The organism is Endobacterium cereale (genome assembly GCF_009617585.1).
In the GTDB taxonomy this organism is placed as follows: domain Bacteria; phylum Pseudomonadota; class Alphaproteobacteria; order Rhizobiales; family Rhizobiaceae; genus Neorhizobium; species Neorhizobium cereale.
In genome coordinates this window covers 1-57,671 of sequence record NZ_WIXI01000044.1, presented here as the reverse complement: position 1 = coordinate 57,671, position 57,671 = coordinate 1, and the positions used below count along the sequence as shown (strand labels likewise).

At 60.0% G+C, this 57,671-nt stretch carries 46 protein-coding genes and 1 pseudogene (1 of these 47 running past the window's edge); 17 read left to right on the top strand and 30 right to left on the bottom strand.

Annotated features, from left to right (window positions below; genetic code table 11):
* The 3 genes from GAO09_RS14030 to GAO09_RS14020 form a co-directional block, all read right to left on the bottom strand.
* Window positions 1-1,293, bottom strand: partial view of a glutamine synthetase family protein gene (locus tag GAO09_RS14030; protein WP_153354638.1) — the 5' portion only. Its footprint begins 78 nt before the window's first position; the window shows 1,293 of its 1,371 coding nt (coding positions 1-1,293); its start codon is at window positions 1,291-1,293; its stop codon lies off the left edge, out of view.
* Window positions 1,294-1,372: 79 nt separating this feature from the next.
* Window positions 1,373-2,890: an amino acid permease gene (locus GAO09_RS14025; RefSeq protein ID WP_153354637.1), complete on the bottom strand. Its 1,518-nt coding sequence runs from the start codon at window positions 2,888-2,890 to the stop codon at window positions 1,373-1,375.
* Window positions 2,891-3,019: 129 nt separating this feature from the next.
* On the bottom strand, window positions 3,020-3,796 hold the full coding sequence (locus GAO09_RS14020) for an N-formylglutamate amidohydrolase (protein WP_153354636.1): 777 nt from the start codon (window positions 3,794-3,796) through the stop codon (window positions 3,020-3,022).
* Between the two features lie 171 nt (window positions 3,797-3,967).
* Between GAO09_RS14020 and GAO09_RS14015 the strand changes: the two genes are divergently transcribed.
* The 7 genes from GAO09_RS14015 to GAO09_RS13985 all read left to right on the top strand — a co-directional run bounded on the left by GAO09_RS14015 (window position 3,968) and on the right by GAO09_RS13985 (window position 10,798).
* Window positions 3,968-4,876, top strand: coding sequence for a MurR/RpiR family transcriptional regulator (locus GAO09_RS14015; protein ID WP_324184682.1), 909 nt, complete (start codon window positions 3,968-3,970; stop codon window positions 4,874-4,876).
* A 129-nt stretch (window positions 4,877-5,005) separates the two neighbouring features.
* Complete coding sequence (locus GAO09_RS14010) at window positions 5,006-6,112, top strand: ABC transporter substrate-binding protein (protein ID WP_324184681.1); 1,107 nt, start codon at window positions 5,006-5,008, stop codon at window positions 6,110-6,112.
* A 76-nt stretch (window positions 6,113-6,188) separates the two neighbouring features.
* Window positions 6,189-7,064, top strand: a complete 876-nt coding sequence (locus GAO09_RS14005; protein ID WP_153354634.1) for an ABC transporter permease — start codon at window positions 6,189-6,191, stop codon at window positions 7,062-7,064.
* 10 nt (window positions 7,065-7,074) lie between these two features.
* The gene (locus GAO09_RS14000; RefSeq protein ID WP_153354633.1) at window positions 7,075-7,863 is read left to right on the top strand and encodes an ABC transporter permease; all 789 of its coding nucleotides are present in this window, start codon (window positions 7,075-7,077) and stop codon (window positions 7,861-7,863) included.
* Between the two features lie 11 nt (window positions 7,864-7,874).
* Window positions 7,875-8,936 (top strand): ABC transporter ATP-binding protein, encoded by a 1,062-nt coding sequence (locus tag GAO09_RS13995; RefSeq protein ID WP_153354632.1) that lies wholly within the window; start codon window positions 7,875-7,877, stop codon window positions 8,934-8,936.
* A gap of 324 nt (window positions 8,937-9,260) precedes the next feature.
* Window positions 9,261-9,851 (top strand): DAK2 domain-containing protein, encoded by a 591-nt coding sequence (locus GAO09_RS13990; RefSeq protein ID WP_153354631.1) that lies wholly within the window; start codon window positions 9,261-9,263, stop codon window positions 9,849-9,851.
* A 56-nt stretch (window positions 9,852-9,907) separates the two neighbouring features.
* Window positions 9,908-10,798, top strand: coding sequence for a phosphotransferase (locus GAO09_RS13985; protein ID WP_153354630.1), 891 nt, complete (start codon window positions 9,908-9,910; stop codon window positions 10,796-10,798).
* A gap of 309 nt (window positions 10,799-11,107) precedes the next feature.
* Here the strand turns inward: GAO09_RS13985 and metH are convergent, their stop codons facing one another.
* Window positions 11,108-14,875: a methionine synthase gene (gene metH / locus GAO09_RS13975; protein WP_324184680.1), complete on the bottom strand. Its 3,768-nt coding sequence runs from the start codon at window positions 14,873-14,875 to the stop codon at window positions 11,108-11,110.
* 185 nt (window positions 14,876-15,060) lie between these two features.
* Here metH and GAO09_RS13970 point away from each other — a divergent pair, with 185 nt between their 5' ends.
* On the top strand, window positions 15,061-16,311 hold the full coding sequence (locus GAO09_RS13970; RefSeq protein WP_153354628.1) for an AGE family epimerase/isomerase: 1,251 nt from the start codon (window positions 15,061-15,063) through the stop codon (window positions 16,309-16,311).
* Window positions 16,312-16,400: 89 nt separating this feature from the next.
* The gene (locus GAO09_RS13965; RefSeq protein ID WP_153354627.1) at window positions 16,401-16,898 is read left to right on the top strand and encodes an MgtC/SapB family protein; all 498 of its coding nucleotides are present in this window, start codon (window positions 16,401-16,403) and stop codon (window positions 16,896-16,898) included.
* Between the two features lie 78 nt (window positions 16,899-16,976).
* On the opposite strand, the gene GAO09_RS13960 is transcribed toward GAO09_RS13965, so the two are convergent.
* From GAO09_RS13960 to GAO09_RS13930, 7 genes are all read right to left on the bottom strand, one after another.
* Window positions 16,977-17,174: a hypothetical protein gene (locus GAO09_RS13960; protein WP_153354626.1), complete on the bottom strand. Its 198-nt coding sequence runs from the start codon at window positions 17,172-17,174 to the stop codon at window positions 16,977-16,979.
* Window positions 17,175-17,305: 131 nt separating this feature from the next.
* Window positions 17,306-17,602 carry a hypothetical protein gene (locus GAO09_RS13955; protein WP_153354625.1) on the bottom strand — a complete coding sequence of 99 codons (297 nt, stop codon included), beginning with the start codon at window positions 17,600-17,602 and terminating at the stop codon, window positions 17,306-17,308.
* 104 nt (window positions 17,603-17,706) lie between these two features.
* A complete protein-coding gene (locus GAO09_RS13950) occupies window positions 17,707-18,750 on the bottom strand; it encodes a LacI family DNA-binding transcriptional regulator (protein ID WP_235938147.1) in 1,044 nt (347 codons plus the stop codon).
* 7 nt (window positions 18,751-18,757) lie between these two features.
* Window positions 18,758-19,582, bottom strand: a complete 825-nt coding sequence (locus GAO09_RS13945; protein ID WP_153354624.1) for an ABC transporter permease — start codon at window positions 19,580-19,582, stop codon at window positions 18,758-18,760.
* Window positions 19,579-20,400, bottom strand: a complete 822-nt coding sequence (locus tag GAO09_RS13940; RefSeq protein ID WP_153354623.1) for an ABC transporter permease — start codon at window positions 20,398-20,400, stop codon at window positions 19,579-19,581. Before GAO09_RS13940 ends, GAO09_RS13945 begins: the two co-directional genes overlap by 4 nt.
* A gap of 192 nt (window positions 20,401-20,592) precedes the next feature.
* Window positions 20,593-21,726: an ABC transporter substrate-binding protein gene (locus tag GAO09_RS13935; protein WP_153354622.1), complete on the bottom strand. Its 1,134-nt coding sequence runs from the start codon at window positions 21,724-21,726 to the stop codon at window positions 20,593-20,595.
* A 37-nt stretch (window positions 21,727-21,763) separates the two neighbouring features.
* Window positions 21,764-22,897, bottom strand: a complete 1,134-nt coding sequence (locus tag GAO09_RS13930) for an ABC transporter ATP-binding protein (protein ID WP_153354621.1) — start codon at window positions 22,895-22,897, stop codon at window positions 21,764-21,766.
* Window positions 22,898-23,180: 283 nt separating this feature from the next.
* Here GAO09_RS13930 and GAO09_RS30235 point away from each other — a divergent pair, with 283 nt between their 5' ends.
* On the top strand, window positions 23,181-23,306 hold the full coding sequence (locus GAO09_RS30235) for a hypothetical protein (protein ID WP_274379760.1): 126 nt from the start codon (window positions 23,181-23,183) through the stop codon (window positions 23,304-23,306).
* A 176-nt stretch (window positions 23,307-23,482) separates the two neighbouring features.
* Here the strand turns inward: GAO09_RS30235 and putA are convergent, their stop codons facing one another.
* Window positions 23,483-27,157, bottom strand: a complete 3,675-nt coding sequence (gene putA / locus GAO09_RS13925) for a trifunctional transcriptional regulator/proline dehydrogenase/L-glutamate gamma-semialdehyde dehydrogenase (RefSeq protein WP_153354856.1) — start codon at window positions 27,155-27,157, stop codon at window positions 23,483-23,485.
* A gap of 195 nt (window positions 27,158-27,352) precedes the next feature.
* On the opposite strand from putA, the gene GAO09_RS13920 reads away from it, so the two are divergent.
* Window positions 27,353-27,823, top strand: coding sequence for an Lrp/AsnC family transcriptional regulator (locus GAO09_RS13920; RefSeq protein WP_153354620.1), 471 nt, complete (start codon window positions 27,353-27,355; stop codon window positions 27,821-27,823).
* Window positions 27,824-27,894: 71 nt separating this feature from the next.
* Here the strand turns inward: GAO09_RS13920 and GAO09_RS13915 are convergent, their stop codons facing one another.
* A complete protein-coding gene (locus tag GAO09_RS13915) occupies window positions 27,895-28,068 on the bottom strand; it encodes a DUF1328 domain-containing protein (RefSeq protein WP_153354619.1) in 174 nt (57 codons plus the stop codon).
* Window positions 28,069-28,364: 296 nt separating this feature from the next.
* Between GAO09_RS13915 and GAO09_RS13910 the strand changes: the two genes are divergently transcribed.
* Both GAO09_RS13910 and GAO09_RS13905 read left to right on the top strand, forming a co-directional pair.
* Window positions 28,365-28,604, top strand: coding sequence for a hypothetical protein (locus tag GAO09_RS13910; RefSeq protein WP_153354618.1), 240 nt, complete (start codon window positions 28,365-28,367; stop codon window positions 28,602-28,604).
* Window positions 28,605-29,092: 488 nt separating this feature from the next.
* Complete coding sequence (locus GAO09_RS13905; RefSeq protein WP_235938144.1) at window positions 29,093-30,448, top strand: TolC family protein; 1,356 nt, start codon at window positions 29,093-29,095, stop codon at window positions 30,446-30,448.
* A 193-nt stretch (window positions 30,449-30,641) separates the two neighbouring features.
* Here the strand turns inward: GAO09_RS13905 and GAO09_RS13900 are convergent, their stop codons facing one another.
* Window positions 30,642-33,764, bottom strand: coding sequence for a UDP-N-acetylmuramoyl-tripeptide--D-alanyl-D-alanine ligase (locus GAO09_RS13900; RefSeq protein ID WP_324184679.1), 3,123 nt, complete (start codon window positions 33,762-33,764; stop codon window positions 30,642-30,644).
* 29 nt (window positions 33,765-33,793) lie between these two features.
* On the bottom strand, window positions 33,794-34,534 hold the full coding sequence (locus tag GAO09_RS13895; RefSeq protein ID WP_209018718.1) for an EAL domain-containing protein: 741 nt from the start codon (window positions 34,532-34,534) through the stop codon (window positions 33,794-33,796).
* 662 nt (window positions 34,535-35,196) lie between these two features.
* On the opposite strand from GAO09_RS13895, the gene GAO09_RS13890 reads away from it, so the two are divergent.
* Window positions 35,197-36,978, top strand: a complete 1,782-nt coding sequence (locus GAO09_RS13890; protein ID WP_324184678.1) for a putative bifunctional diguanylate cyclase/phosphodiesterase — start codon at window positions 35,197-35,199, stop codon at window positions 36,976-36,978.
* A gap of 92 nt (window positions 36,979-37,070) precedes the next feature.
* Window positions 37,071-38,480 (top strand): TolB-like translocation protein, encoded by a 1,410-nt coding sequence (locus GAO09_RS13885; protein ID WP_153354616.1) that lies wholly within the window; start codon window positions 37,071-37,073, stop codon window positions 38,478-38,480.
* 29 nt (window positions 38,481-38,509) lie between these two features.
* Here GAO09_RS13885 and GAO09_RS13880 read toward each other — a convergent pair whose 3' ends face one another.
* The 9 genes from GAO09_RS13880 to GAO09_RS13840 all read right to left on the bottom strand — a co-directional run bounded on the left by GAO09_RS13880 (window position 38,510) and on the right by GAO09_RS13840 (window position 51,680).
* Window positions 38,510-38,803, bottom strand: coding sequence for a barstar family protein (locus GAO09_RS13880; RefSeq protein WP_209018717.1), 294 nt, complete (start codon window positions 38,801-38,803; stop codon window positions 38,510-38,512).
* Window positions 38,800-39,399 carry a hypothetical protein gene (locus GAO09_RS13875; protein ID WP_153354614.1) on the bottom strand — a complete coding sequence of 200 codons (600 nt, stop codon included), beginning with the start codon at window positions 39,397-39,399 and terminating at the stop codon, window positions 38,800-38,802. The genes GAO09_RS13880 and GAO09_RS13875 overlap by 4 nt, the downstream gene beginning before the upstream one ends.
* 58 nt (window positions 39,400-39,457) lie before the next feature.
* Complete coding sequence (locus GAO09_RS13870; RefSeq protein WP_153354613.1) at window positions 39,458-40,501, bottom strand: ABC transporter ATP-binding protein; 1,044 nt, start codon at window positions 40,499-40,501, stop codon at window positions 39,458-39,460.
* Window positions 40,498-42,036: an ABC transporter permease gene (locus GAO09_RS13865; RefSeq protein WP_235938142.1), complete on the bottom strand. Its 1,539-nt coding sequence runs from the start codon at window positions 42,034-42,036 to the stop codon at window positions 40,498-40,500. The genes GAO09_RS13870 and GAO09_RS13865 overlap by 4 nt, the downstream gene beginning before the upstream one ends.
* A gap of 224 nt (window positions 42,037-42,260) precedes the next feature.
* The gene (locus GAO09_RS13860; RefSeq protein ID WP_153354611.1) at window positions 42,261-43,271 is read right to left on the bottom strand and encodes an iron ABC transporter substrate-binding protein; all 1,011 of its coding nucleotides are present in this window, start codon (window positions 43,269-43,271) and stop codon (window positions 42,261-42,263) included.
* 100 nt (window positions 43,272-43,371) lie between these two features.
* Entirely contained in the window at window positions 43,372-44,715 is a 1,344-nt protein-coding gene (locus GAO09_RS13855; RefSeq protein ID WP_153354610.1) for a hypothetical protein, read from the bottom strand.
* 144 nt (window positions 44,716-44,859) lie between these two features.
* Window positions 44,860-48,291 carry a DNA translocase FtsK gene (locus GAO09_RS13850; RefSeq protein WP_420796163.1) on the bottom strand — a complete coding sequence of 1,144 codons (3,432 nt, stop codon included), beginning with the start codon at window positions 48,289-48,291 and terminating at the stop codon, window positions 44,860-44,862.
* A gap of 213 nt (window positions 48,292-48,504) precedes the next feature.
* Complete coding sequence (locus GAO09_RS13845) at window positions 48,505-49,854, bottom strand: sigma-54-dependent transcriptional regulator (protein ID WP_153354609.1); 1,350 nt, start codon at window positions 49,852-49,854, stop codon at window positions 48,505-48,507.
* Window positions 49,851-51,680 carry a sensor histidine kinase gene (locus GAO09_RS13840; protein WP_235938141.1) on the bottom strand — a complete coding sequence of 610 codons (1,830 nt, stop codon included), beginning with the start codon at window positions 51,678-51,680 and terminating at the stop codon, window positions 49,851-49,853. Before GAO09_RS13840 ends, GAO09_RS13845 begins: the two co-directional genes overlap by 4 nt.
* 282 nt (window positions 51,681-51,962) lie before the next feature.
* Between GAO09_RS13840 and GAO09_RS13835 the strand changes: the two genes are divergently transcribed.
* Entirely contained in the window at window positions 51,963-53,288 is a 1,326-nt protein-coding gene (locus GAO09_RS13835; RefSeq protein WP_153354607.1) for a dicarboxylate/amino acid:cation symporter, read from the top strand.
* Window positions 53,289-53,408: 120 nt separating this feature from the next.
* Here GAO09_RS13835 and GAO09_RS13830 read toward each other — a convergent pair whose 3' ends face one another.
* The 6 genes and pseudogenes from GAO09_RS13830 to GAO09_RS13805 all read right to left on the bottom strand — a co-directional run bounded on the left by GAO09_RS13830 (window position 53,409) and on the right by GAO09_RS13805 (window position 57,261).
* Complete coding sequence (locus GAO09_RS13830) at window positions 53,409-54,224, bottom strand: hypothetical protein (RefSeq protein ID WP_153354606.1); 816 nt, start codon at window positions 54,222-54,224, stop codon at window positions 53,409-53,411.
* 259 nt (window positions 54,225-54,483) lie between these two features.
* Window positions 54,484-55,083, bottom strand: a complete 600-nt coding sequence (locus tag GAO09_RS13825) for a GNAT family N-acetyltransferase (RefSeq protein ID WP_153354605.1) — start codon at window positions 55,081-55,083, stop codon at window positions 54,484-54,486.
* 97 nt (window positions 55,084-55,180) lie between these two features.
* Window positions 55,181-55,534: pseudogene (locus GAO09_RS13820) on the bottom strand (response regulator); the annotation flags it as partial.
* A 272-nt stretch (window positions 55,535-55,806) separates the two neighbouring features.
* The gene (locus GAO09_RS13815) at window positions 55,807-55,998 is read right to left on the bottom strand and encodes a hypothetical protein (protein WP_153354603.1); all 192 of its coding nucleotides are present in this window, start codon (window positions 55,996-55,998) and stop codon (window positions 55,807-55,809) included.
* An 82-nt stretch (window positions 55,999-56,080) separates the two neighbouring features.
* The gene (locus GAO09_RS13810; RefSeq protein WP_153354602.1) at window positions 56,081-56,902 is read right to left on the bottom strand and encodes a bifunctional allantoicase/(S)-ureidoglycine aminohydrolase; all 822 of its coding nucleotides are present in this window, start codon (window positions 56,900-56,902) and stop codon (window positions 56,081-56,083) included.
* Between the two features lie 83 nt (window positions 56,903-56,985).
* Window positions 56,986-57,261, bottom strand: a complete 276-nt coding sequence (locus GAO09_RS13805; RefSeq protein ID WP_153354601.1) for a hypothetical protein — start codon at window positions 57,259-57,261, stop codon at window positions 56,986-56,988.
* 250 nt (window positions 57,262-57,511) lie between these two features.
* Between GAO09_RS13805 and GAO09_RS13800 the strand changes: the two genes are divergently transcribed.
* Window positions 57,512-57,671, top strand: a 160-nt coding sequence (locus GAO09_RS13800; RefSeq protein WP_209018724.1) for a metallophosphoesterase family protein, incomplete at its 3' end; no start/stop codon positions are given.

Sequence of the window (57,671 nt, the reverse complement as noted above, 5' to 3'; positions counted from 1 at the left end):
CCGGGTGTAGTGATCGATCACGTCATCGCCAAAAGCCTGCCGCAGCATGGCCGATCCGGTCATCACCTCGGTCGCCGCTCGCAATGTCACCGGAATTTCGCGCACATCCTTGATACTATAGGCATCCCCGACAAAGGCCGGCTCCAGCGCCATCTTGTTTTCGATGCCGTCGATGCCGGCCGCAATCAGCGCCGCCATGGCGAGATAGGGATTGAGATCGGCGCCGCCGACCCGGCACTCGACACGCACGGCCTTGGTATCCTCACCGCAAAGACGATAACCGGCCGTGCGATTGTCCTTCGACCACACCGCCTTGGTCGGCGCGAATGTGCCGGCCACGAAACGTTTGTAGGAATTGATATAGGGTGCCAGGAAATAGGTAATCTCGCCGGCATGGGCCAGCAGGCCCGCCATGTAATGCCGCATGGTTTCAGACATGCCGCACTCACCGTCCTTGTCGAAAAACAGCGACGTCTTGCCATCAGCGCTCCACAGCGACTGATGGATATGCGAGGACGAACCAGCGGCATTGTAGTGCCATTTGGCGAGGAAGGTGATGGCCTTGCCCTTGAGGAAGGCGATTTCCTTACAGCCGTTTTTGACGATCACATGCCGGTCGGCCATGGTCAGCGCATCGGTGTAGCGGACGTTGATTTCCTCCTGCCCCGCCGAAGCCTCGCCCTTGGAATTTTCCACCGGTATACCGGCCCCTTGCAGGCCCTTGCGGATTGCCCGCATCACATCCTCTTCCTTGGTGGTCTGAAAGATGTGGTAGTCCTCGTTATAGGCACTCGCCAGTTTCAGGCTGCGATAACCTGAGGCCTGTGCCTGCTCGTAGGTCTGGTCGAACAGGAAGAATTCCAGCTCGGTGGCCATGAAGGCCTTCATGCCCATGGCTTCCAGACGAGCCACCTGCTTTTTGAGGATGGCGCGCGGCGAATGCGGCACCTCTTCATGGGTGTGATGATCGAGCACATCGCAGAGCACGAGCGCCGTACCCTCCAGCCAGGGAATGCGCCGCAGCGTCGAAAGGTCCGGCTTCATCGTGTAATCGCCGTAACCCGCTTCCCAGCTCGTCGCCTTGTAGCCGCCCACCGTCTCCATCTCGATATCGGTGGCGAGCAGGTAGTTGCAGCTATGGGTTTCCTTCCAGGCGCTATCGACGAAAAATTCCGCCTGAAAACGCTTGCCCATCAGTCGGCCCTGCATGTCCACCTGGCAAGCAAGCACGGTATCGATGACGCCTTCCGCGACATCGGCCTTCAAGTCTTCGAATGTATATGCGGTGGTCATGCAGCTCCCCGATTTTATCGGATTTTCTGTTATGTCGACCGGCGGCTTGAACGCCGCCGGCCTTCTTCCCTCACTGATTTCAGGCGCGTGCGGCCGCAGCAGCGGCAACGGCCTTTTCCTTGTGCTCCAGCGCAAATTCCTCTTCCGGCGACAGGATCAGCTTGTGGCGACCGATCAGCGCGAAATAGGCGATGGCAACGGCGAACCATACGGCGACCCACAAAACACCCTTGGTGAAATTGGGATCCTGAACCTGATAGACCAGTGTCACGCAGGCGATGATCACCGTCAGTGCCGCACCGGGCACACCGAGCGGCGAACGGAACGGCCGTTCGATATTCGGCAGGTTTTTCCGGAGCAGGATGAAGGAGATCGCCTGCATGATGTAGGAGAACATCGCCCCGAACACCGCCATGTTGAGCAGAACCGCGCCAATGACGCTGCCGCCCTGTTCCGCACCCAGCGCGAACCAGATCACCAGCATGACCGCCAGACCGGTGCCTGCACCGGTGAGCATGGCGATATGCGGTGTCTTGAAGCGTGAATGGGTGATCGACAGCGCGGTCGGGAAATAACCGGCGCGCGACAGCGAGTAGATCTGACGTCCCTGCGCGTAGAGGATGGTGTGGAAGCTGGCGATCAGCCCCGTCAGTGCAACAAGCCCGAGAACCACCACGCCGCTATCACCATAAACAGACTTGAAGCCATCGAGCAGCGGCTCCAGTGCCGAACCGAGATGGAAGGCACCGACACCCGGCAGCGACGGATTGAGCAGCACGATCATGAAGGCGGAGACCATCAGGGTGATGATGCCGAGAATGATGCCCTTGGGCATGTCGCGTTTCGGATCGACGGATTCTTCCGCCGCCAGCGGCAGTTGCTCGATAGCGAGGAACAGCCATACGGCGAAGGGCAGCGTTGCGAGAACGCCGGAAAAGCCGAAGGGGAACCAATCGCCATTACCTTCAGGCAGTTCCATCGGTGCACCATCAGGCCCGACGCCGATATTCAGCGCCCAGCGGGAGAAATCCATGTTCGGAATCGCGCTGATCCAGAAAAACACCAGCACCGCCAGCGAAATCAGCGTGATGACAAGCGTCACCTTGAACGAGAGTTCCAGCCCGAAAATGTTGAGGCTGAGAAAGACAGCGTAGAAGAACACCCATAAAAGCGGCGAATAGACCGGGTCGAGCCCCAGAATGGTGTTCACATAGGCCGTGATGAAGGTGACGATGACGGCCGGTGTCAGCACGTATTCGACGTTTTCACACAAGCCGGTAATGAAGCCGCCCCACGGACCCATGGCGGTTCGGGCAAACGAATAGGCGGCACCGGTATGCGGCAAGGCCGGGCTCATTTCCGCGATGGAAAAGGTGAGGCCTAGGTACATGACGGCGATGATGATGCCGGCCACCAGCATGCCGCCCCAGCCGCCCGTTGCAAAGCCAAAATTCCAGCCGGAAAAATGGCCGGAAATGACCGCCCCGACGCCGAGCGCCCAGAGCGACCACACGCCCGCATAACGGGATAGATGACGTTTTTCGAAATAGGATGCGTCAGCCTTTTTGTAGCTGACCCCTGATGATGAACTTTCCATGCCTTCTCTCCTGATCAAAGAAAAAACAGGCGACCGGCCGGATTGGCCGGAGAACGCCCCCAGTTCAGTTCGTGTCCGCCGCCCGATATTTCGGTGTCGGTGGAATGCATCTGCTGTTTCCCTTGGGTCCTATCGACCGCCCGTTGCGAGGCTTTCCCGCAGCAGACCGGTCAGGAAATCGGCCACGACCCTCTGGCCGACCTCCTCTTCGATCAAATCATTCCTTATCTCGATCATGACATTCAGAAGCCCTGCGGCGAGCGCATGGACTTCCAGCGTGTGGGTGACGCCATCGGCGGCCCCGTAAGGTTCGTTGCGCGCGATGCGGTAGAGTTTTGTATCGGCAGAGGCTGCCAGCATGCGGTCGGCCAGACGGCTGTCGGCATCATGCAGGATGCCGATCTCGACCTCGCGCTTGCGGCCGTAATAGACCGGCGTAAAACTGTGCACGGTGACCAGCACGGTCGCCCTGCCCGCAGCGCGCCGTACCGCGATCTCCTCAGCGATACGGCCCTGAAACGGCAGATAAAGCGCCGTGGTGCGGCGCGATTTCTCCGCCTCCGACAGATTTTCATTGCCGGGAATACGAAAGACTTCGCTGACATCACGCATCGCCGCCGGCGATTCCGGTGGGCGGTTGCAGTCATAGATCAACCTAGAGAACCGCTGGTGGATCAGCACGGCATCGAGGTTTTTCGCCATCAGCCGGGAAACATCCAGCGCACCCGGATCCCAGGCGATATGCGAGGAAAGCGCATCCGCTGGCAGGCCGAGATCGCCATAGGCTTCGGGCAGGCGGTTGGAAGCATGTTCACAAACCAGCAGCACATCGCTGCGACCGCCACCGTTTTCCACGGCAACCGGATCACCATCCGTCTCTGTCAAAACCGCTGACTGAACGAGCATGCAGGCCCCGCCGCATTCGTTAACGAACATTGAAGAAAAGAATTCTTCACTTTTTGCCGAAGGTCAATCGCATTACTGAAAGAATCTTTTCAGAGGCCCCATTGACAGAAACCGCCCGGCGATTGTTAATTTCACCCAAACCGGCATAGACCGGAGGGGAACACAGCATCCGTGCCAGCCACCTCACGCACCGTCTCAGATGTCATACGCCGCAGCTACGACAGCCTGACGCCAACCGAGCGGAAACTGGCGGATAGCCTGCTGGAGAATTATCCGGTGTCCGGGCTTGGAAGCATAACGGTGACCGCGGAAAATGCCGGCGTCTCGACGGCGACGGTGGCGCGCGCCGTGCAGAAACTCGGCTTCAAGGGTTACCCGGAGTTCCAGTCACGCCTGCACCAGGAACTGGAAGCGACCATTTCCAATCCGATCGCCAAACACGATCACTGGCAGGACCGCTGGGCCGCCCGCGCCCCGGACACGCATATCCTCAACCGTTTCGCCGAAGCCGTCACCGAGAACCTACGCGAAACGCTGGCCGAAATCGACATTGTCGCCTTCGATGGCGCAACAGCGCTTTTGCGGGATCTCGATCGGCACGTCTATTTCGTCGGCGGCCGCATCACCGGCTCGCTCGCCGAATATTTCTTCACCCACATGCAGGTCATTCGGCCGCGCACGACGCTGATCTCCAACAATTCCAGTTCCTGGCCGCAACATGTGCTGAACATGAATGCCGGGGATGTACTGGTGATTTTCGATATCCGCCGTTACGAGCAGGAGATGGCGACGCTGGCGGAAGCCGCCAAAGCGGCCGGCGTCGTCATCGTCTTGTTCACCGATTTGTGGGCGTCGCCCGTCACTCACCATGCCCGCCACACGTTCAAGGTCCGCATAGAGGCGCCTTCGGCGTGGGATTCTTCGGTCGTTACCCTGTTTGTTGTGGAAGCATTGATCGAAGCCGTGCAGAGCGCCGGCTGGGAAACCACCCGCAAACGCATGCATTCCTTGGAAAATCTTTTCGAGCGAAGCCGTCTTTTCCGCCGTCTTGGGAAAAACGATCGCTCAAATCACGGATAGTTCACTGAAAACCAGTGGAAATCCAAGTGTTTGCATTGATGCGTGCGCAGCTGTGCATACTGTCACATACGATACATGAACCGGCTCTACGAGTGTCGCCGACACAATCTGAAACCTCAGGAGGATACCGTGATCACCAAGACCAGACGTCTTCTGTCCGTCACCACCGCCATGGTCGTTGCTTCGACCAGCTTTGCCTTCGCCGAGCCGAGCGCAGAGCTGATTGCAGCCGCCAAGAAGGAAGGCCAGCTCACCACCATCGCCCTGCCCCACAGCTGGTGCGGTTATGGCGAAGTCATCGCCGGCTTCAAGAAGAAGTACCCGGAAATTCAGGTCAACGAACTGAACCCGGATGCCAGCTCGGGTGACGAAATCGAAGCCATCAAGGCCAACAAGGACAACAAGGGCCCGCAGGCACCTGACGTCATCGACGTCGGCCTCTCCTTCGGCCCGTCCGCCAAGAAGGAAAGCCTGATCCAGCCTTACAAGGTCGCCACCTGGGATTCGATCCCGGACGACGCCAAGGATGCCGATGGCTACTGGTACGGCGATTATTACGGCGTTCTCTCCTTCATCGTGAACACCGACATCGTCAAGAACGTACCGAAGGACTGGAAGGACCTGACCGGTTCGGACTATGCCAACTCGGTTGCTCTCGCCGGTGATCCGCGCTCGTCCAACCAGGCCGTTCAGGGCGTTTACGCTGCCGGTATCGCCGCTGGCGAAACCGATGCCACCAAGGCTGGCGAAGCCGGCCTGAAGCTGTTTGCCGACATCAACAAGGCCGGCAACTTCGTACCGGTCATCGGCAAGTCCGCATCGCTCGCTCAGGGCTCCACCCCGATCGTCATCGCCTGGGACTATAATGGTCTCTCCTGGCGCGACACGCTGAAGGGCAACCCGCCGCTCGAAGTCGTCGTTCCGGCTTCCGGCGTTGTCGCCGGTGTCTACGTTCAGGCGATCTCGGCTTACGCGCCGCACCCGAACGCTGCCAAGCTGTGGATGGAACACATCTATTCCGACGAAGGCCAGCTTGCATACCTGAAGGGTTATTGCCACCCGATCCGCTTCAACGATCTTGCCAAGAACAACAAGATCCCGAAGGAACTGCTCGACGCTCTGCCGCCGGCTGCAGCCTATGAAAAGGCTATCTTCCCGACGCTCGACGATCAGGACAAGGGCAAGACCGCCATCACCACCCAGTGGGACAAGGTCGTCGGCGCCAACATCCAGTAATCATTCTGGTATCGCATCGGCCTCTCCGCGAAAAACGCGGGGAGGCTTTTATTCCTCCGGCAGAAACGGCGGCCGAATGTCCACCGCATCCTCTTCGTTCATCGATCGCCGCACGATCATCGACTGGCTCGGCATTGCGCCGTTCCTGATTTTCGCGCTGATGTTCCTGATTGTCCCGACGCTTTATCTGGTGAGCGGCGCATTTTTCAACGCGCAGGGTCAGTTCACCTTCCAGAACATCGCCGACCTTTTCACGCCGACCATCATGTCCGCCTACTGGATCTCGATCAAGGTTTCGCTCGCCTCCTCGCTGGGTGGCGCGCTGATCGGATTTTTCCTGGCATGGGCAATCGTGCTCGGCGGCCTTCCCTCGTGGATCCGTTCCGGCCTTCTGACCTTTTCCGGTGTCGCCTCCAATTTCGCCGGCGTCCCGCTCGCTTTCGCCTTCATTGCCACGCTCGGCCGCACCGGCCTCGTGACCGTGCTGATGCGCGACTGGTTCGGCTTCAATCTCTATTCAACCGGCTTCAATCTTCTTTCCTTTCTCGGCCTGACCATCACCTACATGTTTTTCCAGATCCCGCTGATGGTGCTGATCCTGACGCCGGCGCTGGACGGATTGAAGAAGGAATGGCGCGAGGCTTCCGAAATCCTCGGCGCCTCCAATTGGCAATACTGGCGCATGATCGGCCTGCCGATCCTGTGGCCGAGCCTGCTCGGAACCTCGCTTCTCCTGTTCGCCAACGCCTTCGGCGCCATCGCTACGGCCTATGCGCTGACCGGTGCGTCGCTGAACATCGTGCCGATCCTGCTTTACGCACAGATCCGCGGCGACGTGCTGCATAACCCCAATCTCGGTTATGCGCTGGCGCTTGGCATGATCGTCATTACCGGCCTTTCCAATGTCCTCTATATCTGGCTGCGCATGCGCGCCGAACGCTGGCAGAAGTGAGGACGCGCGCATGAAGATGACAAAATTCTTCGCCTGGTTCGCCATCGCCGTCGGTGTCACCTATTTCTTCGTGCCGCTGGCCGGCACTTTCGAATTCTCGCTGCGCATGCGCCGTGGCGAATATTCGCTGGATGCCTACGGCTCGGTGTTTTCCGACGTGCAATTCCAGCAGACGTTTGGCTTTTCGATGCTGATGGCGCTGCTGACCATCGTGTTCGGCATGCTGCTGGTGGTGCCCACCGCCTATTGGGTCCGCCTGCGCCTGCCGCAAATGCGCCCCTTCGTCGAGTTCGTCACGCTGATGCCGCTGGTCATTCCGGCCATCGTCATTGTTTTCGGTTACCTGCGGCTCTACAATTCGGCGTCTTACATTCCCTTCACCGGATCGCTGCTCGGCACCAATATCCTGCTGGTGATGTCCTACATCACATTGTCACTGCCCTACATGTATCGTTCGGTCGATACCGCCATGCGCACGATCGATGTGCGCACGCTGACGGAAGCCGCAGAGATTCTTGGCGCAAAATGGCCGACCATCATGTTCCGCTGCATCTTTCCGAACGTGATGTCCGGGGTGCTATCGGGTGCCTTCATCACCTTTGCCATCGTGATTGGCGAATTCACCATGGCGGCTCTTCTCAACCGCCCGGCTTTCGGTCCCTATCTTCAGCTGGTCGGCGCCAACAAGGCCTATGAGCCTTCGGCGCTCGCCATCATCGCCTTTGCCATCACCTGGCTTTCCATGGGCCTCATCCAGCTCGTGTCGCGCTTCGGCAAGCTGACACAGTCCCGTCCTTAAAGGTTTTCCCAATGCCCTTTCTCGCACTCGCAAACATCAAGAAGAGCTTTGGCCAGACCCAGGTCGTCCATGATTTCAACATGGCGATCGAAAAGGGCGAGTTCATCTCCTTCCTCGGACCATCCGGCTGCGGCAAGACCACCATCCTGCGCATGATCGCCGGTTTCGAACAGCCGAGCGGCGGCACGATCCATATCGCCGGCCAGGACCAGACGCGGCTGAAACCCAACCAGCGCAATATCGGCATGGTGTTTCAGGCCTATGCGCTGTTTCCCAACATGACGGTATTCGAAAACGTCGCCTTCGGCCTCAAGGTCGCCGGCATGCCGAAAGCCGAAATCGAAAAGCGCGTCAAGGAGATGCTGAAACTCATCCACCTCGAGCACCTCGCCGACCGTTACCCCTACCAGATGTCCGGCGGCCAGCAACAGCGTGTGGCACTGGCGCGTGCGCTTGCGCCAAAACCGCAGGTGCTGCTGCTCGATGAGCCGCTTTCCGCACTCGACGCAAAAATCCGCGTGTCGCTGCGTGAAGAGATCCGCCAAATCCAGCGCCAGCTCGGCATCACCACAGTCTTCGTCACCCATGACCAGGAAGAGGCCCTGTCGATCTCCGACCGCATCGTCGTCATGAATGCCGGGCGCGCCGACCAGATCGGTACGCCGTCGGATATCTATAACCGCCCCACCACGCGCTTCGTTGCTTCCTTCGTTGGTACCCTCAACATCATCGAGGCAACGATCGTCGATCCGGCAGCGGGAACGGTGATGATCGGCGACCAGACGATTGCCCTGCGCGAATCGATTGCCGACAAGACCGGTGGCGAAACCATCTCCTTGGCACTGCGCCCCGAAGCCGGCTCACTTTCCGAAAGCGCCAAGGGCGATACCGCGCTGACCGGCAAGGTCGTTTCGGCCAACTTCCTCGGCTCTGTGGTGCGCACCCGCATTGCCGTTGGCAAGAACACCGTCTCCTTCGACATGTTCAACTCGCCGGATCTCATCATGCCTGCCCCGGACGAGGTGGTGACGCTGCGGTTTTCGGCCGGCGACCTGCTGGTGATCCGCGATTAATTTTAGCGGGTGCTTGTGGAAAAGCGCGCGCGCCGCAATTTGTGATCACCGATTGCGAAGAAACGTAAAGGGCCGTGAATGGCCGAAAACATGTCGGAAAACGGCACATACAGGCGTTCATGAGGCTCGCTCACAAAGCCCGGTTTTCCGGGCTTTTTGCTAGTGCGAAGGATGCGGCAGCGCACAATAATTGAGCTGGCTGAACAGCACCGCCACGCTCGCCTGCTCCGCTAACCCGCTCGTTTTTGGGGCGTTTCTACCCTTGCCAAGCCAAAAACTTTTTGAGAGACCGGATAAGGGCACAGGAAAGAAAGGCAGGGTTTCATGCGGAACACCGACAGCGTTTCAATCATCGAGATGTTTTCCGAGATTGCGGTGGCGATCAACGAAAACAGCCACCGGCTGGTGCGCCTGACCGACCGTGAGGGCCGTGGCGACCACGGTGCCGTGACGCCGGACATGTTCGACGCGATCGAAGCCGAACTTGCTGGCCTTGAACCTTCCGAATGGACACCCGGCCGCTATTTCGATCTCGCCGCTGAAACGCTTCTGACCATTCCGGGCGTCGCCCCCCGTCTTTACGCCAGCGCATTCCGCCGCGCCGGTAGCGCGCTGATGCGCAAGCATTCCATTCTCGCCGAAGACTTTGGCAGTGCATTCTCAGCCATGGCGACAAGCTTTCGCGACCACGCCGAACGCGAACCGGGCGGCGCGGAAATCGCCAGTGTCTGGCTGCGAGCGTCCAAAGCCTATGCCATCGAATCCGCTGCCGGTGGCAAGCTGTCCGCCTGTCTGCAGGCCGCTACCGAGGCGGCAGAAGAGCAGCCGGAGGGTTTTCCAAAGCCGGGTGCCGGTGAGCTCTCTTCCATCCTCGTCATTCGTGCGATGCGCGATGCATTGAGCCAGGAAAACTGAATTTTTGCCCGCACTCGCGCCATGCGGGTGTCACATGCCTCACCTAACGTCATGTCATGCATGATGACGATATTTTTCTGCCCGAAACCCTTGTTCGACAATTGATTGCGGATCACACGCCGCAATGGTCCCACCTGGCCTGCGAACGCCTCGCCTCTTCCGGCACGGACAATGCTCTTTACCGGCTCGGCGATGACCTTTTACTACGGCTGCCACGCCGCCGGGAATCCGTTGCGGCCACGGCCAAGGAACTCGACTGGCTGCCGCATATGCAAGGCCTGCCGCTCGCCGTGCCGGACCTGCGGTATCGCGGCAAAGCCGATGTCGGCCAGTCGATCGATTTCGGCATTTTCGACTGGCTGGAAGGCGATCTCGCCACACCCGACAAGATTTCCAACCCGCTTCAGGCGGCAGACGATCTCGCCGCCTTCCTGTCGGCCCTACACCTGAAAGACACGGTCGGTGCACCGCGTTCCGGCCCGGCCAACCATCGCCGTGGCGTCGCTCTTGACGAGCTTTCACCTGTCACCCTGCCGGCAATCGACATTCTCGCCGACGAGATCGACAGCGAAGCGGCACACGCCCTCTGGAAACGCGCCTGCGCCCTGCCCTTGCCCGAACGGGCCGTGTGGCTGCATGGCGACCTGAAGGCAGACAATCTGCTTGCCCGCGATGGCCGTCTCCACGGTGTTCTCGACTGGGGGCTAGCCGCCGTCGGCGATCCGGCCGCCGATTATGCCACCGCATGGGTCTTTATCGATCCCACCGCTCGCGATCATTTTCGCAAGGCTCTCAACTTATCGGATGCGGACTGGCTGCGCGCGGAAGGCTGGGCGCTTTACGGCGCCGTCATCGCACTCAGCTATTATCGCGGTGGCCGCAACGAGGCCCTGTGCCGGCAGTGTCGACTGACGCTGGATCGGCTGGGATTGCTGCGGGTGCCGTAAAAAGGCATCATTGTGAGCAGAATGCCCGACGGCTGAAGATAGCGATATATGCTGATGTCGGGATGATAATTTCCTCTGCGTCATTCCTGTGCCTGTCACAGGAATCCAGCCAGCCCAAGTCTTTGGGCTGAAAAGACTCTTCCGCCGCGCAGATGCGCGGCTGCTGGATCCCGGCACAAGGCTGGGATGACGGCGAATATATTTCCACTCGTCATCACGCGAAAAGGAGGGTTTTCACCCTCCTTCATCACTTATTGCAGGACTGAAACCACGTCGGCTCCGCCTGCCTCATAGTTCCAACGAAGCAGATCAGGCCGCCTCATCCTTTTTTGTGCCCTGCGGCACATAATTCAGCACCGGCCCGAGCCAACGCTCGACCTCTTCGACTGCCATGCCCTTGCGGGCGGCATAATCCTGCACCTGATCTCGCTCCACCTTGGCGACGCCAAAATAGTAGCTGTCCGGGTGACCGATATAAAGGCCGGAGACCGACGAACCCGGCCACATGGCGTAGCTTTCCGTGAGGATCACGCCAGTTGCTTCCGTCGCATCGAGCAGGCGGAACAGCGTATCCTTTTCCGTATGATCGGGCTGAGCCGGATAACCCGGTGCCGGGCGGATACCAGCATATTCCTCGTGGATCAGGTCGTCATTGCCCAAAGTCTCATCCGGCGCATAACCCCAGAACTCCTTGCGGACGCGCTGGTGCATGTGTTCGGCAAAGGCTTCGGCAAAACGGTCGGCCAGCGCCTTGACGAGGATCGACGAATAGTCGTCGTTGGCGCGTTCAAAACGCTCAGCAATCGCCACTTCCTCGATACCGGCCGTGACGACGAAACCGCCGACATAATCGCCCTTGCCGCTGTCGACCGGTGCAACGAAGTCCGACATCGCCACGTTCGGACGGCCATCACGCTTCGATAGCTGCTGGCGCAGCGTGAAGAAGGTGGCAGCCTCCTCTGTACGGCTTTCATCGGTGTAGACGCGGATATCGTCACCCACGGTATTCGCCGGCCAGAAACCGATGACAGCACGCGGACGGAACCAGTTTTCGTCGATGATCTTTTTCAGCATCGCCTGTGCGTCGGCATAAAGCTGACGCGCCGCCTCACCCTGCTTCTCGTCTTCGAGAATGGCCGGGTAACGCCCCTTCAACTCCCAGGTCTGGAAGAAAGGCGTCCAGTCGATGTATTTTGCCAGTTCCGCAAGATCGTAGCTCTCGAACACTTTCGTACCGAAGAACTGCGGTTTTACGGGAGTGTAGGCGTCCCAATCCACCTTCTGCGCATTTTCGCGGGCGCGGCTCAGCGGCAGACGAACCTTGTCGGCTTCCGAGCGGGCATGGGCTGCAGCCACCTTGGCGTATTCGGCACGGATATCGGCCACATAGGTCTCGCGGCCATCCTCCGACAGCAGGTTCGACACGACGCCAACGGCACGTGATGCATCGGTGACATAGACCGTCTGGCCCTTGTCATAACCCGGATGGATTTTGACGGCCGTATGGACACGGCTGGTGGTGGCGCCACCGATCAGAAGCGGAATGTCAAAACCCTGCCGCTGCATTTCGGCGGCCACATGCACCATCTCGTCCAGCGACGGGGTGATCAGGCCGGAAAGCCCGATGACATCGACCTTTTCGGCAATCGCCGTCTCAAGGATCTTTGTTGCCGGCACCATGACGCCAAGATCGATGATCTCGTAGTTGTTGCAGGCCAAAACCACACCGACGATGTTCTTGCCGATATCGTGGACATCACCCTTCACGGTCGCCATCAAGATCTTGCCGGCAGCCTTGCGCTGGTCGTCGCCGTTAAGACGCTTTTCCTCTTCCATGTAAGGCAGAAGCACGGCCACAGCCTGCTTCATCACGCGGGCGGATTTCACCACCTGTGGCAGGAACATTTTGCCGGAACCGAACAGATCGCCGACCACGTTCATGCCAGCCATCAGCGGGCCTTCGATGACATGCAGCGGACGCTCGGCTTGCAGGCGCGCCTCCTCCGTATCGGCCTCGATATATTCGGTAATGCCATTGACCAGCGCATGCGAGATACGCTCTTCCACAGAGCGTTCGCGCCAGGAAAGATCCTGCACCTTGGCCTCACGGCCCGGACCACCGCGAAAACGCTCAGCGACCTCAAGAAGACGCTCGGTGCCGTCGGCACGTCGGTTCAGCACCACGTCCTCGCAGGCTTCGCGCAGTTCCGCATCGATCTGGTCGTAGACGGCCAACTGACCGGCATTGACGATGCCCATGTCCATGCCCGCCTGAATGGCGTGGTAGAGGAACACGGCATGCATCGCCTCGCGCACCGGTTCATTGCCGCGGAACGAGAAGGACAGGTTGGAAACGCCGCCGGAAATATGCACGAGCGGCATTCTATCGCGGATGGTGCGGGTCGCCTCAATGAAGTCGACGCCGTAATTGTTGTGTTCCTCGATACCGGTGGCGACCGCGAAGACGTTCGGATCGAAGATGATGTCTTCCGGCGGGAAACCCGCCTGCTCGGTCAGGATCCTGTAGGCGCGCGAGCAGATCTCGACCTTGCGCTCATAGGTATCCGCCTGCCCCGTCTCGTCGAAAGCCATGACGACGACGGCCGCACCATAGGAGCGCACCAGCTTTGCCTGACGGACAAAGTTTTCCTCGCCTTCCTTCAGCGAGATCGAGTTGACGATCGACTTGCCCTGCACGCATTTCAGGCCTGCCTCGATGATCTCGAATTTCGAGCTATCGATCATGATCGGCACACGGGCGATATCCGGCTCGGCGGCGATCAGGTTCAGGAACTCGACCATCGCCTTCTCAGAATCGATCAGGCCTTCGTCCATGTTGATGTCGATGACCTGCGCGCCGTTCTCCACCTGGTCGCGGGCGACAGCGAGCGCGGCGGTGTAATCGCCAGCCGTGATCAGCTTGCGGAATTTTGCCGAACCGGTGACGTTGGTGCGCTCGCCGACGTTGACGAACGGGATATCATTGGTGAGCGTAAAGGGTTCGAGACCCGACAGCGACATGAAAGGCTTGTGTTCCGGGATCGGGCGCGGCTTGTGTTTTGCGACCGCTTGAGCAATCGCACGGATATGGTCCGGCGTAGAACCGCAGCAACCTCCGACGATGTTGACGAGGCCTTCGCTCGCAAAACCCTCGACCTGACGCGCCATGATTTCCGGCGTTTCGTCATACTGGCCGAACTCGTTCGGCAGGCCGGCATTCGGATAGGCGCAGATGAAGGTATCGGCAACGGCCGACAGTTCCTGCAGATGCGGACGCATGGCGTCTGCACCGAGGGCGCAGTTGAGGCCTATTGTAAACGGGTTGGAATGGCTGACCGAATCCCAGAAGGCAGTCGGCGTCTGGCCGGACAGCGTGCGGCCGGAAAGGTCGGTGATCGTGCCGGAAATCATCACCGGCAGGGTGATACCCTTGGCCTCGAAACGCTCGTTGCAGGCGAAGATCGCCGCCTTGGCGTTCAGCGTGTCAAAGATGGTTTCGATCAGGATGATATCGGCGCCGCCATCGATCAAACCGTCGATCTGTTCGCCGTACGCGATGCGCAATTCGTCAAAGGAAACTGCGCGGTAACCGGGGTTGTTCACATCCGGCGAAATCGAGGCAGTGCGGTTGGTCGGGCCGATGGCACCAGCCACAAAACGGCGCTTGCCATCCTCGCGCTCGGCGCGCTGGCAGGCGCGGCGCACGATTTCCGCGCCTTCCTTGTTGAGGTCGTAAACAGCGCCTTCCATCTCGTAATCGGCCTGCGCGATGCGGGTCGAGGAGAAGGTGTTGGTTTCGAGAATGTCCGCCCCGGCCATGGCGTAACGATAATGAATATCCTCGATCGCCTGGGGCTGGGTGAGGATCAGTAGGTCGTTATTGCCCTGCTGATGGCAGGCGCAGCCGATGAAACGGTGGCCGCGGAACTGGTCCTCATCGAAGCCGAGCCCCTGGATCTGCGTGCCCATGGCGCCGTCAAGCACGAGGATGCGTTCGCTGGCCGCCTTGCGCAGCGCCGCGAATACTTCGTTGCCGTCGCGGACTGTCCCTTCAGGACCGAAAACATTGTCGAACACGGCGCACTCCCTTGACCTTGCAGATTTCAAGTATCCAGATCACATAAAGATATCTTTATGTCAATATATGACGAATGTTATATGGGCCTTTCGCCATCAATTCCCCAAAGCGGGCCGATGACAGACTCATGGCTGCCCTATATAGGCATTCGACAAATTGTTGTGCACGAAATTGGAGGAACTTCATGGCATTGGCAGATCGCGACCTCGGCAACTGGACGAGCCGCCCCTATCATCGCGATTGGCTGACTGCACAGGCCAATGGGCTTTTCAGCTTCTTCCAGCACAATTCCATCAACCCCAAAGGCGGCTTCTTCGATCTCGATGATTTTGGCAAACCGCTTGATGCCAAAGGTCAGATCCGCAGCATCCATATCGCCGCCCGCGCCGTGCATTGTTTTGCCATCGGCACCCTGCTCGGGCGCCCGGGTGCGTATGATGTCGTCGATCACGGCATGGACTATCTCTGGAACCACCACCGCGACGCCACGAACGGCGGCTACTTCTGGTCACTGAACGATAACGGCCCCGTAGATGCCAACAAGCAGGGTTACGGCCATGCCTTCGTTCTGCTCGCCGCTTCCTCGGCCAAACTCGTCGGCCATCCGCTGGCGGACCAGATGCTCGCGGACATCACCGAAGTCATCAACGCGAAATTCTGGGACGAGGACCACGGCGCCATCCGCGAAGAGTTCACGCCGGACTGGCAGCCACTCGATGGCGGCAATTATCGCGGCCAGAATTCCAACATGCATTTGACCGAAGCGCTGATGGCCGCCTTCGAGGCGACGGGCGACGCGGAATATCTGCGCAAGGCCGAACGCATTTCCGACCTGATCATCCGCCGCTCCGCCGGTTCGGTGGACTGGCGCGTCGCCGAGCATTTCGACACGTCGTGGGCCATCGACAAGGCCTATTACCACGAAAACGAAATGTTCCGCCCAGCCGGCACCACGCCCGGCCACTGGCTGGAATGGGCGCGCCTCATCCTACAGCTCTGGGTCCTCGGTGACAAAAAGCATGAATGGATGCCAGAAGCGGCGCGCGAGCTTTTTGCGCAGTCGATGGCGCTTGGCTGGGACATGGACAAGGGCGGTTTCTTCTACACGCTCGATTGGGACGACAAGCCGGAGAAGCGCAACAAGCTGTGGTGGCCAGCCTGCGAAGGCGCCGGTGCGTCACACTTCCTCAACGAGCACCTGCCTTCCGACTTCCATGAGGAAAGCTATCGCAAGATTTGGAATGTCATCGAACGCCGCTTCATCGACCACAGACATGGCGGTTGGCACGAGGAACTGACCGAGGATCTCATCCCGTCGCACGATCTGTTTCCGGGCAAGGGCGATATCTACCACGCCCTGCAGGCCTGCCTGATCCCGCTTTATCCGGCCACCGGCAGTGTCACACGCGGCATTCTGGAAGCCGGCAAACGCTGATCTTGCAAGACGTGGTTCCCGTGCTTCACGTTGCGGGAACCACCACCACGCTCGCGTGTTCTCCATCAACAAAAATGGAGAACACCGTTATGCTGCAGGCGCTTGCCGAAGAGTTTTCGCATGAAAGCCCCGTAAGCCCGCTGATCCTCTTCACCCGCATGTTCGGAGCCATGGCGCTTTGTGGCCTGATCGGTCTCGAGCGGCGCATCAACAAAAACATGGCCGGCCTTCGGACCAACATGCTGATCGGCCTGTCAGTAACCATCTTCACGCTGGTCACTCTCCACATCACTAACAACCTCGCACCCGCCAATGATGCCATGCGCATGGATCCGATCCGCCTGATCGAAGCCGTGACCGGTGGCATCGCTTTTCTGGCGGCCGGTGTGGTCGTCTTCACGCGCGGCTCCGTTCAGGGACTGACGACCGGCGCCAGCATGTGGCTCTCCGGCGCCATAGGGCTCAGCGTCGGCTTGGGTCTTTGGCTGATCGCAGCGGTCGCCACCTTCGCAGGAATCGTCGTGCTATGGCTGGTGCGCCACAGTGAAGTCGCACTGGGCATCAAGGACGATGTCAGGGACGACTGAGCACTTGCATCATTGAGACAAACGAAAGGCGCCCGCCGTTGCCGACAGACGCCTTGGAAATCCAGTTGACTTAATGGATCAGACGAGCGCGACCCGGCATTCGGAGACGCGGCGCGCTGAGCCATAATCACGCTTGAAGGAGGCGCCGGAAAAATCCTTGCGAGCAAACTCTGCCAGTTCTTTTTCGGTCAGTTGCAGCAGTCCGTCGGCAAAGGTGCCGGTGGCCGAAATGTCGTCCGTTGCGGGTTCGGTGATGGCAGGTCTGCTAAAGAACATGATTATCTCTCCCGTGTGCCGATTGAAACGCGCCTCCAGCGTTTCGGTTCCCCACTCTCCTCCAGTGGAAGTTAATAAATTAACCATTAAATTTAACGGAACCATGTCAGAAGCGACATTTGACGAAAATGTTAGATCGTGTGCTTAACAAGACCTGCAAGACGGCGGATTTCATCGGCGACCTGCCGCAAAATCTGCGCCGCCAATGCGTCCGGCAAGCTTGCCGATTCCCGTCGCAGCATGGCGAGATCAGAAACGATTCCCGTCGGCAACGACACCGCGCCCTCACCCATATCCAGCAATTCACGTTGGGTTTCGATCGCCGCCGCAGCGCGCGCAACAAGGATCTTGCGCTGATGCTGCTTCATCTCTCCGATCGACCCGGCTGCCAGCGTCAGTTCCGCCACCAGGGCATTGGCGGCGGTCACGCGATAATTCTGGTTGGCGCTTTCCATGGAACTCCGTCAGGACAGATTCGGGTATTGGCCACCTTGTTAGCCTGCCCTTGCCTGACCGAAGCTTGCGGCGGCGTTTAGCCAGAATTGCCAAGAACCGGCCAGAAACTGTCGCGCACCACCAGTTCAGGGATCACGCGTTCCTGGAATGGCGGCGCATCGGGATTGTCGATCCGTCGCTGCAACAGTTCCACGGCGCGATCGGCCATCACGATAGGATCCTGCCGAAACGTGGTCAGCCTGAAACTCAGCCAGGCCGCTTCCGGCACATCGTCGAAGCCGATGACGGCCACGTCTTCCGGCACCCGCAAGCCGCGCTCCTTGCGCAGATGATCGATCACGCCAAAGGCGATCAGATCGTTGGTGCAGAATACCGCATCCGGGTAATCGTTACCGGCGAACAGTTTTCGTCCAGCAGCCAGCCCGGTCATATAATCCGACTCCTGTCCGCCCTCGGCAACCGAGGTGCGACAGCCCGCAGCCTGCGCCGCCGTCACGAAAGCCGTCTCGCGCTCGCGAATTGCCGGCGTACCGGACGAAGATGTGGCGACCGCCAGATATCTGCGCCCCGCACCAGCAAACGCTTCCGCGGCATCGGTGGAAGCCTCGGCATTGCCGGCGCGCACATGGTCGGCATCGGTTTCCGAGCGGCCGATCATCACCAGCGGCTGGCCATTGCGCTGCGCTTCCTCGAAGAATGCCGCCGGTGGCGAACCGGACAGCACGATCGTTGCCTCGGCCCTATGCCCGATCAGCATTTTCTGGGCAGCCAGCAGTTCGGCTTCCGTCTGCCCGGTATTGATGAGGATAGGAATACTGCCGCGCCGGATCAGCGCCTTGGCCAGCGCCGCCGTCAGATGCGCACGAAAACCGAGTTCCGGTTTCATCGCCACGATGCCGACCAGACGGCTCTGGTTGTTGAGGACGCCGCGCGCCAGATCGTTGACGTGGTAACCGAGCGACTTTGCCGCTGCCAGCACCTTTTCCCGGGTGGCGGGCGCAACGCTCGCCCCCTTGGTGAAGGTACGCGACACGGCCGAGCGGGAAACCCCCGCCAGTTCCGCCACCTGCTGCGCACTGACAAAGCGCATGCGCGAATTCTGTTTGGCGTCTTCGGTCATGGCAACCTCATTGTCCGACGCGCGACAGCACGTCGGCTTTCAAAAAGCGCTCCACCACCAGCATGAATACCAGCGAGGGCACGAGAAGCAGAAGGGCAGTGATGGAAGCGATCTGGTAATTGCCACCGGAAGCGGTGGTGTAGAGAAGCAGCGGCAGCATGTTGACGTCAGGCGCGCCGACGAAAAAGCTGCCGGTGAATTCATCAAGGCTTTCGAGGAACACGAAGATGGCGCTCGCCATCAGGCCGGGGGCGGCCAGCGGCAGGGTCACGTCGCGAAATGTGCGTAGCGGCCCTGCGCCGATATTGCGCGCCGCTTGCTCTAGTTCCGGGTCGATGGCTGAAAAGGCGGCGGTGGCGATCCAGACGGCATAAACGAGGCCGTGCGATACATGCACCAGCACCACGCCGGGGATCGTGCCGTTGAGGCCGATCTCGTAAAAGATGCGCGCGATGTTGACGTAGACCGTCAGGTTCGGAAACGCCTGCGGGATCAGGAAGGCAAGCAGGATGACGCCCCGCAACGGCAGCTTCAGTCGTGCCAGCGCATAACCGGCAGGGATCGCCAAGGCCAAAGCCACGGCCACGGTCAGCAGCGCCACGACCAGCGAGTTACCGAGCGATTCCAGCGCTCCGCCACGTGGCGCGAACACTTTTTCCCAGGAGCTGAAACCGTATTCGAGCGGGAACGTGTGCGGAAAATACCATTTTTCCGTGACGGTCCAGAGCAGCATGTTGAACAGCGGGCCGAAGATGAAGAAGGCCAGCAGTCCAAATATGATGCCACGCGGCACCCACCAGAGGGCGGACAGATTGTTGCGCAAGGCGGTCATGTCCGCTCCTTCAGGCTGATGCGGAGATAGATCCAGGCGACCGACGAGGCGAGCACCAGCGAGATCAACCCGAGCGCGTTGGCGACGCCGTAATCGCCATAGGCATTGACGCGGAAAGCGATGTCGGCGGTCAGCATGGTCGGCGTCTGGGCGTTGATCATCAACGGCACCGACAGAACCGACATCATGGTGACGAAGGAGAGGATCAGGCCGACGGTCAGCGTCACCGCCACTTGCGGTACGATGATTTCGAACAGCACCCGCAATTTGGAGGCGCCGAGATTGCGCGCCGCCTCTATGGTATCGCGGTTGAGCGAAGCCATCGCACCGGCCACCAGCAACGCCACGAACGGCGTCTGCTTCCACACGAAGGCGAACACGATGCCGCGCCAGTCGAGAAAGCTCACCGTATCGAGCGGCGTCATCAGCCCGAGGCTGACGGCGGTGTTGTTCATCATGCCGTTCTTGGACAGGAACGTGCGCATCAACTGCCCGACGACGATGAAGGGAATGAACATCGGCCAGCGATAAAGGAAGCGAAGGATGGAGACGGCAACCGGATTGTTGCCGAGCGTCAGGTATCCACCGATGGCGATCGAGGCGAGGCCGATCAGCGCAGTCGACAGCGAAACGATAACGACGGTGAAGATGATGTCCTTCGTGTAGAGATCGAAGGTTTTGGTGAAATTGCCCCAGCCGAACGAACCGTCCACCTGAAATGCGCCGACAGCCGACATGATCAGCGGCAGGATGAACAGCAGCGCGATCACGGCGAGAGCGGGAAGGACGAGGAATAGACCGAGGAGACGTCTGGACATGGGTTTGCTCGCTGGAGCCTGAATGTTCTGCTGGACGGTTGGCCGATGTGCTTGAAGCTTGCCCCTCACCCGGAGAGCAGATTTCCGGCTCTCCCTCTCCCCGCAAATGGGGAGAGGGAACGTGCCCCCTCATGGTCGCGCGAAGACCGAGAGGCAGGCGGATGAGGGGCAAAGCCGAAGCCGTAACGACCGTTACTTCACCGACTTCTCGTAAGCCTCGAGGATCGCCGAGTTATAAGGCGCGATCGGGAAAGGCTTGCCCTTTTCGGCAAGGTCCGCCGGCGAGATGTCGACGAACAGCTTGTTCCAGGTGGCGTCGTCGAGTTCGGCCTTGACCTTGTCGGCGTCGATGCCCGGATACCAGTTGAAGCGCTTGACGATACCTTCGGCCTGTACCTTCGGGCTGGTGGCAAGTGCCACGAACTTTTCGGCCAGTTCCTTCTGGGCTGTCTTTTCAGGGATGACGTAATGCATCGGCTGGCCCGGCATGCCCGGAGCCGGCAGAACCAGCTTCATGGTCGGCGGCAGCTGGCCGCTGGCCTGCCACGAATAGAACATGTCGACCCAGACCGGACCCATGGCGATTTCACCGCGCGACAGAAGGTCGAGCGTGCCGGCATTGCCCGGCGTCAGCGTCGCATTGGTGGTGAAGTCTGCAAGGCTCTTGAAGGCGCCGTCCCACTTCTTGGTATCATCGGGGTTGAACGGGCCGTTCATCAGCGTGTTGGCGTCGGTATCGCCAAAGGCGTAGATCCAGCCCATGACGAAGGACACGCCGGAAGCGCCGCCCTTGATGCCGTTATAACCGAACTGTTTTGGATGCGCCTTGGCCCAGTCGGCCAGTTCCTTGTAGGACTTTGGCGGGTTCGGAACGAGGTCCGGATTGTAGGCGATCGCCGTCTGGCTGTTGAACATCGGCATGACGTAACCGTCGACATTGGTACCGAGCGCCATCTTGGCATTGCCGCGAGTGACCAGCTTGCCGGTGTCGATGTCGCCGCGATATTTGTCGAGGTAGTTCTTGGTGACCATCGGGCCGACGAACTTTTCGTGGACGACGGCAACGTCGACATCCCACTTTTCAGACTTGGCAGCGGCCTGCGCATCAAAGCGCTCCAGCAGCTTCTGCGAGCCGCTGTCGCCAGGGCCGGTGCCGATGGCGCGCACCGTGTTGCCCGGATAGGTCTTTTCAAACAACGGGCCAAGATACTGGTTGATGTAATCGACCATGTTCTGGTCGCCGGCGGTGGCAACCGTAAGTTCGGCCGCCTTGACGGGGAAGGCAGCGAGCGTGACGGCGATGGCAGCGTAGGAAAATCTCTTCATGGTTCTCTCCAGAGATTGAAGTCGGATCAGAGAAAAGTCAGGCTGGAATTTTCACCGCCTCCGGCAGCAAACCGGGACGGGAAACAGGTGCGCCCGAAGGCGTATTGAACAGGAACAGCGTCTCGGCCGGCACGAAGACGGCAACCGGCTGACCGGGCGTAAAAGCACGGTCGGCATCGGCCATGATCTCGCGACCGCCGACCTTGACCGCATGGCGCCAATGGCCGCCGGGATAGGAAACGGACATCACTTCACCGAAGAAGCGCACACCGGGCTGGCTGGCGGCCGCGTCGATATCCGTCAGCCGTGCCGCTTCCGGCCGAAACCGCGCCTCTACGGCACCGCTTTCGAGAGCGCGTCCGGCAACCGGCACCGAACCGCCCTCGCCCGCAGCGCCCGGCTGCAAGACAAAAATTTCGCCGTCGCGAACACCGTCGAGTTCGAGCAGATTTTCCGCCCCCATGAAGGCGGCAACGAAAGAGGATGCCGGCCGGTTATAAACCTCTTCCGGCGAACCCTGCTGGGCAATGCGGCCGCCATCGAGAATGACGATCCGGTCAGCCATTACCATCGCTTCTTCGCGATCGTGGGTGACGTGGACAGCGGTAATCCCAAGCCGTTTCTGCAAGGCCCGCAACTCATGGCGAACGCTCAGGCGGATGCGTGCATCAAGGTTCGACAGCGGCTCATCGAGCAGAAGGATTTCAGGATCGATAGCGAGCGCCCGCCCGAGCGCCACACGCTGCCGCTGACCACCGGAGAGGTTTGCAGGCTTGCGTTCCTCAAGACCGGCAAGACCGAGCATGGCCGCCATCTCCAAAACACGTCGCGTAATCTCTTCGCGAGAAATACCGCGCAGCTTGAGGCCATAACCGATATTCTGCGCCACCGTCATATGCGGCCACAGCGCGTAGGACTGGAAAACCAGCGCCATGCCGCGCTTGTCCGGCTGATGACGAGTGATGTCGCGACCATCCACAGTGACCTGCCCGTCGGACGGCTCGATGAAACCGGCGATGACTCGCAGAAGCGTAGTCTTGCCACAGCCGGAAGAGCCCAGCAGCGCTACAAACTCACCCTTGCCGATCGAAAGATCGATGTCCTTCAGGACCCGCGTCTGGCCATACCGGCTGGCCACGCCACGCAGTTGAAGAAACCCGTCACCACTCATATTTGCCCCCGTTGCACAGGCGTGCAATCGCTATGAGAGCTTCTTTAGAGTGCGATTTTTACAAGCGGATGACACTGGCTCGGGATAGAGCGCGGCCTGGGCCTTAAGAAGACGCCGGAGTGAATGGAGACAGCCGATAATTCGGCGTGATCAGCGATTTTCCGGCCATCGGCACTGATGCAGAAGGGCAACATCGCACCTACATAACCCGTCAGAAATGGGGGGAGCGGGAACCGCGATCAGGGGATCGTCGTTTTTCGCTTACCTATAAGGAGTTTTTCGCATGCGCATTGTATTCGTGATCATGGTCGCATCAGTCTTAGGCATTCTCGGCCTGAAATATGCCGACAACACGCTCGGCAGCGATATCGTCGCAACCCCGGAGCAAATGGCTGGCGTCGACAACTAGCCTGAAGCAAAACTCCCTTACAAAAAAAGGCCGCAGCGGTTTGTCGCACGGCCTTTGTTTTATTCGTCCGTCATAAGTCTCGTCACCGAAATCAAACTGCGGCGAATGGTCGGGACACCCTCGTGTTTAACCCGAGGGTGAGCATGACGGCGGAGAGATCTCCTTCCCTGCCAAAACTATCCGATCGACATCAGGCTGGCATTGCCGCCCGCCGCTGCCGTGTTCGTGGAGATCGACACCTCTTCCAGCAGCCAGTTGAGGCAATAGGCTTCGGGATCGGCGATCAGTGTTTCCGTGGTTGCCGACTGCACCAGAACCAGCGGCCCCGGCATCTCGGCAATCCTCTTGTTCAGCATTTTGAGCCGCTCGCCATCGCCTTCCACCAGCGCACCAGCATACGGTCCCTGCCCGGCCCAGTCCTTCGCCCAGGTCACACGCGCCGCGACCGAGACCGGCAGCTTGGCAAGCGCGCCACGCAGACCGCTTTCCTCGTCGATGACAACCGTATTGCCAGTCGCAAGGGCCGCGCCCAGTTGCCAGAACAGACCACCCTTTGTTTGCGGCAGCAGCAGAATGCGGCCACGCGGATGCAGGGCGTAAAGATTGCGCTCGCCCACCGGTCCCGGCATCTCCTGGGTAAGCCCCAGTGCCGACGTGCTCGCCAGTGTGCGCACCACTTCGGCGGCATCGCCCTCGCTGCTTTCATCGAGGAACCTTGCGAAATCGGCGGTCACCTCGTCGCGGTGGACAGAACTCAACTGCGGCGGCTCCGGCTGGACACTCAGCAGACGGCCGAGATAAAGCGGTCCGCCCGCCTTCGGCCCCGTGCCGGACAGCCCTCGCCCGCCAAACGGCTGCACCCCGACCACGGCGCCGATGACGTTGCGGTTGACGTAGAGATTGCCTGCCTTCACGCGGCTCGTCACATGCGCGATGGTTTCATCTAGACGCGTGTGCAGGCCAAAGGTCAGGCCGTAACCGGTGCCGTTGATCTGGTCGATCAGCTTGTCGAGATCGGCGCGGCGATAGCGGATGACGTGCAGGACAGGGCCAAACACCTCTTTGCTGAGATCCGCCAGCGACGGCAGTTCGATGATGGTTGGCGCGACGAACGTGCCGAAGGAGGTCGCATTACCAAGTTCGATCTGCTCCACCTTGCGACCAAGCGTGCGCATCGCCTCGATATGGGCCTCGATATTACCCTTGGCTTCCGCCGTGATGACCGGGCCGATATCGGCTGAGAGTCTGTCGGTCCTACCGATTTTCAGCTCGTGCAGCGCGCCCTTGAGCATCGCGAGAATACGGTCGGCGACATCTTCCTGCAGGCACAGAACCCTGAGCGCCGAGCAACGCTGACCGGCGCTGTCGAAGGCCGAGGCGATGACGTCGGCCACCACCTGTTCGGCCAAAGCGGACGAATCGACGATCATGGCGTTCTGGCCACCGGTCTCGGCGATCAGCGGGATCGGCCGGCCGGAGGCGGACACACGATCTGCCAACTGCTTCTGGATCAACCGCGCCACTTCCGTCGAGCCGGTGAACATCACGCCCGCCACTTCCGGCGAACCGACAAGTGCTGCACCGATCCGTCCGTCACCGGGCAGGAATTGCAGCGCCTCAAGCGGAATGCCAGCTTCGCGCAGGATGCGCACACCCTCGGCGGCGATCAGCGGCGTTTCTTCCGCAGGCTTTGCCAGAACCGGATTGCCGGCAACGAGAGCCGCTGCCACCTGACCGGTGAAGATCGCCAGCGGAAAATTCCACGGGCTGATGCAGACGATCGGCCCGAGCGGTGTATGCGAAGGTCCGAGCGTGCGGCGGGTCTGTTGCGCGTAATAACGCAGGAAATCGATCGCCTCGCGCACCTCGGCAATAGCATTAGGCATGGATTTGCCGGCCTCGCGCATGACGAGACCGAGCAGACCGGGCATTTCCGCCTGCATCAGGTCGGCGGCACGCTCCAGGCATTCGGCACGCTCGACCGGAGAAACGGCAGCCCAGCTTGCGGCAGAGGCGCTCGCGCGAGCGACGGCATTGCGCGCCTCGTCCTCGGTCGCCTCCGTGACAGTACCGACCGTATCGCGATGATCGCCCGGATTGCGCACCGGCTGCGGCGAACCGGAAGGTTCGGCACCGAACAACTGCGGAACGGCACGCCATTCCATGGCGGCACCCTGCTTCACCGAAGCCGAAACGGATGCCAGCACATCCTCGTTGGAAAGGTCGATGCCGGCTGAGTTTTTGCGTGCAGCACCAAAAAGGTCCTCCGGCAGCGCGATCCGGTCATGACCAGCGCCCGGCTCGACCATGGCCTTCACCACATCCACCGGATCGGCAATCAGGTCATCGACCGATACAAGCGGATCACCGATACGATTGACGAAGGAGGAGTTTGCGCCGTTTTCGAGAAGGCGGCGGACCAGATAGGCAAGCAGCGTTTCATGCGTGCCCACCGGCGCATAAATGCGGGCCGGACGTCCGAGTTTCTTTGCGCCGACCACCTCTTCGTAAAGCGGTTCGCCCATGCCATGCAGGCACTGGAATTCGTATTTTCCGACCTGAAAATCGGAACCGGCGAGATGGTAGATCGTCGCCAGCGACTGCGCGTTATGGGTGGCGAATTGCGGAAAGACGTGATCCGTCGCCGCCAAAAGCTTCTTGGCGCAGGCGATATAGGAAACGTCCGTGTGCACCTTGCGGGTAAACACCGGAAAACCATTCAGACCATCGACCTGCGCGCGCTTGATCTCGGCATCCCAATAGGCGCCCTTGACGAGACGCACCATGATGCGGTGTTTTGACCGCCGCGCCAGATCGATGATGAAATCGAGTACAAAGGGGCAGCGCTTGCCATAGGCCTGCACCACGAAACCGATCCCGTCCCAACCGGCCAGATCCGGGTCGAGGCAGAGCCCCTCCAGCAGGTCCAGCGAAAGCTCCAGACGGTCGGCCTCCTCGGCATCGATATTGAGGCCGATATTGTAGGATTTGGCGATCGCCGCCAGCGCCGTCACTTTTGGCAGCAGCTCATCCATCACGCGCGCGGCCTGTGCGCGAACATAACGCGGATGCAACGCCGACAGCTTGATCGAGATGCCCGGACCTTCATAGATGCCGCGCCCGGCCGAAGCCTTGCCGATTGCATGGATGGCCGTCTCGTAATCGCGGTAATAGCGCTGCGCATCCGCAGCCGTGGTCGCAGCCTCGCCCAGCATGTCGTAGGAATAGGCAAAGCCCTTCTCTTCCATGACCTTCGAGCGTTTCAGCGCCTCGGCAATAGTTTCGCCAGTCACGAACTGCTCGCCCATCATGCGCATCGCCATGTCGACGCCACGGCGGATCACCGGTTCGCCGCAGCGGGCGATCAGACGGGTCAATGCTGCGGAAAGCGAGCGGTCGTTGACGGTGGCGGTGAGCTTGCCGGTGACGACAAGGCCCCAGGTGGCGGCATTGACGAACAGCGAACGCCCGCCGCCCACATGCGATTTCCAGTCGCCATCGGAAATTTTGTCACGGATCAGCGCGTCGCGCGTCGCCGTGTCAGGGATACGCAGCAGCGCTTCCGCCAGACACATCAGCGCCACACCTTCCTGGCTCGACAGCGAATATTCCTGCACCAACCCTTCGACACCGGAACCGCGATGTTTGGCCCGAAGCGATGTGATCAGTTTGCGCGCAGTGTTTTTTGCCTTGGCGCTCAGCTCTTCCGAAAGGGTTGCAGCTTCCAGAAGCGAGGCCACGCATTCCACCTCTGGGCGGCGATAAGCGGCGGTGATGGCAGCGCGCAGCGGCGTCTTTTCACTGACCGGCGGCGCAAAATCCTCGAAAACCGGCTGGAACGGCAGATCCATCTGCTGTGTCGAGATCGGGGCTGGCTCTGCCGGCTGTTCCACTCTGTCTGCCATTGCGATGTCCTCATCTGGGCTGCGGCATCACGCGTGCCGCTTTCCTGCTGAATATCATCTTCTCAAATCACCATGCGGACTTGAATAGGGTCAGTTTCTGGTGTTTTTCTCTTTTATCAGGCCAATTGGAAGTCAAAACACATGGCAAAAGCCACGATCGCTAGTGAACTCGACGCTTTCGACCGCAAGATCGTCGATGCTCTGGCCGATGACGGCCGCATGTCGATCACCGATCTCTCCGAAAAGGTCGGCCTTTCCAAGACCCCCTGCCAGATCCGTCTCAAGCGTCTCGTCGACGAAGGTTATATCACAGGCTTCCGCGCCACGCTCAATCCGCAGAAATTCGGGCTGGATCATATCGCCTTCACCGAGGTCAAACTCTCCGACACCCGCGAAAAGGCGCTGGACGAGTTCAACACGGCGGTGAAGAAACTGCGGGAAGTGGAGGAATGCCACATGATCGCAGGTTCCTTCGATTACCTGCTAAAGGTGCGCACCGCGGACATCCGCCGTTACCGCATCATACTCGGCGAAAAGATATCGGCCCTGCCCCATGTCGCCAGCACCTCGACATTCGTGGTCATGCAGTCGGTCAAGGATAAGGGTTTCTGATCCCGATGCGAAAAGACCGCCATCCGGTCAGGATGACGGTCTCCTTGCACATTCTGATCCCTTAAGCGCCGTCAGAAGATCGCGCTACCGGCCATCAGCGCCAGCACGAGGAAGATCAGGAAGATCACCAGCGCGATGTAGAACAGCAGCTTGGCGATACCGGCAGTGGCTGCCGAAACTCCCGAAAACCCGAGAAAACCGGAGATAAGGGAGATGACGAGGAAGATGAGAGCCCATTTCAGCATGGATTTCGTCCTTAGTGTTCAATGGCATGACAACGGATAGCCACCCGTTGCGGTTCCATCGTCGCTCCGTTCGGACGAAGAAAAATCATCAAAAATCTGCGCAACGTCGCCGCCATGGCAAAGTGCGCCGCACACAGCTGTCGGCCGCGTTCCAGACCCTGATCTCGCATGGATCACGACTGTCCCACGCAGCCACACTTACCACCGGTAAACCATAGATGTGTGCCAGACTTGATCATCCCGCCAACGGACAACATAATGATCTCCTAATATAAAAGAGATCGGCGATCCGAGGGATGAAAACGATAGACAACAGCACCCATACCATCGCGAAACCGCCGCTTTCTCCTCCCGACATTTCGCTTGTCGAGCGCGCCTTTCTTCGCTCGCTCGATATGCTTCACCTGTCTACTCGCGACCCTGAAGCTGTTCGGCTGGCCGCTTTGGCGATCCATCTGTTCCAGACCGGGCTGCATGACGAGGATTTTCTGCGTCGCGCTCTTCTTGAAGCCGGCGAGCAGCGTGACGATCGTTGAGATCAGCACTGCCGGCCGCCTCCCCCATCGCGTGTCCGACCACAAAAGATGACGTTATAGGTGAATTTACAATGGATAGTAGCAAAAACACCCTCGCACAAGCTTGATACATTAGAGATACTGAAAGCGCGAATCTGTCTTACGAGGGATGTGAGCGACTGCAATTCGATGATCCGATCGAACGGGACGGTCAGGTTACGAGACGGCAGAACACCTTCCCTCACCGAAAGCACGGGACGCAAAGGCATCATTCCAAACTCGGATGCCGGATTGAACACGGGGGCATGCCCTTCGGCAAACGACAGCAAACGACCGGCGTATCCCTTCGCCGGTCGCCATGATCCGCGCATGATGCGCGTGATGGAGGGTGAATGTTCGGACGGCTCTGGGGAAGGCCGACTGCTCTTGTATTGCTTGGATGTTGGACTTTGACTTCCTGTACAACCCCGAACGCACCTGAAAGCGCGGCGACGGGACAAAACAATGACATGGGCTCCGTCCAGCGCGGAGCCCTGAAGCCTTTATCGCCTAAGGACGCAGCGCTGCGATCACAGCAGAGCCCGTCTTCGGCCATATCGGGGCAACAGGCAGCGGCCTATGCTGCACCGCTTTCCATCAAGAAGGGATCGCTGGAAGAAGCGGTGCTGCGTGCCGTTTCCTGGCATCCAGCGATCACGGCTTCCGCCGGCCGCGTCAACCAGAGTGCGCAGGAAATCAACGTCGCGCGCGCGGGCTATTATCCGAAAGTCCAGGGCGGTCTCAACTCGGGTTACGGCAACGGCTCCGATGGCGGCTTCCGCCCTCGCGCCACCCTGCAGGTCTCGCAGATGGTCTATGATTTCGGCAAGGTGTCCAATTCCGTCGCAGCCGAAAAGGCAGCCGAAGAGGTCAGCCGCGCCGAGATGCTGGAAAACATCGACACGGTCGTGCGAGACACGACCTACGCCGTCATCGAGGTGCAGCGTTACCGCGCCATGATGACCGTTGCCAGTGACCAGCTGGCCGGCGTGGGCTCGATCGCCAAACTCGTGACCCAGCGTACAGACAGCGGCGCCAGCACCAAATCCGACAAGATTCAGGCCGAAGCGCGCGTTCAGGCTGCGCAAAGCCAGATTCTGGAAGTATCGGCCAGCCTCAGCCGCTGGGAAAGCACGTTGTCGGCGCTTGCCGGCGTCAGCGGCCGCGTGGCCCTCACATCCGGTCGCTCACAGACGCTTTCCAACGCCTGTGACGTGCTGGAACCGGATTGGCAGCAGGTGCCCGGCCTACTACAGGCCGAAGCAGGCAAGCGCGAAGCGGCGGCCAAACTGGCGCTCAGCCGCTCTGAAATCTTCCCCACACTGCAATTGCAGGCCGACGGCAGTTATGACATCGCCGGCTCCACCAACTATTCGCGCGTCGACAATCCAGATTTCACCGTCGGTTTCAATCTCGTCGGCAATCTTTATGAAGGTGGCGCAAGTGCCGCCCGCCGCGATGCCGCCGATTACGCCTTGAAGGCGGCGGAAGCCTCGGCCCAGGCGGCAAGGTTCGAAGCCGGCCGCAGTCTCAACGAGGCGCGCGGTCAGGTGACGGGGCTGAAACAGCTTCTGACATCGCTCGCTTCGCGCAACGGCATGATGATCGAGACCCGAGATCTCTATCGGGAGCAATATGTGCAGCTCGGCACCCGCACCCTGCTCGATCTTCTCAATGCCGAGCAGGAGCTGCATGCCGCCCGTTTCGATGCGGTCAATACCGAGCATGACCTCAGAAAGCTCGATGCCGATTGCCTGTTCAATTCGGGCTTGGCGCGCAAGGCTTTCCGCCTCAACGGAACCGTGGTGCGCGGAGTGAGCCTGTGACAAGCTTGCGCATCCGCCTCAACAGACAGCCGAATAGCATTCGGCTGAGGGGAGCGAGAACGATGCGCTGAAAAATGCCATCGGCGGCACGTTTCCCGATCGTGCCGGGCATGGTGGCAACGCTCGATATTCATATCGGCGCCAAGACGGTGGCCGATTGCCTGGTCAATACGTTCGGCACGCCTAGCAAAGCTTATGCGAGCGGTGATCCGGCCGCACGCAGCCAGTTTACCAGTTCATGCATGCCGGTGCTGTGCGACCCTTTGAACAGCACCAGATCGCTTTCCTGCAGATCGCGCAGAAGCGCAGTCTTCATTTCCTCCACCGAAGAGGTAAGGCCACCCTGCTTTTCGGGGGGAAGCGACGCCCATAACGGCCGATAAAGAGTACCGGCAAGATAGACCCTGTCGATCGGCGCCAGCAGCGATGCAAGTTCGGTATGATAGGTTTCCGTATCCGGCCCGAGTTCCGCCATTTCGGACAGGACAGCAACACGCCTGCCACCAGCCGCACTTCCAGACAGTCGCTCCAGCCCCGCCCGCATGGAGCCGGGATTGGCATTATAGGCGTCGTCGATCACATCGATACGCCGGCCATCCAGCAGAAGCGAGAATTCCTGCCCCCGCCCCGGCAGCGGCTGAAAGCCGGCAAGGCGGTTGATCGCTGGATCGGGTGCGTAGCCAAGCGCCGTCACCGCGGCAAGCACGCCAAGCGCGTTTTCTCCCATGTGCCGGCCAGCCGCAGCCAGCCGGAAAGACAGCCGGCGCTCGCCAACGCGTGCCGTAACTCGATTTTCCGCTGCAAGGTAATGAACCATCTGCACATCGCAGTCTTCCGACGTACCGTAATGAACGACAGTCAATCGCCGCCTGACGGCCTCGTCGTACACGGTCTGCCATTCCAGCATGTCCCGGTTGATGACGGCAATGCCGCCTGCCTCCATGCCGGCAAAGATCGCCGCCTTGGTCCTGGCGATATCGGTGATCGTCTTGCCCTCGGCAAGATGTGCCGGCTGGATATTTGCCACCATGGCGAGATGCGGCCGTGCCAGCCGTGAACTCGTGCCCATTTTTCCGATTGCCAGTTCCAGAACCACATGCTCGGCATTGAACGGCATGGACGCAAGGTTCCACGCGACCCCGTGCGGCAGATTGGCGTTGTGATCGGTCACGCCGGTTTCGCCATAGGCACCCAGCGCGTGCGCGAGCATGGCGACGGTCGTCGTCTTGCCGACACTGCCCGTCACTGCCAGAATCTTCGCGCGCATTCGTTTGCGGGCATAGGCCCCGAGCGCGAAAACGGCGGAACCAGTATCGGCGACATCGAGAACCGGCACGCCTCTGGCAGTCTCCATATCGAACTGTTGCGCGCGACGGCTGGTAATGATCGCCGCAGGTCGGATTGGCATGCGGGTGAGCGCCACCGGCGTCATGCCCTTCACATCGCCCTCGAAACGCACCACGGCCATGTAATCTTCACGCATGGCCGGCGCATGCGTGCACAGCCCCTTTGCCATCCAGTCGTCCGCAGGCGGTGCACGCCATCGTCCGCCAGTCGCCTCCGCCACCGTTGCCGCCGTCCAGACGCGTGTCCCCGTCGCGCTCGCGCGCCGGCCATACCTGACGACGAGGTCATGAAACGCCTCCCCACCCGCGAGATGTCTCAGATAGGCGACATAGCCGGAAAGATAATGCTCCACATCATCGATGCGCACGCGAAAGGCCTGATGACGGATGAAGAAGGAACCAGCGATACGGGCTGGATTGCGGAAAAACATCGCCATCTCGGGCCAGAAGAACCCGTTGAGCAGATGGCGTGCCCGCGCCTCCAGCGCCCGCTCGAATTTCCCAAGATCGATACTGCCGAACAGATGATGAAGGTCTGGCATGGCCTGCAGGCGCATCAGCATGTCGCGCGCCGCCATCATCATCTCCAGAAGCGTGGGGAACGTGGTGATGCGATCGGTGACAAAATCGAGATAACCGGCAACGTTCTGCAGGCCGAAACGGAAATAGCGCTCTTCCGGCCGGTAGCGTGTCAGTTCGTTGACGCAATAACCCAGCCAGTGATCGTGATGGCGCCAGTGTTCCTCGCGAATGAAATACTGGAAAGCCCGCTCCACGATGGCAAGCCAGCGAGGATCGCGCGTCAATCCGTAAAGCCGCATCAGCCCGAAGGCTGCCTCGCCATCGTAATAGATCGTCCGAAACGCCTGCTTCATTCGCAGATCAGGAAAATCCAGCACATGCACAAAGCCGCCGGACGCCTCGTCCTGCATGCTGGAAATACCGACCGCCAGCTTTTCCATCAGGCCGAGATATCGGCTGTCACCAGTCACTTCGTTATGTTTCACCAGCGCCAGAATGGCCACTGCATTGCCGCCTAGCTTGATCTCGCCACCGGCGTCGACAAGAAAGGCTGCGTCCCTTCCATCGGCCAAGGTCACACTGCGGATCAATTGCCCGGTCAGATGCACAAGCGAGCGCTCTATCGCCACCTTCAGCGCCGCGTCACGCGTCACCTCGAAAGCCTCGATCATCGCGTAGGTCGTACTGGCGTGACGGAGCGTGTTGTAAGCGGAAATCTGCCGATCGAAACAGGGATGATAACCGTAAACGAAACGGCCATCTCCTCCGACTTGCCGTGCAAGATAGTCCGAACCGGAACGGACCATCGTCATCACGGTCTGCGTATCCAGCGTCCTGATCAACCGCCGGCCGGCTTCCAGTCCGCGACCATGCAGGGCGACAACCTCCTGTCCCTCGCAGAAGACGGCAGAGGTGCTAAATACCAGGACCGCGGCATCGTCGGCGAAAGGTGGCAAGACATGTCCGAAACGCCGCTGTGCGTAAATGGCCAGATTGCCGGCATTGAACTGCGCATTGGCAACCGTATTGCCTGCATAAAGAATGGCGTTGGCATTCAATTCCTGCTCCAGCAGCGCGTGACGGAAGTCACGATCGAAGGCGATCCCGAACCGGAAATAATTCCGCTTGGTGTCAGCCAGCGCCGTCCGCAACTTTAACCAGTCGATCTCTTCCGCCGTGTCGATCCAGTCGATCCGCAACCAGCCGCCAGGCTCAATTTCGGAACCGCCCGCCAGATCTCGAATCTGCGCCGCGCCCCGCTGCCACACCGTATCGAAATCATCGCCCACGGCATGCGTAACATGCGCGCGATGTTGACCATCGGTAAAAGAGAAAAACACACAGAATGGTGCAAATGGTTCAGCAACGCCGCGACAGCGGTCCTGCACGACAGGATGGCACAGAGCAAGCATGTCGGAGAGCGTTGCCCCCGCGTCAGGCAAGGGCACTGCAGAGCCTTCCTGCCCCGCCACGACGGTCACATCAGCCGCGCCATGATATCCGGAGCCGGTGTTGGCAACAGTCCAACCATCGGTCGGGCAAAGAGATAGCCCTGCATCAACGCGATGCCTATGGATTGCAGCATGCGTGCCTGCGGCAAGGTTTCCACCCCCTCGGCCACGACGATAATATCCAGACGGCTGCAGGCTTCCGCGAGGCTGGAGATGAGCGTCTGCTGCATCTCACAGGTATCGATGCGGTTGATCAGGCCCATGTCGAACTTCACCACGTCGGGTTTCAGGTCGAGCAATGTCTGGATGCCGTTATAACCGGCGCCGAAATCATCGAGCGCCACCATCATGCCGCGCTTTCGAAACGGAATGATCAGATCACGGATCGCGCGGACATCGCTGGCCTTCTGCTTTTCCGTCAGTTCGAGAATGAGTTGGCGCTCGTGCAACCCAAGTGTACGCGCCGCGCGAATTGTTTCGCAGATGCCAAATTCCTGATCCAGCACCGCCTCGGGGGACACGTTCAGGCTGATACGGGCACCATTGGTGCCCATTTCCCTGACCGCTTCCAGCGCTCGCTGGCGGCATATCGATTCGAACAGATGCCGTTTGGACAGCGGCACCTTGTCGAAGACCGATGCAGCGCCTTCACCGTCACGGCCGCGCGCCAGCGCTTCCTGTGCGAAAACGGTTCCAGTCATCGTGTCGGCGATCGGCTGAAAAGCCATCGCGAACCGCGGAAGTCCCTTGATGATCTCGCTGGACACGCCCACCCGCCGGATACCGGTATCGGGCCGAAGCGGCCGCTGCCCGAAAACGGATGAAAGGTCCGTATTCAGGTGCGTGGGAACACGAAGGGATAAATGTCGAAATCCGGCTTTATCAGGCACTACCGTTTCTCGTTGATAACTTCGTGTGAGGCACATGCGCCGAATAAAAATCAACGCGATGCGAATTTACGAGGTTGATGTAAACACAGCCATAACGTGCAGTCTAGTCCAAAATTGAATAACGTCATGCAAAAGTCGATATTGCCTCATTTAGCGGCATCTAATGCGCCAACATGGTGAACGACAAGTAAAAATCTGCCTGCATTGAAGGCAAAGTAGGCAGTTTGGTCAAAGCAGACTCACTTAAGGCCGCCGAGTCCCCGCGACAGCCGGGAGCGTATTTCCGCGTCAAATCCCGTTTTTCCGGGCTAATCTGGGGATTTTTACCCTTCTCACCACGACAACACTGCAAGCCGTAACGACGGAAAGAATTCAGCCTTCTCCCATTCCACGCACCTTTTTGCCAAGGCAGTACATAGCGTCCAGCACACCGTCGAACAGGACATGCGAGCAAAATCCGAGCGATAGAAAGATTTTTGAGATGCAAACACTACGTTAATAAGCAATAACTACTATAGTCTCGAATATCGGGGACAGCAGTGGCAAAAAAGACATCTTCAGACAGCGATTACCGCGACCTGATCCGCAGACTGGAACTGGCACTCGACGCATCGCAGATGGGCGTCTGGGAGCATAATCTTGCCCGCGATGAACTGCTGTGGGATGCCCAGATGCACAGGCTCTACCACACCGGCCGGACGGCAAGGCAGGTCAGTTCGGACGCGTGGCAAAAAGCAATACACCCCGAAGACATGCAAAAGGCCAATGCCGATTTCGAAAGGGCGATCACTAGTCGGGGGCGATACGATTCGCAATTCCGTATCGTATTGCCCGACGGTGAAATCCGCCATCTCCGCTCGCGCGGCCATTATTACGTCAACGACACCGGCGAACCATCGGTGATCGGCGCCGAGTGGGATATTACCGACGATGTGGTGCTCCACCATGCCCTGCAGACCCAGAAGACGCAGCTGGAGGAACGTGCCCGCGAACTGGCGGACAGTTATGCGGAAATCGAGCATGCTGCCCAGCACGATTACCTGACAGGCTTGCCAAACCGCAATTTCTTTGACGCCCGGCTGCGCACCCTGCAGGCCGATGGCCGATATCGCTCGCTTGCCGTCATGCATCTCGATCTCGACCGGTTTAAGCAGATCAATGATAGCAATGGCCACGCCGCCGGCGACCATGTGCTTCGTGTCGCCTCGTCCCGTATCATCGGCGCGGCGCCCACCAATGCGGTTGCCGCCCGCACCGGCGGCGATGAATTCGTCATCGTGCTGACCGATTTTTCCTCGGTGGAAGAACTGGAGCGGATCGCCCGGCGCATGCAAAAAGCGCTGAGCGAACCCGTCACCTTCGGTAACGACATCTTGCGTTCGGGTGTATCGATCGGCATCGGCTACACACTCGATGCGCGCCCCGGCGCCAACCTGCTGACGGAGTCCGATGTGGCTCTCTACCAGGCCAAACGGCTCGGTCGCAACCGCATCGCCTTTTTCGATCCCGTCCTGAAGGACGAATTGCTGGCCCGCCGCACGCTCTCGGCCGAATTGCAGGGCGCGCTCGAACGACATGAAGTCGTGCCGCATTATCAGGTTCAGATCGATGCCCGCACCGGCACGATCACCGGCCTGGAAGCGCTGGTGCGCTGGAACCATCCGGTCCGCGGCCTGCTCTCCCCCTTCGAATTCCTGCCCATTGCCCAGGAAGCGGGCCTTGCCAACACGATAGACGCAACGGTTCTGGACCGGGTTCTGGAAGACCGCGAACGCTGGCGCGAAAACGGCATTTGTGTGCCTCGTATTGCCGTCAACGTTTCGGCCACCAGACTTCATGACGCCGAACTTCTGGCCGAGCTGGAGCGGCGCAATACGGATTTCCACGGCATCGCCTTCGAGCTGGTCGAGACCATCTTCCTGGACGAATCCTCCGACGAGATTCTCGATCGCATCCGCGCCCTGCGCGCGCTCGGCATCGATATCGAGATCGATGATTTCGGCTCCGGCCACGCATCGCTGCTCGGCCTTGTAAAAATCCGCCCCGATCGACTGAAGATCGATCGTAACCTCGTCAAGGACGTGGTGGTTTCGGTGGAGCAGCGCCGCGTGCTGAAATCGATCATCCAGATCGCCCAGGCACTGAAGGTCGGCGTCATTGCAGAAGGGATCGAGACCAAGCAGCATGCCGAAGCGTTGCGCCGCCTCGGCTGCGACGTTTTCCAGGGATATCACTTTGGCCGCCCGGAACCGGCCGATGCGGTGGCAAGACGGCTGCAGCCGGAGAATACCGCACGCATCGAAAAAGCAGCCGGTCGTTAAAACGGTACGTCAGCACCTTTACCTGCATCCTTGCACCACACCGAATCCTGCGCTACCGATCAGATTGATCTGCGACAGGACGGGATTTTTCGATGCGAAACATTCTCCGCAAATTCGGCTTCGGCCCAAAGCAACCGGGTTTTTCCGACTGGAACAGGCTTGGCCGCTCAGTTGCCCGCCACAACGCAACCCAGCTTGAAGGATTTCACGAAGGCCGGATCGATGAACCCTCGATGCAAGAGGACACTCGCCCGCCGGAACTGGCGGAAGCTGTTCTGGCCGAAGTTGTCCGGCTGAATGCCGAAGGACAGGGATCCAAAGCCCGCGACCATTTTGATCCTGCATATGCACCATTCGTGGCCCAGTTGCAGAAGGGCGGACGCGGCCTGAAATTCTGCGCGATCCTCGGAGAAGACGAGTTTCTCGTCAATCAGGGTACCTCCCACGCCAAACGCACCACCTGGCACATCAAGGGTGAACGGATCACCGAAGCGGAAACCCTTTCCGGCTTCGCATGGTCGCGCAACCGCCAACATTTTCTCGCCGTCGACACCAGCGGCCGGATCACCCTAAGCCCGGCTTACGGAGCGGTACCCACCGACATCATTTCGCCCCTGACCGGCGCCGCATTCATACCGACGGGCATGCCCGAAGCGCTTCGTGAACGATACCAGCCGCCAATCGACAAGGGCAGTTATTCGCATCTCGCCGTGTCGGACGATGGGCGCAAAATTCTTCTGTGCGACGACGAGCGCGGCATCTGCCTTCTGCGCAAGACCGCGACGGGCTGGCAGCCGGAGCTGCTCTACCCCTCGATAAAACTGGGCCTTGCCGAACAGATGGCGGACCTGGAAGACGGGGAAACGTTTTCTGTCCATCTCGACATGAGCCATTCAGCCCTCTCGCCGGATGGCCGATATGCCGCATTCGGCACGCAGGACGACGGGCATTACCTGATCGATCTCGACACACCCGGCGGTTCTGACCTTCACGCGAAACTCGGCTATCTCAGCGAATATCCGCATGACGCCTGCTTCAGTGACGACAGCGCCTTCGTGACCTTCAATTCCTGCCATTTCTACAATGGCGTCACCTTTGCATCGAACATAGCCGAGACGAAAGGCCTTGATACGCCGCCTTACGAAGAGCATCCGGCACAGAAGGTCGTGAACACCTATCTTCGGGTCTACGCATCCGCATACCTGCCACAGTCGATGACGGGAGAGCCATCCGGTGCCTTTCTTCTGGCAGGATCGGGGATCGCCACCTGCGTGACGGCAGAGGGCAAGGTGTTGTGGGAACTGGAATTTGGTTCAAGCGCCGGCAGCGTGGATGTCTGCCCAAAAACCGGCCGTATCCTGATCTCCAGCTATTCCGGCATGCTGCATCTTCTCGATCCCGCCAAGCGGCAGCAGCCGCCGCTTGCGATTTCCTACAAGCCGCCGCTGGAAACTCACCGCTGGCTGTTCTGGGAAAGGCTGGAGCGACCGGTCGTCTGGTAGATCGCCGACTTGCCGACCACGGCAGGCCTTCAGGCCAGTTCGAGTTTCATATGCACCAGTCTCGACGCCATATCGCCGAGCCGCTGCAGCAGAAACGCGCCGTCACCGTCCGGCATCTCCAGCAAGGCATTCGAATGCTGGAAAACCAGATGTTCCACGTCCGGCCATCCCGGCCCTCCACCGGAAAGCGCGTCCCACAGCGCATCGAGATTGCGCCCGAAATGAACGCAGTTTTCCGGGCCGACCGCTTGCACATAACGCTCCCAGAACGCGTCCATGTCGCCGATAGCGTGGCAATCGATGGTGAGCGCGGTGGCGGTCATTCCGGTTCGACAATCCCGGGTGACGGATAGCCACAGGCCTCTCCCCACCCCCATAGCTGAATTTCCTGAGCTTTAAGCTTCTGCCACGCATCCAGCATAATCGGTGTCGCGTCAAGCTTGGCAGGCGAAGCTTTCGCTATCCTGCGCTGCAACGCCCTTACAATCGAGGTGAAAGCCTTCCAGTCGACTGCATCCAGTGCCTGTTCGGAATAGATCGATCGTTGGCGCGCGCCTTTTTCCGTCCAACAGGTGACATGACTGACCGCCAGGCAACCGTTCTGATCGTTGTTGCGAAAGCTGGTGATCAGCGCTGGACTGCGCAAAACGGTTCGGCCTTCGGCGCCCGTTTCACGCTGCGTTTCCGGAGTGAAGGTTACGAAATCCGCGATTGGCTTTCCGCCAACACTCGATGGCCAGCCGGCGATCGCGGCATAAGGCACACTGAGGTGATCGACCACATCATTCCAGTTGTCAAACCAGCGATTGGGCTGCCCCGGGGAAGAATAATGCTGGCACAGCTTCATCTGCGACACGTCGTAGATCCAGCGCCACACCTGAAGCATGTCCGCGTCCGTACCGAAAAATGATGCCTGCATGGCCGCTCCCCGGCTCCGTCTTCGGCCACCAAATTATGATGCGCCGAGACAAAAACAACTAACCACCCAGCACATGCGCTGCGCCGGCCACCCGCAATCGCACCCGCTCACCCTCGGCCAAAACATTTCGGCTCGGCAGGCTCAACTGCATAATGAATGGCACCGCTGCATCGGTAGTGATCGTCACGTCATAACGCGGGCCGCAAAAATCGATCTGCGAGGCAATGCCGGTGATGCCCTCGCCTTTTTCGCTATACGGCAACACTTCGATTTGCTCCGGCCGCACCATAATCTTAGCCATGCCGGTGCGAGAGCCACCATCCACCGCCACGCGTCCCAGCGCGCAGGTCGCAAACCCGTCAGCGATATCCGTCGGCAGCACAATCGCCTCACCCAGAAACCGCGCCGTCGCCGCATCCACCGGCCGTGCATAAATCTCGCGCGGACTTCCCACCTGGGAAAATTGCCCGGCCCGCATCACCGCCACCTGATCGGCAAAGGCCAGCGCCTCGGCCTGATCGTGGGTGACGAGAATGGTGGTGATTCCGGCTGCGACCAGCACCTCTGTCACCGCCCGCCGCGTTGTGGCGCGCAGGCCCGTATCGAGCGCCGAAAACGGCTCGTCCAGCAGCATCAGCCGCGGTTTTCTGGCGAGCGCCCGCGCCAGTGCCACGCGCTGCTGCTGGCCGCCGGAAAGCTGCTCGGGCTTGCGGGTCAGCATCGAGCGTTCCAGCCCCACCATGTCGATCAGTTCACTGATCAGTTTTTCACGTCCGTTAAAATTTCTGTCCAGCCCGAAACCGATATTGTCGGAGACGGTCAGGTGCGGGAAGAGACTGCCATCCTGCGCCACAAGGCCGATGCCGCGTTTATGCGCCGGCACCTGGATATCCGCATCGGCCAGCCGCACGCCCTCCACCGTGATCGAGCCGTCATCCGGCACATCGAAACCGGCGATCATTCTGAGAAGCGTGGTCTTGCCGCAGCCGGAAGGTCCAACGATCGCCGTGCGGCTGCCGGTAGCAACGGCCAGATCGACGCCATCCAGCGCCGCAACGCTGCCGAACCGCCTGCGCAGGCCCTTTACCTTCAGAAAACTCATCGGCCTGCAATCTTTCTCGACTGGTGATGGAGAAGCCAGGTCATAGGCAGTGAAAACACCACCATCAGCACCGCGTAAGGCGCAGCAGCCGCATAATCGATCTCGCTCGACAGCGCCCAGAAGGCCATGGCGAGCGTGCGCGTGCCGTTCGGTGCCAGCATCTGCGTCGCCGTCAGTTCGTTCAAAATGCCAAGCGAGGTAAGCGCCATGCCGGCAGCAGCCCCCGGCGCCGCCAACCGCACCGTGGTCGCCATCAACGCCCGCGCCGGTGATCGGCCAAGGCTGGCAGCCGCCTGCTCCAGTTCCACCGGCACCTGCGCGATACTGGTGCGAAGGCTCACCAACGCACGCGGCAGAAACATGATGACATAGGCAAGCGTGATCGTTGCCACCGTCTGGTAAAGCGGCAGCGCCACCCTGACCGTCACTGCGACGAGTGCCAGCGCGACGACGACGCCCGGCATCGAACTCGCCAGATAATAACAGCTTTCGACAATCCGGTTTTTGCGATCCGGCCTGCGCACAACAAGCCATGCCACCGGCAATGCCGCCAGTACGGTGCAGACACCGCCGATCAGGCAGATGATAAGCGTCTGCGACAGGGCAAGCCCGATCTCGTCCATGCGCCAGATTGCGGCACCACCGGCCACCAGCCAGCGCGTCAGCGTATAGGCCGGAATGCAGAGCGCAAACACCGCCGTCAGCGCCGGCAAGGCCATCGCAGCGTGCCGCCAGCGCCCCAGCGGCATTACACCTGCCACCCGCGCCACGCCGGAGCCCAGCCGCGCATAACGACTGCGGCCGCGCAAAACCACCTCGAGGCCGATCAATGCGAAACAGCAGACCACCAGCACTAGCGCAAGCATATGCGCCGCCACGCCGTTATAGGTGGACTGGAACTGCTCGACGATCGCCGTCGTAAACGTGTCGAAACGGATCATAGCGTACAGCCCGTATTCGGCCAGCAGGTGCAGGCCCACCAGCAGCGAACCGCCGCACAAAGACAACCGCAATTGCGGCAACACCACCCGTCGGAACACGGCTAGTGGAGAAAGTCCCAGGGACGCCGCCTGATCTTCGAGCGCCGGATCGAGAAGCCGAAATGCGGCGGCCACCGGCAGGTAGAGAAAGGGAAAATAGGCGGCGAGCGAAATCGCCACACCGGCGCCAAGACCGTTGAGGCCTGGCCACAGCCCAATCCAGGCATAGGAATGCACGAAAGCCGGTACGGCGAGCGGCGTGATGCACAACCACGCCCACAGCCGCCTGCCCGGCATGTCGGTCCGCTCCGTCAGGAAGGCCAGCGCCACCGCCAGCAGCGCGCAGAGCGGCACGGTGATCAGCACCAGAGCCACGGTATTCACCAACAGCGCCCCGACACGTGGGCGCGCGATCAGTTTGAAGGCCGTCTCCGGTCCGGTCGCGACCGTCGCCCAGATGACGAAACCCAGCGGCAGAAGCGCAAAAAGCGCGATAGTGACTGCAATGGCAAATGTCCATGACGACGGGCCGGATCTACGCCTGCGCCGGGCCATCGGGATTGCATTATCTGAAACGGATGACGTCATGGCCAGCCTGAAATTCGCGGGGAGAAGCAAGATCTAAAGCCCATCCTCCGTCATCCCTGTGCTTGTCACAGCGATGCAGTGCGCGCAAGCCTTTGTGCGCAAGAGACTTTTCACTGCGGTGAGACACAGTGATCGGACCTAGGCCCACCATAAGAATGACGGTAAAATGAAACACATTCGCTTCCGGCTCTTTAAAAAATCCCGGCCTCGGTCATCAGGTCCGTCACCTGCGCGTTGTTGAGCATCGACGGCTCCACTTTCGGCGCATCGAGATCAGCAAGCGGCACCAGTGCCTTGTTGGATGCCGCGCCCTTGCCCACCGCATATTCGAAGGACGTGCCATCGCGCAGCACGCGCTGGCCACTCTCGCCGGTCAGCCACTCCAGAAAGGCCTGCGCCTGCTCCTTGTGTTTCGACGATTTCAGAATGCCACCGCCGGAAATCGAAACGAAGGCGCCCGGATCCTGCCCCTTGAAATAATGCAGACCGAGATTGTTGCTGTTCTCGCCGGTCTTCGCCTGATCGCCGAAATAATAATAATGGTAGATCAACGCCCCCTCCACCTCACCGGCATTGACGGCCTTCATGGCGATCGAATTGCCCTTGTAAGCGGTGTAATTGGCCTGCATGCCTTGCAGCCAGCTTTCCGTGACATCCGCGCCTTTCAACTGCAGAAGCGCACCGACGATTGCCTGAAAATCCGCCCCTGAAGGCGAAGCCGCCCAGCGGCCTTTCCATTCCGGCTTCGCAAGATCGAGCATGGATGTCGGCAGCTTGTCAGCTGTAAGCTTCGTCTTGTCATAGGCAAACACGGTGGAACGCGCCGCCACCCCGATCCAGTGGCCGTTGGCGGGCCGGAACTGTTCGGGCACCTGCGCCAGCGTATCGGCGGCAACCGGCTCGAACAGGCCCTTGCCATCCACCAGCGCCATGGCCGGCGAGTTTTCGGTCAGGAAAACGTCCGCCGGAGAGTTTTCACCCTCCTGCACGATCTGGTTGGCAAATTCCATGTCGGAACCGTTGCGGATGGTGACGACGATCCCGGTATCTTCCTTGAACGCCTCCGCCCACTCCTTCGTCAAACCCTCGTGCTGAGCATTGTAGATGGTGATGCTGTCGGCAACCTGCGCATGAGCCGGCAGGGCAAAAGCGGAAAAAGCCAGCGCACTGGCACCGACAGCAAGAACAACGGAATTTTTCAAGAAAACATCCTCCGGGACATCGCGTGACGCAGGGATCGCGGTCGGACTGTTTTAGTGAAAGGCGAGGATGGCCGTCAAGTTTTGACAGTCCGAAACGAGATCAGTCTGGTCCACGTACCCGGCCATGCGCCGTCAATTTAACATCCCGGTTGTCGATGGTCTGGATCAGCTCAAGCTGCGCTGCCATTGCGCGGGCATGGTCCAGACCGGGCTCCTCGGCATCGTCACGATACTCCTTTGGATACGAACGCCACTGCTGGAATATGCTGATCAACGTTGGCTGGACATACCATTTTGAATGGCCTCCATTAAGAATCGCAAAGAGTTCGCGACCGGGCAGACGACCAGAACCATATCGTGCAATCAGACCTTCAACCCAGGCGATGAGCACCGTGTTGATCGTGCTGGAATTCAGTTCCTCGCGGGTGATGTCGAAAACCCCGGCCGCCTCCAGCACCGCATGCGCCTCTTCGAAGCGCGCCGAGGCATTCAGGACGCGCGCATAGGAAAGCGTGAACCACGGAACGCCCGGATCTTTCAGCCTCTCGGGAAAAAATTTCAAGGCAGCGAGAAACCGTTCCTCGATCGCGCCCTGATAGGCAAAGTCGCTGACCGCATCAAAATGGTTATCCAGTTTGAACCGCTTTACGATGTCAGCGTGGCTGCCGGACAGACGGTCAGTGCGGGCAAGGTGGAACAGCGCATGCAGGGTATCGGTATAGTCCCGATTTTCGTAATAATTCTGCAGAAACATCCGGCTCGCCCACTCCTTGCGGGAGATTTCCTCCCCGGCAGGCGGCGTTTCGTTCGGATCAAGCAGACGCCAGTTCCGTTCGTCGTCACGCACCCACTTGCCGAGCGGCAGAACCGCGTTCTGCACGAAGAACTGCAGCAGCAGCAACAACCGGCTTTCCAGCCATTTGCGCCTTTTTGCGAAGGCGGCATTGCTTAAGGTCTTTTCCGGATCGACCAGCGCCCGCACGTCGCGCGAAACATTTTCCGATCCAAATGGCCGCTTAGGGTTGATACCATAGAAACGCCGGTCGGCATTATCCCACAAGGCCACCTCGTCGGGCTCGGCCTTCAGCGCGATATCCTGCCCGGACAAAAGCAGCTTGGCGATGTCCGAAGCCGGAACATCATCCAGTCCAAACCGGTCATCCTCGCCAGCCCTCGCATAAGGGTTGCGGACCAGCCCCTCGAAAGCCGGCACGCGTGCGGATACCATGAATATGCCGAGTACCGTCGCAAGCTCCTCGTCCTCCTGATCGAGATTGTCGAGATCGGAAAACTCGTCATCCGCCAGAACCGCAGCCCCGGCTTCTCCCGCATCCCAGATCACGGTCAACCCGCGGATACGCTCCAGATGCGCCTCGGTGACTTCCAAAAGGCCGCGTCCTTCGGAACGCTTGCGCCATGTCCACAACCCGGTCTCTTCCGTCATCTTTTCCACCATAGGTGACATCCCGATGGACAGGCAGATAGGCCGGTATCAGGATAAGACAACGGTCGTAAAAACCGCAAACGGCAAACAGGAAAGGGCCCGCAAGCGGACCCTCTCTCATCATTCACATCCGAGGCAAAAACCTCAGTCGTCCATGCCGGAACCCTGCGGGCCGCGGCCATCGCCGATGATCTCGCGTTTGCCGACATGGTTGGCCGGGCCGACGAGACCTTCCTGCTCCATCCGTTCCACCAGCGAGGCGGCGCGGTTATAGCCAACCGACAGGCGTCGCTGGATGTAGGAGGTCGAGCACTTTTTGTCCTTCAGCACGACCTTGACGGCCTTGTCGTAAAGATCATCGCCGCTGTCTTCCGAACCCATGGCGCTCTTGTCGAACACCGATTCGTCGGTAGTCTCCTCGGCGCCACCGTCTTCCTCGTCTTCGGTCACGGTGCCGAGATATTCCGGACGGCCCTGCATCTTCAGATGCTTGACCACATGTTCCACCTCCGCATCCGAGACGAACGGGCCATGCACGCGAGAAATGCGTCCGCCACCGGCCATGTGCAGCATATCGCCCTGGCCGAGCAGGTTTTCGGCACCCTGTTCACCCAGAATGGTGCGGCTGTCGATCTTCGACGTCACCTGGAAGGAGATGCGCGTCGGGAAGTTGGCCTTGATCGTGCCGGTGATGACATCGACGGAGGGACGCTGCGTCGCCATGATCACATGGATACCGGCGGCACGCGCCATCTGCGCCAGGCGCTGAACGGCGCCTTCGATTTCCTTGCCAGCCACCATCATCAGGTCGGCCATCTCGTCGATGATGACGACGATGTATGGCATCGGCGCGAGGTCCATCTCCTGTTCCTCGTAGACGATCTCGCCATTGTGGCGGTCGAAGCCGACCTGCACATTGACGGTAATCACCTCGCCGGCCTCACGGGCAGCGGCGGCACGCTGGTTGTAACCGTCGATATTGCGGACGGCCAGACGCGACATCTTGCGATAACGGTCTTCCATCTCGCGCACGGCCCATTTCAGCGCCAGCACGGCCTTTTTCGGATCGGTGACGACCGGCGTCAGCAGATGCGGAATGCCGTCATAAACCGACAGTTCCAGCATCTTTGGATCGATCATGATCAGCCGGCATTCTTCCGGACGCAGCCGGTAGAGGAGCGACAGGATCATCGTGTTGATGGCGACCGACTTGCCCGAACCAGTGGTGCCGGCAACGAGAAGATGCGGCATCTTGGCCAGTTCGGCGATGACCGGCTCGCCACCGATCGTCTTGCCGAGGCAAAGCGCCAGGCGATGCTTGGTTTCCCAATAGTCTTCGCATTCGATCAGTTCGCGGAAGAACACGGTTTCGCGCACGGCATTCGGCAGTTCGATACCGATGACATTGCGGCCGGGCACCACGGCGACGCGGGCGGAAAGCGCCGACATCGAACGGGCGATATCGTCGGCAAGGCCAATGACGCGGGAGGATTTCACACCCGGAGCAGGCTCGAATTCATAGAGCGTGACGACCGGACCCGGACGCACGTCGATGATCTCGCCCTTGACACCAAAATCTTCGAGAATGCTTTCGAGAAGACCCGCACTCTGCTGAAGCGCGTCGGGCTGCATGGCCTGCCCACGCTCGCCGCGCGGTTCCTGCAACAGGCCGATCGGCGGAAACTCGTATTCGGCAAGGCTTGGGCGCACCGTCTGGGCACGCGCCGGTGTTGCAGCCGGAACGGTGATGGTGACATTGCTCGGCGTCGGCGTCGGGACCGGCACAGGAACGGAGACCGGGGCGGCGGCGGCTTCGACGGGCGCCTCGACGACTGCGACCTCGGCCACGGCTTCAACAGACGCAGCCTCGACAGCCGGAACGGTCGGCGTCGCATAAGCGGGTGCTCCGAACGAAGAGCCACCAAAAACCGGGCTACCGAAGGACGGGCCGCCAAACGACGCCCCACCGAATGCATGAGCTGCAACGAACGGCATCGCGGCAGGCGCTGCTACCCGCTCTGCGGCAACCGGCATCTGCTGTACGAAGGCCGTCGTCTGTGTCAGACCCGTCCCCACGGGCACGGCCACTGCGGAAACCATCGGCTGCAGCATGGCAGCCGCCTGCATGGCACCCGCACGCATCATCGGATGCGCATTGGCGACCATCGGCATGGTGGCCACGGCCTGCTGGTTGGCAGGCTCCGGCAAAGACGTTACGGGCGAAGGTGCAGCCTGAACGGTCGGCTGGACGGCATGGCTCACGGGACCTTCGATCGCCGCCTGCAGAAGCGGCGGCAGGGACGGCAGTTCAACGGCGGCTTCGGCATGTTTCGCGGTTGCCACTTCGCGATAAAGCGCTACGACGGAACCAGCCGGCGCATAACGGCGCCTGGAGTGCAGCAGCGTCAGCATTTCCGGCGCCATCGCTGGCTTTGGCGCGCGTGGCGTCTGCACAATCACCGGCAAAGGCGCTGCCGCAGCCGGCTTTTCCACCGGCGTGGCGATCTGGTGGCCATCAAGTGCAGCGGACATCGGCGGAATTTCCGCAATGTCAAAGGGCATCACTTCCCAGAAGGCGAAATCGGAAACGGCAACCGGTGCAGCAACCTGTTCCATTGCGGCGTCAGCCTGCACGGATGCGGCAACAGCAGCAGCCGCAACCGGCGCCACATCGTTGGCGACAAGCGAACCAGCCGGAGCCGGAATATTCTGCACCAGTCCGCGCCGCATCGCGGCAGCCAGCTGTTGCAAACCGGCGATCGTATCGACCGAACCGCTCGCCGAGAATTTCGGATGCGAAGCGGGCGCCTGAGGCGCAACCGCGACATATCCATCGAAACCATCCGGCATCAGGATCGATGGCACGGCGACGGTCGCAGTGGTGGCGACCATCTGCTGCACATCGGCCTGCGCCTGAACCTGAGCCGGGACCTGCTGTTCAGCAGGGATCTGCGAAACGGGACCACTGACCGGCGTCATCGGCACCGGGGCCATTGCCACCGCCGGTGCGACCGGCATGCGGCGCGGCACGATCAGGGGTGAGCCCGTCTTGGGAAGGGAATTGCGGAAAGCTTCAGCAGCGGCTGCCCGCGCCGCAGCGGCCTCGGCAGCCACCCGCTCGACTTCGTCATTGACAGACGGCGCAGATGCCACCTTGCGGGCAGCGTGCTCGCCGGCCCCTTCGATCGAAAGCTGGGCATAGGCATCCGGCATCACGGCCGCTTCCGGCTCGTGCGCATCAGCATGACGAGAGGACAGCGTGCTTTCCGGAGTGCGTGTAAACCGCACATTCGGCGCAAGCGTGAACGCCTGCTGCCAGACACCATCTTCCTTCACCTGCGGCGGCAGATCGGCACCAGCCGCCGCCGCTGCGGCAGCCGCCTTGCGAGCCTGCGCCGAAAGCTGCACCGGTGCCTGCATCCGCGCCAGAAGATCCTTGCGCGCCTGCGCAGCCGCATAGGCCGCTTCACGCTCCGCCAGAGAAGCCGCCTGCGCGGTTTCTACAGCCTGCGATCCGCCGTCCTCGGCGATGTCTTTTTCGTTATTCTGTGATGGATTTTTACGAGAAAACTGCATGGGCACCGAACGAAGGACAGGAGTGGCACGAACGGATAAGAGATAGAAAATAAAGGTTAACAGGTCCTTTCGACCACCCCTCCCCGTGCTATCCTGGCACCCTTCAAAACACTGAGAAATCTACCCTTTCGATTGCTCATGTCATTGATTTAAAAGATTTAAAATAATTCGTAAAAATCATCATCCGAGAGCCGATCAGGTAAACGCCCGCCCTCACCGCCCGGCAAAATCGGAACGCACGATACCATGACGCTGCAGCTTGTCGTAAAAGGTCTTTCGCGGAATTTTCAAAGCCGCGATGGTCTGTTGCACATCGCCGTTGAAGGAGGTCAGCGTGTCGCGAATGATCTCCGCCTCATGCGCATCGACGCGTTCAGGCAGAGAAAGAACCCCTCCCCTCTCCGTCAGCACGCCAGCAGACACCGGCACCGGCTCAAGGCCCAACGTGATGCGCTCGGCAAAATGTGAAAGCTCGCGAACATTGCCCGGCCAGTGGTGGTCGGCAAGATAACGCGTCACCGCATCCGACATGACGGGCACATCGCGGGAAAACCGTCGCGCCGCCTTTTCGGCAAAATATTGGAAGAGCAGCGGGATATCCTCGCGCCGCTCGCGCAGCGGCGGGATCGACAGCGAAACCACATTCAGGCGATAATAAAGGTCCTCACGAAAACTCGCCCGCTGTCCAGGGTCGCCAAGATCCACCTTGGCCGCTGCCACGACACGCAGATCGACCGGCCGGATATCATTGGTACCCAGTGGCGCCACCTCGCGCATTTCCAGCACACGCAACATGCGCACCTGCGTCGCCATCGGCATGCTTTCGATCTCGTCGAGAAACAGCGTACCGCCATCGGCATGTTCGATACGGCCGACACGTTTTTTCTGCGCGCCGGTAAAGGCCCCTGGCTCGTGCCCAAACAGCTCGCTTTCAATGATCTGCTCAGGCAGCGCGCCACAGTTCAGCGCCACAAAATGCCCTCGGGCACGACGACCCCATTGATGCAGCAGGCTCGCCACCACTTCCTTGCCGCTGCCGGTCTCACCGGTCACCAGCACATCGACATCAGTGTCGGCAATCTGTTTCAAGGTCTGCCGCAGCCGCACCATCACAGGCGTCTGGCCCAGCAGTTGCGGCCCCGCCCCGCCTTCGGCCGCAGCCAGCCGCAGCCGCCGGTTTTCCATCGTCAGCCGCCGTTTTTCGGCAGCCCGTCGAATGCATTGCAGCAACCTGTCGGTGGCGAAAGGCTTGGCGATGAAGTCGTAGACACCATCCTGAATGGCCTTCACCGCCATCGGAATATCGCCATGCCCGGTCATCAGGATCACCGGCAATTCCGCATCCAGATCCCTGACGCGCGAGAACAGCTCCAGACCATCCAGCCCCGGCATGCGAATATCGGAGACGATCACCCCGTCAAAGCCCGCGTTCAGACGCGACAGCGCATCGGTTGCGGAGGTAAACAGCGCGGCCTCGAAACCGGCCAGTTCCAACGTCTGCCCGGTAGCACGCAACAGATCGGCATCGTCATCGATCAGAAAAACTTTTGTCGCGTCGTTCATACTTTTGCCTCTTCAGTGCCTTCGTCCGCCATCACCCGCGCCAGAAGCACGGTGAAGCAGGTATGACCCGGCTCGCTTTCCACCTCGATGCGCCCGCCATAATCCGAAACGATATCCTTGGAGATGACGAGTCCCAGCCCCAAACCGCGCTCCTTGGAGGAATTGAACGGCTCGAACATTGACGCCAGAATTTTCTCCGGCACACCGGGGCCGTTATCCGACACACGGATCGCCACGCGCTCACCCGCCACTTCGGTGGTGACGGTGATATGCGCATCCGTCTGCCCCTCGACGGCTTCCAGCGCATTGAGGATGAGATTGATAAATACCTGCTCCAACCGCAACCGGCTGCCCATCACCTGCAGACCTTGCGGCGGCGGAAAGATCGTCAGCGTATCCAGACGTCCGGCAAAACGGCTGCGCACCAGCATCAGCGCGCCATCGAGCACATCCTTCAAGATAACCGGCACCGCTTCCGAACGGCCTTTTCGCGCCAACGCTTTCAGGTCTTCGGTAATCACACCGATCCGCTCTGTCAGCGAAGCGATCAGGTCAAGATTTTCCAGCGCATTTTCCGTTTTGCCGCGTGCGAGAAAAATCTTGGAATTGTCGGCATAGGCGCGAATGGTCGCCACCGGCTGGTTGATCTCATGCGCTACGCCGGCCGCCACCTGTCCCAGGATCGCCAGCCGGTTGGCCTGCACCAGATCCTGCTGCACGGCATGCAGTTTGCGATCGGTCATCTCATGGTCGGCGATTTCCGCCTCCAGCCGGTCACGCGCCAGACTGAGGTCGATCGTGCGCGCCGCCACCCGTTCCTCCAGCTCCTCGCGGGCACGCTGTTCCCCGGCAATCGTCATCACCGTCACCTGCCGGCGTCGCAACATCAGGCCCGCCAGCGCCACGAGACCAGCCCAGCCAATAAGTGCGGTCAGTCGCGCCTCGCGCATGGCGTCGGCAAGCGGCAGACGGATCGGCATCAGATATTCGAACCGCCACGGCGTAGAAGCGATCGGCGCCGTGATGCGTAAAAAGTCCTGCGGGCCCGCCTCGCCCGGCATCACCGCCCACAGGATCGCCGCGCCGTCATTCACCATCCGCTCGCGCGAAAACGGCAGTGGCAGAAGCGGTGCATCGCCGAATTGCAGGCTTTCACGGATCGCGCCCAGATCTTCCGGCTGCAGCGACTGTGTCGTCATGAACCGCCACGAGGGAACACTCGAAACCAGCACGACATGATTGTTGTCAACCACATAGGACGGTCGGCCGGAATTGCGCCAATCCGCCTCCAGCTGGTCGAATTCCATCTTGGCGACCACGACGCCGAGCGGCGCTTCCGCCGGGCCAACGCGCTGCGAGATATAAAGCCCCGCCCGCTTGCTGACGCTGCCGAGCGCAAAATGCTCGGCCGATCCGCCCTTCATCGCCCCCGAAAAATAGGCGCGAAAGGCATAATCATTGCCGACGAAACTGGTCGGTTCGCGCCAATTGCTGGAGGCGATCGCGATACCATCGAGCCCGATCACATAGATGACCGAGGCATTGGTCTGAACGACTAGATCTTCCAGCTTGGCATCCAGAGCCTCGCGCCGCTCGGTCGCTCGCGGTCCGGCAGGATCGGTCAGCGCATCGCGCACATCGCGGTCACCGGCCAGAAGCAGCGGCAGCGCCCGCGGCCGCTCGAGCGAGGCACGCAACAACGCGACCTTGAGGTCCGCCTCCGTTCTTCCCTGAGCCTCTAGCCTCTCCAGAGCCGAAACCCGGCCGAAATGTTCCACCAGAAAGCCAAGAACCAAGGCTAGGCACAATGCCGCTACGGCAAACATGGCCCATGCCCGACGAAACTGCCGGAGCAACATGTGTTCGGTCTGCTGGCGCATGGATTTTGACATATCGCCAATGAGCATGATTTCACACAGCCATCAACAGAAAGTGCGGATATCCGCACAAATTGCAAACGAAAACTTAATCCAGATCAAATTGGCACTTGTCATTTCAATGGCTTAATCGATTGAAACGCAAACTGGCACGCCCCTTGCTGCTCTCCTTGCATTCTATCAACTGCTGCCCCGGGTAGGAAACCTTGAGCGGGGCAACTGGAGGACATCATGGATATCCACGCACCCGCCCCCAAGGCGGAGGCCCTGCCATTCTATCGCCACCTGTATTTCCAGGTCATCGTGGCGATTGTCGCCGGCATGCTGCTCGGCCATTTCTATCCGGATTTCGGCGCCAGCCTGAAGCCGCTGGGTGACGCCTTCATCCGTCTGGTGAAAATGATCATCGCCCCCGTCATCTTCCTCACCGTCGCCACCGGCATTGCCGGCATGTCGGACCTGAAGAAGGTCGGTCGCGTCGCCGGCAAGGCGATGCTCTACTTCCTCTGCTTCTCGACACTGGCGCTCATCGTTGGCCTGATCGTCGGCAACGTGCTGCAGCCCGGCGCCGGCATGAACATCGACCCGGCCTCGCTCGACGGCAAGGCAGTCGCATCCTACGCCACCAAGGCGCATGAAACGACGATCACCGGCTTCCTGATGAACATCATCCCGGAAACCATCGTCGGCGCATTCGCACAGGGTGATATCCTGCAGGTCCTGTTCTTCTCGGTCCTGTTCGGCATTTCGCTTGGCATGGTCGGCGAAAAGGGCAAGCCGGTTCTCGACTTCCTGACCGCGCTCACCACCCCGATCTTCCGCCTCGTCGCCATCCTGATGAAAGCCGCCCCGATCGGCGCCTTTGGCGCCATGGCATTCACCATCGGCAAGTATGGCATCGGCTCGGTCGCCAACCTCGCCTTCCTCATCCTGACGTTCTACATTACCGCAGTTCTGTTCGTAGTCGTCGTGCTCGGTGCGGTTGCCAAATACAATGGCTTCTCCATCTTTGCTTTGATCCGCTACATCAAGGAGGAACTGCTGCTCGTTCTCGGCACGTCCTCGTCGGAAGCGGCCCTGCCGAACCTGATGCAGAAGATGGAACGCGCCGGCTGCAAGCGCTCGGTTGTCGGCCTCGTCATCCCGACGGGTTATTCCTTCAACCTCGACGGCACCAACATCTACATGACGCTGGCTGCTCTCTTCATCGCCCAGGCAACCGGCATCGACCTGTCGCTGACGGACCAGATCCTGCTTCTGCTGGTGGCCATGCTGTCGTCCAAGGGTGCCGCCGGCATCACCGGCGCCGGCTTCATCACGCTTGCCGCCACGCTCTCTGTCGTACCGGCCGTCCCGGTCGCCGGCATGGCGCTGATCCTCGGCATCGACCGCTTCATGTCGGAATGCCGCGCGCTGACCAACCTCGTCGGCAACGCGGTCGCCACTATCGTGGTTGCCCGCTGGGAAGGCGAACTGGACAAGTCGATGCTCGACAAGGCGATGTCCGGCCAGCTGACCGGCGAACCGGCACCGGCAGCATTGCAGCCCGCCGAATAATCAGGTCCTCCCAAGACCCGCAAGAAAAGCCCGGAGCAGTAATGCTTCGGGCTTTTTGGTGTTTGACAACAGTTGCTGCCTTGGTCCGCGAACATCCGTCGGCCGGTGTCCTGCAAAGGGTCAGCGCCTGACGAAATAGACGCCATCTCCCAGATCGCGGATGGCATAGAAATCGGGGCCAATTAGCCGCCCCTGAAGCGAGAGCGATTTTTCATCCGGCGTGCAGAGCAGATAGCGGCTGAGCAACTGCCGCCTCGTACCGTCGGGCAGCATCCCCGCCATGCCGAGAAGACCACTGTCGCCTTCCCGCGCGAACACGATAACACCCTGCTCACGCGCCACCTCGACAATCGCCGCCACCTCCGGCGCGATGCTTGCCATATCTGCATTCGCGACACTTGTCACAAGCGGCCTCACCGCTTCGGTTCTGGCAACGGTTCGACACAAGGCTGTCAGATCGGCGAGAACAGGCGCCAGAGCAACCATCATCTCCTCGTCGCTACCATACATAAAGCGCATGTTTTGCCTCATGTTTTCAAGATCCATGTCGAGCGCTGCCATCCCCATTACGACGCGCTGCCGGTCCCATTCCGCTTGCGTGGCTTTTTCGGCAGCGGCCATAACCATGGCATTGGTCTCAAGATCGCGAAAATTCAGCCAGTCCGACACCGTCCACCGCATATTTTCAAAGCGAAGCCGGATGTAAAATGTCTGGGTCAGCTTCGGCATGGCAACCTCGGTGGCAGCAATGGCCACCGCGCCATCGGAAAAAACGATCTTCGCCCCGCCAAATGCCTGTGCCTGCACACCAGCAGCAATCTTCGACAAATCTGTCCGATGTCGAAACATGAATTTTTCAAGCTTAAATTCCGCTTTCGGGTCGGCCAGAAATGCCTGTGCCGCCGCCAATGCCGCTGGCTCCGTCGGTTCGGCCAAGGCCGTTTCCGAAACACACGCGAACAATGCCAGCATACCGGCAAGCGCAGGCCGAAACGATAAATTTCGCAAATAGCACCTTCCGCGCGGCAAAACTTTCATCGCCGCCGATATCTGATTGAATTTTGCGGATGATGTGGCGCTGCATGGATTTTAGACAATACGCCTGACGTAACGTCAGTCAGCCCATGTCGAAATCCCGATCAGCATAGTTAGCACCTAAAGCACGTCGCGATCTGTCAGATTCGTCTGGCCCGCTTCAGTCATTGTTTTGCGCCTGACCACCGTCAAAGGCATTCACGACCAGAGGTTTTTCCGGGCTTTGCCACTCGTCGCGCAAAAGCGCATAGGCATATTCATCGAACCAGTCGCCCTTCCATTGCCGGCTCTGGCGCATATGGGCTTCACGGCGCATGCCCAGTTTTTCCATCAGCCGAAAGGAAGCGTCGTTATAGGTCGGGCAATTTCCTGTCACCCGACGCAGTCCCTCCACGTCGAACACGTAATGGAAAAGCGTCTGAACCGCTTCATGCGCATAGCCGCGCTGCTGAAAATCGGCATGGATGATCCAGCCGAGATTTCCGAGACTAGCGGTTTTGTCGAAAAGAAACACGCCCACCTCGCCGATCATGCGATGCTCGCCCTTAAGTTCCACGGCGAGCATCACCCAGATATTTTCGACGCCGACCGGCATCTCGGCCTGCCGGGCCAGTAGCGCCGACGCCCTGTCGGGCGTTGCCGGGTCAGCGGGCTGCATGCTCAGATTTTGGGGATGATTCCTGAAGGCGAGATAATCGCCGAGGTCGGCCACATTCGGCCGACGCACGATCAGCCTGTCCGTCTCATAGCGCAGCATCATCACATCCTCCGATCACGGAACACCATCCCGGCAATCCGGTCGGAATTCATTGATCGCAGACAAGCGCCGCAAGGCGACAAGACTGCCGCCTGAAATTTCACCCCACCATCACCTTGGCGATCTCGCTTGCCAGATCTTCCTGCGAATAGGGCTTGCCCAGCCGTCCTACATCGACATCCATGCCTTCCGGCAGGTCGGTGTAGCCGCTGGCGAGCAGGATCGGCAGGCCGGGCACCAGACGGCGAGCCTGCTGGGCAAGCTCGGCCCCGTTCATGCCGGGCATCGAAAAGTCGGTGATCATGAGATCGATCCGATCGCCGCCATCGAGGGATTTGCCAAGCAGTGCCAGCGCTTCATGACCGGAATGCGCCTCGATCACCTTGTGACCGAGTTCTTCCAGCATGTCGACTGACGTCATGGCGATCAGCACGTCGTCGTCCACCATCAGGATTCGGCGTTGCGTCTGCAGGTCGCTCATCGTCATTACCCCCGGGCTATCTCTTTGTTCTCTTGGTTAGTCTGCCCCACAGCCCGTGCCGGGGATAGCAAAAATCAAATCCGTCCCGCCTCCAGAGACCGATCCTCGAACTAGATAGCGTGGGGTATTATTACGACAAGATTGCGGAGGCGGCAGAATTTTCTTCGTCCGGTATCGGACGCGAAATTCCCCCGGCACACGCCAAAAATCATTTGGTCATGCCATCAACGGATATGCAGCTTCATTCAGCGCTTGTTTTCATCCCCGGCCTTGCCCGGACGCGTGGCCGATACGGGATCGCTCGCTGGAAACGTATCTTCCAGACCTTCGTCCAGTTCGCTTTCCGGCTTGTCGTTCCTCTGAGCCTTTTTTTCCTCCTTCAGCGATTTCACCGCATCGGACGGAGCCTTGTTGGAATTGTCGTGGGCCATCGGCATGGTGTCCTCCATCATTTGCCTGTGACGGAATAACGTGGAGATCGGGGTTCCGGTTCCTTGAGGAAAATCGCCAAGACCTGCCTCACCAGAGGTCGGCGTGGCGGTTCACATCCTTGTAGAGCAGATAACGGAAACGCCCCGGCCCACCGGCATAACAGGCCTGCGGGCAATAGGCGCGCAGCCACATGAAATCGCCGGCCTCGACCTCCACCCAGTCGGAATTCAGCCGGTACACTGCCTTGCCCTCCAGCACATAAAGCCCGTGCTCCATGACATGGGTTTCCATGAAGGGGATGGTCGCACCCGGCTCGAAGGTGACGATGTTCAGGTGCATGTCGTAGCGCACGTCCGATGGATCGATGAAACGCGTCGTCGCCCAGCGGCCCTCGGTGTCCGGCATGGCCGACATCTCGCAATCGTCTTCATGGGTGAAGATCGCCGGCGGCAGTTCCAGCCCCTCCACCACCTTGAAGACTTTTCGCACCCAGTGGAACCGAACGGCTTCCGCACCATCGTTTGAGATTGTCCACGCCGAACCGGCCGGAAGATAGGCAAACGAGCCCGTCTTCAACGCGCGCTTTTCTCCGTCGAGCGTGATCGTCATGCCACCGGATACGACAAAGATCGCGGCCTGCGCCCGCGCATCCGGCTCCGGCCGCATGCTGCCGCCACCCGGCTCCACCTCGACGATATATTGCGAAAACGTCTCGGCAAAACCGGTCATCGGCCGCGCCAGAATCCACACCCGCGTCTTTTCCCAGTGCGGCAGAACCGACGTGACGATATCGCTCATGACGGTCTTCGGAATGACCGCGTAGGCCGTCGTGAACACCGCCTTACTGGACAGCGTCTGCGTCTGGGGCGGCAGGCCGCCCACTGCGGAAAAATAGCTGGAAGATGTCATGCGCTGCACCCGTTATTATTGACGCTCAAGGTGTAAGCATCAGATCCGGGTTCGGCAATGGGGTATCGGGCGCGGGTGGCGGCTCAGCAGAGGTCCCAGATCGGGCCCTTGACCACATGTTTTGGCACGTCGCGGACTGCGTTGCGCGGCGGCGGCACATGAATATCGCCAGCACCGATCATCCGGTAGAACTGATCGACACGGCGGCGCTGCAAGCCCTCGATCTGGCTGACACGATAATGGTCGGCCGCCTTCATCATGAATGTCGCAAATTCCTCCATGCCGATGCCATCCGCCTTGCGCATCTGCGCGATCAGCGGGTCCTGAATGGCCTGGTGCAGCGTGAGGTCTCGAAACATGATCTTGGCTCCTTTGCGCCGGGCAATACACGCTTCATGCGACAGCTTTATTTCAGTCACCGATTTCTTGCCGCGCACTCCGCTTTTCCCGCAAAACCCGCAGAAAGATGCGCGCATGACGGTTCCATGACGAAAATGGAAGGAAAGTGGAAACCCCTGTAATTTGACTGACAAGCAAGCTCGTTAAGACGCCGCTCAACAGATGCGCGGCGCCATGAAGGCCGCCCGCCGGAATGTTGGAGTTTGCCCCATGAAAGTCATCCAGATCACCGACACGCACTTGAGCCCCATGAAGCCGCATTTCAACGGCAACTGGGCGCCACTGCTGCAGTGGATTGAAGCCGAAGAGCCGGATCTCATCATCCATACCGGCGACCTCTCGGTGGATGGCGCGGACCATGCCAACGATC

Excerpts from the sequence above, each read along its gene's own strand:
- GAO09_RS13970 (WP_153354628.1), top strand. The coding sequence starts at position 15,061 with ATGGCATTGGCAGATCGCGACCTCGGCAACTGGACGAGCCGCCCCTAT.
- GAO09_RS13935 (WP_153354622.1), bottom strand. The coding sequence starts at position 21,726 with ATGAAGAGATTTTCCTACGCTGCCATCGCCGTCACGCTCGCTGCCTTC.
- GAO09_RS13915 (WP_153354619.1), bottom strand. The coding sequence starts at position 28,068 with ATGCTGAAATGGGCTCTCATCTTCCTCGTCATCTCCCTTATCTCCGGT.
- GAO09_RS13920 (WP_153354620.1), top strand. The coding sequence starts at position 27,353 with ATGGCAAAAGCCACGATCGCTAGTGAACTCGACGCTTTCGACCGCAAG.
- GAO09_RS13815 (WP_153354603.1), bottom strand. The coding sequence starts at position 55,998 with ATGCCGATGGCCCACGACAATTCCAACAAGGCTCCGTCCGATGCGGTG.
- GAO09_RS13810 (WP_153354602.1), bottom strand. The coding sequence starts at position 56,902 with ATGACATCTTCCAGCTATTTTTCCGCAGTGGGCGGCCTGCCGCCCCAG.
- GAO09_RS13845 (WP_153354609.1), bottom strand. The coding sequence starts at position 49,854 with ATGAACGACGCGACAAAAGTTTTTCTGATCGATGACGATGCCGATCTG.
- GAO09_RS13940 (WP_153354623.1), bottom strand. The coding sequence starts at position 20,400 with ATGTCCAGACGTCTCCTCGGTCTATTCCTCGTCCTTCCCGCTCTCGCC.
- GAO09_RS13960 (WP_153354626.1), bottom strand. The coding sequence starts at position 17,174 with ATGTTCTTTAGCAGACCTGCCATCACCGAACCCGCAACGGACGACATT.
- GAO09_RS13880 (WP_209018717.1), bottom strand. The coding sequence starts at position 38,803 with ATGACCGCCACCGCGCTCACCATCGATTGCCACGCTATCGGCGACATG.
- GAO09_RS14000 (WP_153354633.1), top strand. The coding sequence starts at position 7,075 with ATGAAGATGACAAAATTCTTCGCCTGGTTCGCCATCGCCGTCGGTGTC.
- GAO09_RS13995 (WP_153354632.1), top strand. The coding sequence starts at position 7,875 with ATGCCCTTTCTCGCACTCGCAAACATCAAGAAGAGCTTTGGCCAGACC.
- GAO09_RS13865 (WP_235938142.1), bottom strand. The coding sequence starts at position 42,036 with ATGGCCCGGCGCAGGCGTAGATCCGGCCCGTCGTCATGGACATTTGCC.
- GAO09_RS13950 (WP_235938147.1), bottom strand. The coding sequence starts at position 18,750 with ATGACCGAAGACGCCAAACAGAATTCGCGCATGCGCTTTGTCAGTGCG.
- GAO09_RS13835 (WP_153354607.1), top strand. The coding sequence starts at position 51,963 with ATGGATATCCACGCACCCGCCCCCAAGGCGGAGGCCCTGCCATTCTAT.
- GAO09_RS13945 (WP_153354624.1), bottom strand. The coding sequence starts at position 19,582 with ATGACCGCCTTGCGCAACAATCTGTCCGCCCTCTGGTGGGTGCCGCGT.
- GAO09_RS13870 (WP_153354613.1), bottom strand. The coding sequence starts at position 40,501 with ATGAGTTTTCTGAAGGTAAAGGGCCTGCGCAGGCGGTTCGGCAGCGTT.
- GAO09_RS13985 (WP_153354630.1), top strand. The coding sequence starts at position 9,908 with ATGCATGATGACGATATTTTTCTGCCCGAAACCCTTGTTCGACAATTG.
- GAO09_RS13840 (WP_235938141.1), bottom strand. The coding sequence starts at position 51,680 with ATGTTTGCCGTAGCGGCATTGTGCCTAGCCTTGGTTCTTGGCTTTCTG.
- GAO09_RS14025 (WP_153354637.1), bottom strand. The coding sequence starts at position 2,890 with ATGGAAAGTTCATCATCAGGGGTCAGCTACAAAAAGGCTGACGCATCC.
- GAO09_RS13850 (WP_420796163.1), bottom strand. The coding sequence starts at position 48,291 with ATGCAGTTTTCTCGTAAAAATCCATCACAGAATAACGAAAAAGACATC.
- GAO09_RS14005 (WP_153354634.1), top strand. The coding sequence starts at position 6,189 with ATGTCCACCGCATCCTCTTCGTTCATCGATCGCCGCACGATCATCGAC.
- GAO09_RS13965 (WP_153354627.1), top strand. The coding sequence starts at position 16,401 with ATGCTGCAGGCGCTTGCCGAAGAGTTTTCGCATGAAAGCCCCGTAAGC.
- GAO09_RS30235 (WP_274379760.1), top strand. The coding sequence starts at position 23,181 with ATGCGCATTGTATTCGTGATCATGGTCGCATCAGTCTTAGGCATTCTC.
- GAO09_RS13805 (WP_153354601.1), bottom strand. The coding sequence starts at position 57,261 with ATGTTTCGAGACCTCACGCTGCACCAGGCCATTCAGGACCCGCTGATC.
- GAO09_RS13855 (WP_153354610.1), bottom strand. The coding sequence starts at position 44,715 with ATGACGGAAGAGACCGGGTTGTGGACATGGCGCAAGCGTTCCGAAGGA.
- GAO09_RS14020 (WP_153354636.1), bottom strand. The coding sequence starts at position 3,796 with ATGCTCGTTCAGTCAGCGGTTTTGACAGAGACGGATGGTGATCCGGTT.
- GAO09_RS13910 (WP_153354618.1), top strand. The coding sequence starts at position 28,365 with ATGAAAACGATAGACAACAGCACCCATACCATCGCGAAACCGCCGCTT.
- GAO09_RS13930 (WP_153354621.1), bottom strand. The coding sequence starts at position 22,897 with ATGAGTGGTGACGGGTTTCTTCAACTGCGTGGCGTGGCCAGCCGGTAT.
- GAO09_RS13875 (WP_153354614.1), bottom strand. The coding sequence starts at position 39,399 with ATGCAGGCATCATTTTTCGGTACGGACGCGGACATGCTTCAGGTGTGG.
- GAO09_RS13825 (WP_153354605.1), bottom strand. The coding sequence starts at position 55,083 with ATGATGCTGCGCTATGAGACGGACAGGCTGATCGTGCGTCGGCCGAAT.
- putA (WP_153354856.1), bottom strand. The coding sequence starts at position 27,157 with ATGGATCTGCCGTTCCAGCCGGTTTTCGAGGATTTTGCGCCGCCGGTC.
- GAO09_RS13885 (WP_153354616.1), top strand. The coding sequence starts at position 37,071 with ATGCGAAACATTCTCCGCAAATTCGGCTTCGGCCCAAAGCAACCGGGT.
- GAO09_RS13990 (WP_153354631.1), top strand. The coding sequence starts at position 9,261 with ATGCGGAACACCGACAGCGTTTCAATCATCGAGATGTTTTCCGAGATT.
- GAO09_RS13905 (WP_235938144.1), top strand. The coding sequence starts at position 29,093 with ATGGGCTCCGTCCAGCGCGGAGCCCTGAAGCCTTTATCGCCTAAGGAC.